The 57371-nt window shown below is 70.0% G+C and carries 52 protein-coding genes and 2 pseudogenes (2 of these 54 only partly in view); 20 read left to right on the forward strand and 34 right to left on the reverse strand.

The features are described from left to right. The 3 genes from QRX60_RS50955 to QRX60_RS50965 form a co-directional block, all read left to right on the forward strand. A protein-coding gene (locus QRX60_RS50955; RefSeq protein WP_285998643.1) for an MFS transporter crosses the window boundary here: on the forward strand, nt 1–267 show its end. It extends 948 nt beyond the left edge of the window; the window shows 267 of its 1215 coding nt (coding positions 949–1215); the start codon falls outside the window, past its left edge; the stop codon is at nt 265–267. Beyond that, nucleotides 264–1697, forward strand: a complete 1434-nt coding sequence (locus tag QRX60_RS50960; RefSeq protein ID WP_285998644.1) for a trehalose-6-phosphate synthase — start codon at nt 264–266, stop codon at nt 1695–1697. Before QRX60_RS50955 ends, QRX60_RS50960 begins: the two co-directional genes overlap by 4 nt. 129 nt (nt 1698–1826) lie before the next feature. Then, a complete protein-coding gene (locus QRX60_RS50965; protein ID WP_285998645.1) occupies nt 1827–3230 on the forward strand; it encodes an FAD-binding oxidoreductase in 1404 nt (467 codons plus the stop codon). A 620-nt stretch (nt 3231–3850) separates the two neighbouring features. Here the strand turns inward: QRX60_RS50965 and QRX60_RS50970 are convergent. The 9 genes and pseudogenes from QRX60_RS50970 to QRX60_RS51010 form a co-directional block, all read right to left on the reverse strand. Beyond that, nucleotides 3851–5043: pseudogene (locus tag QRX60_RS50970) on the reverse strand (RNA polymerase sigma factor). 4 nt (nt 5044–5047) lie between these two features. Further along, nucleotides 5048–5404, reverse strand: coding sequence for a YciI family protein (locus tag QRX60_RS50975; protein WP_285998646.1), 357 nt, complete (start codon nt 5402–5404; stop codon nt 5048–5050). A gap of 25 nt (nt 5405–5429) precedes the next feature. Continuing rightward, entirely contained in the window at nt 5430–5852 is a 423-nt protein-coding gene (locus tag QRX60_RS50980; protein ID WP_285998647.1) for a DUF6069 family protein, read from the reverse strand. Nucleotides 5853–6031: 179 nt separating this feature from the next. Beyond that, complete coding sequence (locus tag QRX60_RS50985) at nt 6032–6754, reverse strand: alpha/beta hydrolase (protein ID WP_285998648.1); 723 nt, start codon at nt 6752–6754, stop codon at nt 6032–6034. A gap of 125 nt (nt 6755–6879) precedes the next feature. Next, a complete protein-coding gene (locus QRX60_RS50990) occupies nt 6880–8481 on the reverse strand; it encodes an MFS transporter (protein WP_285998649.1) in 1602 nt (533 codons plus the stop codon). Between the two features lie 79 nt (nt 8482–8560). Then, a complete protein-coding gene (locus QRX60_RS50995) occupies nt 8561–9133 on the reverse strand; it encodes a YceI family protein (RefSeq protein ID WP_285998650.1) in 573 nt (190 codons plus the stop codon). A 128-nt stretch (nt 9134–9261) separates the two neighbouring features. Next, entirely contained in the window at nt 9262–10506 is a 1245-nt protein-coding gene (locus QRX60_RS51000; protein ID WP_285998651.1) for a cytochrome P450 family protein, read from the reverse strand. Between the two features lie 122 nt (nt 10507–10628). Beyond that, on the reverse strand, nt 10629–11441 hold the full coding sequence (locus QRX60_RS51005; protein ID WP_285998652.1) for an SAM-dependent methyltransferase: 813 nt from the start codon (nt 11439–11441) through the stop codon (nt 10629–10631). 37 nt (nt 11442–11478) lie between these two features. Then, nucleotides 11479–12903 carry a condensation domain-containing protein gene (locus tag QRX60_RS51010; protein ID WP_285998653.1) on the reverse strand — a complete coding sequence of 475 codons (1425 nt, stop codon included), beginning with the start codon at nt 12901–12903 and terminating at the stop codon, nt 11479–11481. A 264-nt stretch (nt 12904–13167) separates the two neighbouring features. Here QRX60_RS51010 and QRX60_RS51015 point away from each other — a divergent pair, with 264 nt between their 5' ends. The 3 genes from QRX60_RS51015 (at nt 13168) to QRX60_RS51025 (ending at nt 16390) form a co-directional block, all read left to right on the forward strand. Continuing rightward, the gene (locus QRX60_RS51015) at nt 13168–13785 is read left to right on the forward strand and encodes a dihydrofolate reductase family protein (protein WP_285998654.1); all 618 of its coding nucleotides are present in this window, start codon (nt 13168–13170) and stop codon (nt 13783–13785) included. A 121-nt stretch (nt 13786–13906) separates the two neighbouring features. After that, on the forward strand, nt 13907–14512 hold the full coding sequence (locus tag QRX60_RS51020) for a dihydrofolate reductase family protein (protein ID WP_285998655.1): 606 nt from the start codon (nt 13907–13909) through the stop codon (nt 14510–14512). Between the two features lie 333 nt (nt 14513–14845). After that, nucleotides 14846–16390 carry a 4-hydroxyphenylacetate 3-hydroxylase family protein gene (locus QRX60_RS51025; protein WP_285998656.1) on the forward strand — a complete coding sequence of 515 codons (1545 nt, stop codon included), beginning with the start codon at nt 14846–14848 and terminating at the stop codon, nt 16388–16390. A gap of 108 nt (nt 16391–16498) precedes the next feature. Here the strand turns inward: QRX60_RS51025 and QRX60_RS51030 are convergent, their stop codons facing one another. Then, nucleotides 16499–18079, reverse strand: coding sequence for an outer membrane protein assembly factor BamB family protein (locus tag QRX60_RS51030; protein WP_332845817.1), 1581 nt, complete (start codon nt 18077–18079; stop codon nt 16499–16501). A gap of 961 nt (nt 18080–19040) precedes the next feature. Next, a complete protein-coding gene (locus QRX60_RS51035) occupies nt 19041–20390 on the reverse strand; it encodes an extracellular solute-binding protein (protein ID WP_285998657.1) in 1350 nt (449 codons plus the stop codon). Between the two features lie 241 nt (nt 20391–20631). Between QRX60_RS51035 and QRX60_RS51040 the strand changes: the two genes are divergently transcribed. The 3 genes from QRX60_RS51040 (at nt 20632) to QRX60_RS51050 (ending at nt 23913) form a co-directional block, all read left to right on the forward strand. Beyond that, nucleotides 20632–21309, forward strand: a complete 678-nt coding sequence (locus QRX60_RS51040; protein WP_285998658.1) for an O-methyltransferase — start codon at nt 20632–20634, stop codon at nt 21307–21309. Nucleotides 21310–21351: 42 nt separating this feature from the next. Then, entirely contained in the window at nt 21352–22836 is a 1485-nt protein-coding gene (locus tag QRX60_RS51045) for an MFS transporter (protein ID WP_285998659.1), read from the forward strand. 633 nt (nt 22837–23469) lie between these two features. Then, entirely contained in the window at nt 23470–23913 is a 444-nt protein-coding gene (locus tag QRX60_RS51050; RefSeq protein WP_285998660.1) for a DUF2855 family protein, read from the forward strand. Between the two features lie 219 nt (nt 23914–24132). On the opposite strand, the gene QRX60_RS51055 is transcribed toward QRX60_RS51050, so the two are convergent. Then, nucleotides 24133–25323, reverse strand: coding sequence for an acyltransferase family protein (locus QRX60_RS51055; protein ID WP_285998661.1), 1191 nt, complete (start codon nt 25321–25323; stop codon nt 24133–24135). Between the two features lie 443 nt (nt 25324–25766). Here QRX60_RS51055 and QRX60_RS51060 point away from each other — a divergent pair, with 443 nt between their 5' ends. The 3 genes from QRX60_RS51060 to QRX60_RS51070 all read left to right on the forward strand — a co-directional run bounded on the left by QRX60_RS51060 (nt 25767) and on the right by QRX60_RS51070 (nt 31572). Beyond that, the gene (locus QRX60_RS51060; protein ID WP_285998662.1) at nt 25767–27257 is read left to right on the forward strand and encodes a multicopper oxidase family protein; all 1491 of its coding nucleotides are present in this window, start codon (nt 25767–25769) and stop codon (nt 27255–27257) included. Between the two features lie 175 nt (nt 27258–27432). Then, on the forward strand, nt 27433–29835 hold the full coding sequence (locus QRX60_RS51065; protein ID WP_285998663.1) for a beta-propeller fold lactonase family protein: 2403 nt from the start codon (nt 27433–27435) through the stop codon (nt 29833–29835). Between the two features lie 147 nt (nt 29836–29982). After that, nucleotides 29983–31572 (forward strand): 4-hydroxyphenylacetate 3-hydroxylase family protein, encoded by a 1590-nt coding sequence (locus QRX60_RS51070; protein ID WP_285998664.1) that lies wholly within the window; start codon nt 29983–29985, stop codon nt 31570–31572. Nucleotides 31573–31699: 127 nt separating this feature from the next. On the opposite strand, the gene QRX60_RS51075 is transcribed toward QRX60_RS51070, so the two are convergent. Genes QRX60_RS51075 through QRX60_RS51095 form a run of 5 tightly spaced genes read right to left on the reverse strand, consistent with a single transcriptional unit; the run spans nt 31700 to nt 36626 of the window. Continuing rightward, nucleotides 31700–31918, reverse strand: a complete 219-nt coding sequence (locus QRX60_RS51075) for an MbtH family protein (protein ID WP_285998665.1) — start codon at nt 31916–31918, stop codon at nt 31700–31702. 17 nt (nt 31919–31935) lie between these two features. Next, on the reverse strand, nt 31936–33693 hold the full coding sequence (locus QRX60_RS51080; RefSeq protein ID WP_285998666.1) for a non-ribosomal peptide synthetase: 1758 nt from the start codon (nt 33691–33693) through the stop codon (nt 31936–31938). A 22-nt stretch (nt 33694–33715) separates the two neighbouring features. Next, nucleotides 33716–34990, reverse strand: coding sequence for an NAD(P)/FAD-dependent oxidoreductase (locus QRX60_RS51085; RefSeq protein ID WP_285998667.1), 1275 nt, complete (start codon nt 34988–34990; stop codon nt 33716–33718). A gap of 20 nt (nt 34991–35010) precedes the next feature. Continuing rightward, a complete protein-coding gene (gene hppD, locus QRX60_RS51090) occupies nt 35011–36063 on the reverse strand; it encodes a 4-hydroxyphenylpyruvate dioxygenase (RefSeq protein ID WP_285998668.1) in 1053 nt (350 codons plus the stop codon). Nucleotides 36064–36092: 29 nt separating this feature from the next. Continuing rightward, a complete protein-coding gene (locus QRX60_RS51095; protein WP_285998669.1) occupies nt 36093–36626 on the reverse strand; it encodes an alpha/beta hydrolase family protein in 534 nt (177 codons plus the stop codon). Nucleotides 36627–37084: 458 nt separating this feature from the next. On the opposite strand from QRX60_RS51095, the gene QRX60_RS51100 reads away from it, so the two are divergent. From QRX60_RS51100 to QRX60_RS51110, 3 genes and pseudogenes are all read left to right on the forward strand, one after another. Next, nucleotides 37085–37279: an FAD-dependent oxidoreductase gene (locus QRX60_RS51100; protein WP_285998670.1), complete on the forward strand. Its 195-nt coding sequence runs from the start codon at nt 37085–37087 to the stop codon at nt 37277–37279. 1067 nt (nt 37280–38346) lie between these two features. After that, nucleotides 38347–38478, forward strand: a pseudogene (locus QRX60_RS51105) (molybdopterin dinucleotide binding domain-containing protein); the annotation flags it as partial. 135 nt (nt 38479–38613) lie between these two features. Further along, nucleotides 38614–40035, forward strand: a complete 1422-nt coding sequence (locus tag QRX60_RS51110; protein ID WP_285998671.1) for a cation:proton antiporter domain-containing protein — start codon at nt 38614–38616, stop codon at nt 40033–40035. Between the two features lie 94 nt (nt 40036–40129). Here QRX60_RS51110 and QRX60_RS51115 read toward each other — a convergent pair whose 3' ends face one another. The 3 genes from QRX60_RS51115 to QRX60_RS51125 all read right to left on the reverse strand — a co-directional run bounded on the left by QRX60_RS51115 (nt 40130) and on the right by QRX60_RS51125 (nt 43009). Then, entirely contained in the window at nt 40130–40312 is a 183-nt protein-coding gene (locus QRX60_RS51115) for a hypothetical protein (RefSeq protein ID WP_285998672.1), read from the reverse strand. 219 nt (nt 40313–40531) lie between these two features. Continuing rightward, a complete protein-coding gene (locus QRX60_RS51120; RefSeq protein ID WP_285998673.1) occupies nt 40532–41752 on the reverse strand; it encodes a cytochrome P450 family protein in 1221 nt (406 codons plus the stop codon). A gap of 177 nt (nt 41753–41929) precedes the next feature. Further along, entirely contained in the window at nt 41930–43009 is a 1080-nt protein-coding gene (locus QRX60_RS51125) for a DUF2855 family protein (protein WP_285998674.1), read from the reverse strand. 254 nt (nt 43010–43263) lie between these two features. Between QRX60_RS51125 and QRX60_RS51130 the strand changes: the two genes are divergently transcribed. Then, nucleotides 43264–44304 (forward strand): NAD(P)-dependent alcohol dehydrogenase, encoded by a 1041-nt coding sequence (locus QRX60_RS51130; protein WP_285998675.1) that lies wholly within the window; start codon nt 43264–43266, stop codon nt 44302–44304. Nucleotides 44305–44692: 388 nt separating this feature from the next. On the opposite strand, the gene QRX60_RS51135 is transcribed toward QRX60_RS51130, so the two are convergent. Continuing rightward, complete coding sequence (locus QRX60_RS51135; protein ID WP_285998676.1) at nt 44693–45982, reverse strand: aminotransferase-like domain-containing protein; 1290 nt, start codon at nt 45980–45982, stop codon at nt 44693–44695. Then, a complete protein-coding gene (locus QRX60_RS51140; RefSeq protein WP_285998677.1) occupies nt 45975–46649 on the reverse strand; it encodes an aspartate/glutamate racemase family protein in 675 nt (224 codons plus the stop codon). The genes QRX60_RS51135 and QRX60_RS51140 overlap by 8 nt, the downstream gene beginning before the upstream one ends. Nucleotides 46650–46729: 80 nt before the next feature. On the opposite strand from QRX60_RS51140, the gene QRX60_RS51145 reads away from it, so the two are divergent. From QRX60_RS51145 to QRX60_RS51155, 3 genes are all read left to right on the forward strand, one after another. Then, nucleotides 46730–46885: a hypothetical protein gene (locus QRX60_RS51145; RefSeq protein WP_285998678.1), complete on the forward strand. Its 156-nt coding sequence runs from the start codon at nt 46730–46732 to the stop codon at nt 46883–46885. Nucleotides 46886–47165: 280 nt separating this feature from the next. Next, on the forward strand, nt 47166–48335 hold the full coding sequence (locus tag QRX60_RS51150; RefSeq protein WP_285998679.1) for an acyl-CoA dehydrogenase family protein: 1170 nt from the start codon (nt 47166–47168) through the stop codon (nt 48333–48335). Between the two features lie 9 nt (nt 48336–48344). After that, complete coding sequence (locus tag QRX60_RS51155) at nt 48345–48779, forward strand: SgcJ/EcaC family oxidoreductase (RefSeq protein WP_285998680.1); 435 nt, start codon at nt 48345–48347, stop codon at nt 48777–48779. Nucleotides 48780–48852: 73 nt separating this feature from the next. Here QRX60_RS51155 and QRX60_RS51160 read toward each other — a convergent pair whose 3' ends face one another. The 6 genes from QRX60_RS51160 to QRX60_RS51185 form a co-directional block, all read right to left on the reverse strand. After that, a complete protein-coding gene (locus QRX60_RS51160) occupies nt 48853–49392 on the reverse strand; it encodes a carboxymuconolactone decarboxylase family protein (RefSeq protein ID WP_285998681.1) in 540 nt (179 codons plus the stop codon). Next, nucleotides 49364–49897, reverse strand: a complete 534-nt coding sequence (locus tag QRX60_RS51165) for a DUF6187 family protein (RefSeq protein ID WP_285998682.1) — start codon at nt 49895–49897, stop codon at nt 49364–49366. Before QRX60_RS51165 ends, QRX60_RS51160 begins: the two co-directional genes overlap by 29 nt. Continuing rightward, entirely contained in the window at nt 49890–51218 is a 1329-nt protein-coding gene (locus tag QRX60_RS51170) for an FAD-dependent oxidoreductase (protein ID WP_285998683.1), read from the reverse strand. Before QRX60_RS51170 ends, QRX60_RS51165 begins: the two co-directional genes overlap by 8 nt. A gap of 19 nt (nt 51219–51237) precedes the next feature. Beyond that, entirely contained in the window at nt 51238–51714 is a 477-nt protein-coding gene (locus tag QRX60_RS51175) for a DUF6423 family protein (protein ID WP_285998684.1), read from the reverse strand. Between the two features lie 264 nt (nt 51715–51978). Then, entirely contained in the window at nt 51979–52287 is a 309-nt protein-coding gene (locus QRX60_RS51180) for a DUF6235 family protein (protein ID WP_286003880.1), read from the reverse strand. Nucleotides 52288–52455: 168 nt separating this feature from the next. Continuing rightward, nucleotides 52456–52587: a hypothetical protein gene (locus QRX60_RS51185; RefSeq protein WP_285998685.1), complete on the reverse strand. Its 132-nt coding sequence runs from the start codon at nt 52585–52587 to the stop codon at nt 52456–52458. A gap of 154 nt (nt 52588–52741) precedes the next feature. Here QRX60_RS51185 and QRX60_RS51190 point away from each other — a divergent pair, with 154 nt between their 5' ends. Then, entirely contained in the window at nt 52742–52963 is a 222-nt protein-coding gene (locus QRX60_RS51190; RefSeq protein WP_285998686.1) for a hypothetical protein, read from the forward strand. 294 nt (nt 52964–53257) lie between these two features. Here the strand turns inward: QRX60_RS51190 and QRX60_RS51195 are convergent, their stop codons facing one another. The 6 genes in view from QRX60_RS51195 to QRX60_RS51220 are tightly spaced (at most 13 nt apart) and all read right to left on the reverse strand, a layout consistent with a single transcriptional unit that may run on beyond the window. After that, nucleotides 53258–53452 carry an acyl-CoA carboxylase subunit epsilon gene (locus tag QRX60_RS51195; protein ID WP_285998687.1) on the reverse strand — a complete coding sequence of 65 codons (195 nt, stop codon included), beginning with the start codon at nt 53450–53452 and terminating at the stop codon, nt 53258–53260. 10 nt (nt 53453–53462) lie between these two features. After that, entirely contained in the window at nt 53463–55172 is a 1710-nt protein-coding gene (locus QRX60_RS51200) for an acyl-CoA carboxylase subunit beta (protein ID WP_285998688.1), read from the reverse strand. Next, complete coding sequence (locus QRX60_RS51205) at nt 55169–55351, reverse strand: DUF6222 family protein (protein ID WP_285998689.1); 183 nt, start codon at nt 55349–55351, stop codon at nt 55169–55171. Before QRX60_RS51205 ends, QRX60_RS51200 begins: the two co-directional genes overlap by 4 nt. Continuing rightward, complete coding sequence (locus tag QRX60_RS51210; protein WP_285998690.1) at nt 55348–56415, reverse strand: SDR family NAD(P)-dependent oxidoreductase; 1068 nt, start codon at nt 56413–56415, stop codon at nt 55348–55350. Before QRX60_RS51210 ends, QRX60_RS51205 begins: the two co-directional genes overlap by 4 nt. Nucleotides 56416–56428: 13 nt before the next feature. After that, on the reverse strand, nt 56429–56992 hold the full coding sequence (locus tag QRX60_RS51215) for a flavin reductase family protein (RefSeq protein WP_285998691.1): 564 nt from the start codon (nt 56990–56992) through the stop codon (nt 56429–56431). Between the two features lie 3 nt (nt 56993–56995). Further along, a protein-coding gene (locus tag QRX60_RS51220) for an acyl-CoA thioesterase (protein ID WP_285998692.1) crosses the window boundary here: on the reverse strand, nt 56996–57371 show its 3' portion. Its footprint extends 77 nt past the window's final position; 376 of the gene's 453 nt are visible here — the last part of the coding sequence; its start codon lies off the right edge, out of view — the gene reads right to left on this strand; it ends in the stop codon at nt 56996–56998.

Genomic DNA, 57371 nt, shown 5'->3' on the forward strand with positions numbered 1-57371 from the left:
GGCGCCCTCGTGATGACGGTCCACCTCCTCGTCCTCGGCGTCGCCTGGAACTGCGGAGTCGTCGGCGGCAGCACGCTGCTCGGCACTGCCGTCCCCGCCGAAACGCGGCCTCATGTGGAGGGCATCGCGGAAGTGATGATGGGGCTCGCCGCGGCCACCGCGGGGCCGCTGTCCGGCCTCGTGGCCGAGTTCGGCGGCTACCCGGCCTTCTGCCTCATCGGCACACCGGCTGCCGTTTTCCTTTTCCTCAGGAGGATTCCCTCGTGAAACTGCTGACGCTCAGTAACAGCTGCCCCCGGTGGGACGACGGCGGGCTGCTGCCGCGCTCACCGGGCGGGCTCGTCCCGATGCTCATCGCACTGCTCTCCGAACACGGCGGGCACTGGGTCTTCACCGCGCCTCCCGGCAGCCCGCCGGCCGGCTCCGTGTCCCTGAACGGCGGAGTCCGGCTGCATCCGCTGGACCTGGCCGAGGACGTCCGGCAACAGCACTACGACACCGTGTCCATCGGATTACTGCTCGGATTGCTGCACTACCTGCACGACACGTCCAGGCAACCGGTCGTCGACAGCGACATGGTCGACGCCTGGACGGGATACGAGGCGGTCAACCGGACTTACGCGAACCGGCTGGGCGAGCTGGCAGGCAACTCCGCGGACGAACTGGTGCTGATCAACGACCCGCACCTGATGCTGGTGCCGGAGTTCTACGCCGCACAGGGCGAACGCGCGAACCGGCTGGCGTACTTCCTGGGCACGCCGTGGTGCGAGCCGGACTACTTCTCGATCCTGCCGGCCTGGATGCGCACGAAACTCCTGGAGAGCCTGTTGCAGTGCGACGTCGTGGGTTTCCACGCGGGCCGCTGGGTGGACGCCTTCCTCGCCTGCTGCCGGCGGTACCTGCCGGACGTCACGATCGACGGCTGGACGGTCGGTCACCGGGGGCGGACGACGCGGATGGTCGCCGTGCCGTTCCCGCTCGACGTGGACGCGGTGGAGCGGGTGCGCCGGGAGCCCGCGACCGCTCGCTGGCAGGGCCGGCTCGCCGAGCTCGCCGGGGGCCGGCGGATCCTGACCCGGGCCGACCGGCTGGACCTCTGGAAGAACATGACCCGGGGTTTCCTGGCCTACGAGGCCATGCTGGAACGGCGTCCCGAGCTGGCGGGCGAATGCTGGTTCGCGTCCATCGCGACCGTGCCCAGCCGGGCGGCCGCCCGGCACGACGCGTACCGCGTGGAGAACGAGGCGATCGTGCGGCGGATCAACGAACGCTTCGGCAGCCCGGACCGGGAGGCGGTCTCGCTGATCTACCCGGGGACCGGCGGCGACTCGCGCAACAGCGTCATCGCAGCGCTCGGCATGTGCGACGCTGCGCTGGTCAACTCCACCTATGACGGTCTCAACCTCTTCGCCAAGGAAGCGGCTCTGCTCCTTCCCGACTCCGCGTCGCTCCTGCTGTCGGAGAACGCCGGCGTGTACGAGCAGCTCGGTCGGTTCGCCGTCCCGATCGATCCGTTCGACATCGGCGGGACGAGCACGGCGATGGAAGCCGCGCTCGGCGGGCGGAGCACACGAGCGGACGGGGCCGCCGGACGCCGGACGCTGCTCCGTGCGGAGAGCGCGGGCCGATGGCTGGAGGCGGTGTTCGCCCCGGCGGGCTTCCCGGGGGCAACGGGCCAACTCGGTATCGCCGTCTGACCGCGGCCCGTGCGGCCGGTGGACGGCGTTTCTCCGTCGTAGCTCACCACCGAGGGGAACCTCCTGCCGAATGCGGTGTTCCGGTCGCGGGCTGGAACCGTGCCGCTGCCGTTCGTTAGCGTTGGCGGCATGGGATCCCTCCTCGATGACCTCCTGGCCGTGTTGCCCGCCGACCGGGTGCTGACCGATCCGGATCTGCTGTCCGGCCACGCGCGGGACGAGGCCGATCTGTGCCCGGCCGGCACGCCGCTCGCCGTGGTGCGCCCCCAGGACACCGCCGAAGTCGCCGCCACGGTCCGCGTAGCCGCCGCCCATGAGGTTCCGGTCGTTCCGCAGGGCGCGCGGACCGGACTCACCGGTGCGGCCAACGCGACCGACGGCGCCCTGGTCGTTTCGCTGACGGGGTTGAACCGCATCCTCGAAATCGACCCCGCGGAGCGGATCGCGGTCGTCCAGCCGGGGGTGGTCAACGCGGAACTGCGCCGGGCTGTGGCCAAGGAAGGGCTCGCCTACCCGCCGGACCCGGGCTCCTGGGAGTCCTCGACGATCGGCGGCAACGTCTCGACCGACGCGGGTGGGATGTGCTGCGTCAAGTACGGCGTCACCGGCGAGTACGTGCTCGGGCTGGAGGTCGTGCTGGCCGACGGCGAGATCCTGCGCTGCGGCCGCCGGACCGTGAAGGGTGTCGCCGGCTACGACCTGACGCGGCTGTTCGTGGGTGCGGAGGGCACGCTGGGGATCATCACCGAAATCACCGTCCGGCTGCGGCCCGCGCCCCGGGAGGCCCGGACGCTCGTGGCGGTCTACCCGACGATGGCGACCGCCGGTCAGGCCGTGTCTTCGGTGATCGCCGCCGGACACGTGCCGAGCATGCTGGAGCTGCTCGACCGCACGCACCTCCGGGCGATCGAGGCCTACCGGCCGATGGGCCTGGACACCGAGGCCGCGGCGATGCTACTCGTCGCGCTCGACACCGGCGACGAAGCCGGCGCCGAACTCGAACAGATCGCCGAGCACTGCCGGACGGCCGGGGCGAGCGAACTCTACGTCGCCGGCGACGCGGCCGAGGCCGAGGCACTGACCGCTGCCCGCCGGCTCGCCCACCCGGCAATGGAACACCTCGCGACGCAGACTTTCCCGGACGGCCGGGGCGGTCTGATCGTGGACGACGTCGCGGTGCCGCGGTCCCGGATCGTCGAGCTCGTGACCGGCGTCGAGGAGATCTCCGCCCGGCACGACGTCCTCGTGGGCGTCGTCGGCCACGCCGGCGACGGGAACCTCCATCCGGTCATCGTGGTCGACCTGGCCGACAGTTCCAGTTTGGACCGTGGACGGCTGGTGTTCGACGAGATCATGCGGCTGGGCCTGGCTCTGGGCGGTACCTGCACGGGCGAGCACGGTGTCGGGTTGCTCAAGCGGGACTGGCTCGCCGAGGAGCTCGGCCCCGTCGGCGTGCGGCTGCACCGGGCCCTCAAGACCGCGCTCGACCCGGCCGGAATCCTCAACCCCGGCAAGGTGATCGCGCCGGGCTGAGCGCAACCGAGGAGACGGCCCGGCTGACCGCGATCAAGAGCACGGTGACCGGGAACACCTCGCCGCTGTCGCAGGCCGCCATCGGCGGCGTGCTCGTCGAGTCCGGCCGCAGCCTGCGTGCCGCCAACCGCGACAAGATCGCGTTCCACCGGAACACCATGCGGACTCTGCGAGGAAGCGCAGCGTGCGGTGGAACGTGCCGAACGGCGGGTTCTTCGCGGTCGCGGACGTGCCGTTCCGAGCCGGCGAGAAGCTGTTCGAGCTCTCCGCGGAGCAGTCCCGCGTCCGGTGGACTCCGATGAAAATCTGCTACTCCGACGGCGGCCACCACGCACTGCGGCCGTCCTGCAGCTGGTGTCGCGCGTTGCAAGGTGTTCGACGTTCGGGGCGGCGGGAACCTGCGTCATGAGAGCCCGGCCCGTGCAGGCCCGGCCGCGATGCAGTGAATGACCCATTCACCTCGTCCGACGACATGAATGACTCATTCATGTCGCCGGACCAGCCGCCGCGACCCTCGGCAGATCCGGGTCCGATGCACCCGATGCCACCTTGGCGCGCAGGGCCGGGCCGCTGTCGACGAACCTCGGACGCGCGACACTGGCCTCAGGCGGCCGGCCCGGTCAGGCGCCGGCGCTCAGCCGCGCCCGGCGCTTCTCCAAGAAGGCCCGCTCCGTGGCGTTCGTGGCCAGGGTGATCGCCTGGTCGTAGGCGGAGACGGCTTCAGCGGTCCGGCCGAGCCGGGTGAGCAGGTCGGCACGAGTGGCGGGCAGCAGGTGGTAGCCCGGCAGCTCGAGCTCGGCGATGGTGGCGAGGGCGAGTGCGGGTCCGTGCACCTCCGCGACGGCGACGGCGCGGTTGAGCGCCACGACCGGCGTCGGATTGTGCTGGAGCAGCTGGTCGTAGAGCGCGAGCACCTGCGTCCAGTCGGTGGCCGGGCCGTCGGTGTGGACGGCGTTGATCGCGGCTTGCAGCTGGTACGGCCCCGGCTGCCCGCGGCGCAGGCAGCGCCGCACCAGCTCGTGACCTTCGGCGATCAGTTCGCCGTTCCACAGCGACCGATCCTGCTCGGCGAGCACCACGAGTTCCCCCGAGGGACTCACCCGCGCGGGACGACGGGCTTCGGTGAGCAGGAGCAGCGCCAGCAGCCCGAGCACTTCGGGCTCGTCGGGCATCAGCTGGGCGAGTGCTCTGGCCAGGCGGACGGCTTCGAGGCTCAGGTCCGTGCGCAGCAATCCACCCGAAGTGGAGGTGTAGCCCTCGTTGAAGATCAGGTAGAGCACGGTGAGGACCGGCGGCAACCGGTCGGGAAGCTCCGCTTCGCCGGGCACCCGGTAAGGGATGCCGGCGTCGCGGATCTTCTTCTTCGCGCGAACGATGCGCTGGGCGATGGTGGCTTCCGGGACGAGGTAGGCGCGGGCGATCTCCGCCACCTCGAGCCCGCCGAGCAACCGCAGGGTGAGTGCGGTTTGCGCGAGGGGGAGAGCGCCGGGTGACAGCAGGTGAAGATCAGGCGCAGCTGGTCGTCCCGCACGGGTCCCACCTCCTCCGGTTCGTCGGCTTGGTGCAGCAGCAGCGCTTGTGCATGGCGGGCTTCCCGCGTCGATTCCCGCCGCAGGCGGTCGATCGCGCGGTTGCGGGCGGTGGTCACGATCCACGCGCCGGGGTTGGGCGGCGGTGCCTCACCCCACTTTTCGATGGCCACGGCGAACGCGTCCTGCACGGCCTCCTCGGCGAGCCCGATGTCGCCGAGGAGGCGGGTCAGGGTGGCCACGCACTGGCCGTACTCCGCCCGGTAGACGCTGTCCAGATCCATGCGCTCAGGCCCGGTACGAATCCTCGAAGGGGCGCACCTCGATCGGGCACCCGCAAGCCAGCGCGCACTTCTCGGCCCAGACCAGCGCCTGGTCGAGGTCCTCGCACTGGATCACCCAGATACCGCCGAGCTGTTCCTTCGTCTCGGCGAACGGGCCGTCGGTCACCGTGGAGCTGCCGTTGCCGGGGTGGACGACCGTGGTGGCGTGGGACGGCAGCAGGCCACCGACGAACACCCACGAGCCTGCGGCCCGCATTTCGTCGGTGACCTGCCCCGTCCGGGCAAGGTGTGCCCGCAATTCCGTTTCGGACGGCGGCGGCGCGCTTTCGTCCATGTGAACGGCGAGCAGGTATTGCTTCACGAACGAACTCCTTCGAACCGGGGAATCAGACGTGCAGGCGCCGGGCGATCGCCGGGATGACGATCGCGGCGGCGACCAGGTGCGCGACGATCAGCAGCAGCCTCGTGGAAACCGCCGCGTCCACGACGAGGTCGGGGACCAGCGACAACGCGGTGAGCACGAGGGTGGTGCGGACGAACGCCGTGCGCGGGCTGCGGGCCTTCCGGGCGAGCACCAGGGCCAGGATCAAGCCCAGTCCCGAAAAGACCACGGTCAGCATAGCGAACCCGGAAAGCTGGATCGGCGCACCGTTGACGGCGAGGCTGTTCCCGGCGAGCTTGCCCAGCCCGGCGACGGCCGTGGTCGCGACGGCGGCGATGGCCGTGGCGGTCAGACCGCCGACCACGAGGGACTTCGTCGAGGTGGCGGCGGCGGTGTTGGTGGTCGCGGTGTTGGCGGTGACGGACAACGTGTGCCTCCGTGGTTTGGCGACCGGCTCTGTTCCGGTCTCTCATCATGACTACGAACGGACTCGACACCATTCGACACCTCCCGGAAAGAATTTCCTTCTCCATTTGGCGCCACTCGGTGTGAAGGGTGAACCGCGGGACGCGCCGACCCGCGGGGCAGCCTCGGGCGAGGTGGTGTTCACGGCGTACCGAGGCCGTCGGCCAGCCACCGCGCCGTGATCGCGACGACCTCGGCCCGCCGGTCCGGTGTGCCGAACCCGTGGTCCGCACCGCGGGCGGTGTGGAACCGGGTGTTGGGCCGGCCGGCCGCGGCCCGCCGCGCGATTTCGTACGACACCGAGGCGTCCTCGTCGCCGTGCACGACGAGCGCGGGCACCGAACTGGTGGTGAAGCACTTCAGCGGGTCGTAGTGCCGGAACTCGTCGAACAGCACCCGGCCGGCTTCGAAACCGCCGTGTAGGCGCAAAAAGCCCTGCGTCTCCAGCAGTTTCCGCTGGTCCGGACCGAAGTTTTCGTCGCCCCAAGGCAGTTCGGGATCGAGAAAGGTCCGCCGCAGGTCCAGCACGGGCGCCCAGAGCGCGAACCGGTCGAGGCGCTCACCCAGCCACGGCAGGGAAAGGGTGGTGGAAACCGCGCCGAAACTGGAGGCGACGATGGCGAGCGGCCCGCCGGCGCGGTCGAGCAGGTGTTCGACGGCGGCCTGCAGGTCGAGCAGCTCGCCCGCGATCGTCACCCCCCGGGGTGTCCCGCCGCTGCCGCCGTGCCCGCGGAAGGAGAACCGCAGCACGGTGAAGTCCGCGTCCGCCAGCCGCTCGGCGAGCGGGACGAACATCCCGCCGACGGTCATGTCGGCACCGAACCCGTGCACCAGGAGGACCGCACCCCGGTGTGCCCGTCCCACGACGGAATGGCGTACGGCTTCGAGCCGCACGCCATCCACGGACGTCAATTCCAGCTGACGCAATCCCGCTTCTCCCTGCCGCCCGGTGCCCGGAACGCCCGGGCACCGGGAGCGAATACCCGTTCCTACGCTGCTTGTTCGGTGGTCGGGGCAGTCTCGGCCACCGGATCGGTGGACGTCTGCTGCTGCGTCGTTTCGTCCACACCGCCGTGCGCGTTCGTCGCGTGCCGGAACGCTCGCAGGACGAGCACGCACAGTCCGGCGCAGAGCACGGCGCTGATCACGCCCACGACGTGCAGGCCGGACGTGAACGCGTCCCGGGCCGCGGCCAGCAGTCCGCTCCCCTGTATGCCGGGCAGGTGGTTGGCCGCGTCGACCGCGCGGTCGATGCTTTCCCTGGCCGCGTTCGCCGCGCCGGCCGGTACCGCGCCCAGCGAACCCTCCAGGTTGTTCCGGTACACGACGGTCCCGACCGTGGCGAGCGTGGCGATGCCGAGCCCGATCGCGAACTCGGTGGCCGTCTGCACGATCGACGCCCCGGAACCGGTCTTCTCCTGCGGCACCGCACCCATCGCGAGGTGGTTGGCGAGCGCCGCCAGCGGCGCGGTGCCGAGCATGACCACGCACATGGCGAAGAAGATCGTCCCGGGGCCGGAAGCCGAGCCGGTCAGCGTGAAGATCAGGTACCCGACGGCGGCGACGACCATGCCGCCCGCGATCAGGTAGGCCGGCCGGATGCGGTTGGCCAGCCGCGGGGTGGTCAGGCTGGCGACGATCATCAGCGCGTTGGGCCCGAGCAGCAGCAGGCCGGCGGCGAGCGGGGTGAGCCCGGTGACGTTCTGCAGGTACAGCGTGACGAGCAGGAGGCTGCCCGCGCCCACCAGTGCGGAGATGAAGAACATGATGACCGTCGAGCGGAAGATGCGGTTGCCGAACAGCCCCAGGTCGAGCAGCGGGTGTTCCAGGTGCCGCTGCCGCTGCACGAACAGCACGGCGACCGCGATGCCGAACACCAGCGCGCCCATCGGGAACCACGCCCAGCCGTCGCGGGCCAGCGCCTTCAGCCCGTAGACGAACGGCAGGATCGCGGCGAGGGAAAGCACCACGCTGACCGGGTCGAGCTTGCCGGCCGACGGGCTCTTCTGGTCCGGCAGCAGGCCGGGGCCGAACACCAGCAGCAGCACGATCCCCGGCACGGACACCAGGAACACCGAGCCCCACCAGAAGTATTCGAGCAGGACGCCGCCGACGAGCGGGCCGAGCGTCGAACCGGTCATGAAGCAGGCCGTCCAGATGGCCAGCGCCCGGCTGCGGTCCTTCTGCTCGGGGAACATGCCGGTGACCAGGGCCATCACCGCCGGCAGCACCGCGGCGCCCGCGACGCCGAGCACCGCGCGGGCCCCGATGAGCATGCCCGGGCTGCTGGAGAACGCCGCGACCACCGAGGCGACGCCGAACACGGTGGCCCCGGCGAGCAACTGCTTCTTCCGCCCGATCCGGTCGCCGAGGGTTCCCATGGTGACCAGGAAACCCGCGATCACGAAGCCGTAGATGTCCACGATCCACAGCTGCTGGATACCGCTCGGCGCGAGGTCGGCGGTCAGGTGCGGCACAGCCAGGTACAGCACCGAGAAATCCATCGAAACGAGAAACGTGGGCAGGCAGAGCAGCGCCAAGCCGAGCCATTCCCGCCGCCCGGGTGGGCGCCTCGTGTCTGCAGTAGTCACGACCTGATCCTGTCGTCGGCGCGCCCCCGAGGCGACGCGCTTTCATCCGGTTGTCAAGGCGACCCGGCCGGTCGCCTGCTCACTCGCTGAAGGTGGCCTCGACCTCGAGGACGATCTCGACCTGGTCACCGGCGAACACCTTCGCCCCTTCGGCCGCGACACCGAAGTCGATCCCGAAGTCACTGCGGCTGAGGGACGTCTTGCCCGCGAATCCGACGCGCGGCTCGCCCTGCATGCCCGTCGGGTCCACGCCGAGGAACTCGACCTCGATGTCCACCGCCTTGGTGATGTCGCGGATCGTCAGATCTCCGGTGAGCGTCCACTTGTCGCCGGCCGCGCGCAGGGCGGTGCTGGCGAACGTCATCTTCGGCGACTGCTCGATGTCGAAGAAGTCCTTGGTGCGCAGGTGGTTGTCGCGCATCTCGTTCGCGGTGTCCACGGAGGACAGTTCGATGGCCACGTGCACCGACGACACGTCCGCCGTCTCGCCGACCACGATCTCGCCGGAGAACTCGGTGAAGCGTCCCCGCACCCGGCTCATCAGATGACGCACGGAGAATCCGACCGACGAGTGTCCCGGGTCGATCACCCACGTGCCGGGGGTCACGCCGGGCAACGGGCTCCGGCCGGCGGTGTCCACACTTTCGCTCACAGTTCCTCCCAGATCAACGAATGCTGATTCCCCGCGACCGCCGGTGCGCGCACCGGCAGCCATCCACTTGGATTGTCACAGCCGGCGACCGGCTCCGTCACCTTCGTGATTGCCTCTCCGCGGCGGGCTCAGGCCGCCGAGGAAAGCGCGTTCTTCAGGCGTACGGGCAGGTGGCGGTGGCCGTTCATGATGAACGTGGGATACGGGACGAGGTCCTGGGGGTCGACAGCCAGCGTCAGGTCGGGGAAGCGCTCGAAGAGCGCCGAGAGGCTCGCTTTGCCCAGCATCCGGGCGATCCCCGCGCCGAGGCAGAAGTGCGCGCCGTGGCCGAACGACAGGTGCTCCTTGTCCGCGCGGGTGATGTCGAATTCGGCGGCGGAGGCCCCGTGCAGCGCCGGGTCACGCCCGACCGCGGCGTAGTTGATCAGGATCGGGTCGCCCTTCGGGATGGTGACACCGTCCAGCTCGATGTCCTCCACCGCGAACCGCAGCGGCAGGCTCGCCAGCGGCGCCTGCAGCCGCAGCACCTCCTCCATGACCTCCTCCCACGAAACCTGCCCCGACTTGACCAGCTCGAGCTGCTCGGGGTGGGTGAGCAGCGCGGTGACCGCGTTGTCGAGGAAGTTGATCGTGGTCTCCGAGCCCGCGCCGAGGATCGCGAAGACCGTGTCGGTCAGCTCCTGCTCGCTCATCCGCGAGCCGTCCTCGTCCCGGGCGGCGATCAGGTCGCTCGTGATGTCGGGGCCGGGCTCCGCGCGCTTCTGCGCGATGAGATCGGTGATCGCGTCACGCCAGCCGAGCAGCGTTTCCTGCGCCTGCTCGGGTGTGACGTTCGTGGCCACCATCAGGTCGATCATCTTCGCCGCCGCGATCCTGGCCTCGTCCGACATGCCGATCAGCTCGGCCACCAGCATGCCGGGGAGCGGGTAGGCGAACGCCGTCTTCAGGTCGACCACCTCGCCGGCGGCCAAGGCGCCGGCCAGGCGGTCGAGCAGCGTGTCGATCATCGCCTGCGCCTTCGGGCGGATCTCGTCCGGCCGGCGCGCGTTGAACGCCTTGCTGGTCAGCCGGCGCAGCCGGCGGTGGTCGCCGCCGAAGGTGGTCGAGATGTTGTCCATCGCGACCCAGCTGATCATCTCCCAGTCGGGCGGGACCTCGCCGTTGATGAAGGCCGGCCAGTGCAGGCGGGCGCTCTTGCTGACGTTCGGGTCGGCCAGCAGCTTCTTGCCGACCTCGTAGCTGCTGACCGTCCAGGCCAGCACGCCACCCGGCAGCTCCACCTGGGTGGCGGGGCCCAGCGGGCGCAGCCGCTCCGCTTCCGCGTGGATGTCTCGGCCCGTGGGGTCCAGGGTGAAGGGACGGTTCGAACTCATTGCGGTCTCCCGATTTCTTGCGATGCTCCGGCCGGAACAGGGAATGGCCGGGTGCCTGGAACGTCACCCCGGCCATTCGTGGTTTCGCATCTGCGGCCATCCGCAGTACTCGCCTGGTGGTACTACTGCTTCCTGGCGCAGAGGATCAGGTAGGTGACGTCCTCCGGCCCCAGGTGGAACGCCTCTCGCATCCCCTGCCGGATACCCTCGGTCATCTCCGCGCCGAATTCCTCGGTGAGCAGGCCGCTCACCTTCTCGAAGTGCTCGGTGTGGCGCTTGCCGGTGTTCACGTACACGCGGCGGCTCTGGATCCGCTCCTCGACCACGAAACCCGCGGACTCGAACGCCTTGATCCAGCTCTCCGCGGTCATGGGCTCGCGAGCCAGGGGGAACGGCTTCTTCAACGGCGAGGCATCCGTCGTCTTCGAGATTTCGGAAATGGCCACGCGACCACCGGGCCGGAGCACGCGGTGGAACTCGGCCAGTGCCTTCTCGAGGTCGAAGGCGTTGAAGAGCGACTCGAACGCGACGATCGCGTCGAAGTGGTTCTCGGGGAAGGACAGGCAATGGTAGTCGCCGGTCTCGAACCGGACCTGGCCGGAAACTTCGCTCGCGGCCGCCCGCGTCCGGGCCTTCGCGGCCTCGACCGGGCTGATCGTGATACCCGTGACCTCGACGCCGTACGCGCCGGCGATGTCGATCGACGCAGTTCCGGAACCGCACCCGGCGTCCAGCAGGCTCTCGCCGCGCCGCAGCCCGAGGGTGTCGACGATCTTGCGGGTGAGGCGCTCGGCGCCCACTTCCAGCGAAGCCTCGTCGTTGTCGTCGTACCAGTAACCCTGGCGCTGGTAGCCACCGAAGTACTTGTCGGCCAACGCGCTCGCGCCGTCGTAGAAGTCGGCGACCTCGGCCGGATTCCAGTTCAGTTCGCTCACGGAGTTCCCCTCTGGCGTCGAGTTTGACTACAGGATTTCAGCGTTCCCCCGGTGCGGCGTCTTCCCTGTTGCTGCACGTCGGAAACGCCGAATCCGGGGAAGCCAGCGACGCGCGCAGCAGTTCCCGGTACTCGGCGACCATCGCGACGATCGTGGATTCGTCGAACTCGAAGCTGTCGTACTTCACCACGCCCACCATGTCCCCGGCGGGATCCAGGTCGAAGTCCCACAGACTGCCGTTCGGTATTTCCGAGGTGTCCGTGGCCGACAACAGGCGACGGCGGAGGCCGGTGTAGCGGAGATCGCCGATCAGCTCTTCCTCGAGCGTCTGCGGGTAGTGGTTGACCTCGAAGGTGTTGACGACCCCGTGGGGGTCCATGAACGGTTCCATCAGGCCCGGGTCGGCCTGCAGCAGGACCTCGCGGAACGGCAGTTCGTAGCTGATGGCCTCCAGCAGCGTGGCGCGGGTCCGGTGCACCAGGTCGCGGAAGGACGCGCAGCCGGCGACGTCGGTCCGCATCGGCACGAGGTTGAAGAACAGCCCGACGGTTTCGTGGAACGCCGGCTCCCCGCGGCCGGCCATGAAGGTCGGAGCCACGATGTCCGTCGCCCCCGTCCTCCGGTGCAGGAACAGGTTGTAGCACGCGTAGAGGACCATGAAGGACGAGCTCCGCATCGACCTCGCCAGCGCGTTGGTGGCGCTGAAGAGCTGCGGGTCGAACGAGAACCTGTACACCGAGTAGGACGGCCGGCGGGCCGGCTGTCGCACCCGGTCGGTGGGGATGGTGACGAACTTCGCGCCCGCCAGCTTGGTCCGCCAGTATTCGCGCGCGACGACCGCGCGCTCCCCGGCCAGCGTCTCCTGCTGCCAGCTCGCGTGCTCGCCGTACTGCCGCATATCCGGCAGCCTGGGTTCGGCGAACCCCCGGCGGTTCGCGTAGCAGGTCGCGAGGTCGCGAAGGATCAGATGCATGGACCAGGCGTCGCTGACCGAGTGGTGGGTGACGAGCACGAGCACGGCGTCGTCGTCGTCGAACCGTCCCAAGCTGGCTCGCAGCAGTGGCATCTCGCCGATGCGGCACCGGTCGGCGCACTCGACCTCGTTGAGGAACTCGTGCGCGCGCCGCTCCCGGTCGGCTTCGGTCACCGCCGCGGAAAGGTCGCTGACCGCGAGACGCACGGGACTCGGCGGGTGGACGCGGCCGTAGGGCTCTCCTTCGTCCCGGACGATGAGCGTGCGCAGCCCTTCGTGGCGCGCCGCGACGTCGTCCAGGGCCGACTGCAGGGTGGCCAGATCCAGCCGGCCGCGCAGCCGCCAGCCCGCGGAGACGATGTTCCGCGGTCCGAATGCGCCGAATTCGTCGTTACCCTGGTCGAAAGCGCACATGAACGCCTGGCTGGCCGAAAGGTGCCGCCGGTCGGTGACGTCATCGGCGGCCGGGGACTCTTGTTCGAGGGTCATCGGACTGCGATTCCTCTCATATCCCGGTCGCCTCCCTGGAGGCGGTTTCTGCGGCGCGTGAGCTGTCCGGCTGCGGTTCATCGTGCCTGCCCGCCATGACGCGGTCATCTCGGTCCGTGCTGGCCGTCCCCGGCCCCGTGTCCGGGGATTTCTTCGAAATTGCTCAGGATCCGCTTCGGCGCAAGAATACGGGCAGGCTGCGATACTCTGGCGCGCGTATTCGGGAGAACACCCGCACAAGCCGGAAGAGAGAGCTCGAAGACCGTGAAACTGATTACCACGACGTGTGTCACCGTCGACGGCGTGATGCAGGGACTCGGCGCAGCGGACGAGGACCGTCGCGGCGGGTTCGAGCGCGGTGGGTGGCAGGGTCCGCTGTGGGACGGCGAGGCCGGAGCGTTCCTGAACGAAGTCTACGCGCGCGCCGACGCGTTCCTGTTCGGGCGCCGGACCTACGAGATCTTCGCCGGCTCCTGGGGTGCGATGGCCGCGGATCCGGGCGACAACGTCATCGCGGTGGCCTTGAACTCGAAGCCCAAGTACGTCGCGTCGAACACGCTGACCGATCCGGGGTGGGCGGACACGACCGTGCTCTCCGGCGACCTCGCCGCCGCCGTCGGCGAGCTGAAGGCCAAACCGGGCGGCGAGCTGCAGGTGCACGGCAGCGGCGCCCTGATCCGGTGGCTGCTCGACCACGAGCTCGTCGACGAGATCACCCTGCTCATCGCCCCCGTGATCCTCGGCCAGGGCCGGCGGCTGTTCGCCGACACCGGCCTCGACACCGTGCTCGAACAGGTGGAATCGCGATCCACGCCCAGCGGGATCACACTCCAGACCTACCGGCCCCACGGCCGCCCCCGGTACGCCAGGGCCGACGCCTGAGTGCGAAGTCTCCGGAAAAGAGATCCCCCGCGGTGTCGAATCGGTGCGGCGGCGTTCGTAGTAAGGAGTGAGGGCCGGTCCACGAGGGTCGTCCCCGAGCAGTGAGAAAGGAACCGCGATCATGAAACTGACAACCACCACGCAGATCTCCGTCGACGGCGTGATGCAGGGGAACGGCGGACGCCACCCCGAGCTCGACGGCGGGTTCGTGCGCGGCGGCTGGGCGAGGATGCGGTTCGACGAAGAATCCGGATCGTACGTCAACGACATCTACCAGCGCGCGGACGCGTTCCTGTTCGGCCGGCGAACCTACGAGTTCTTCGCCGGCTACTGGGGAGTGATCGAACCGGGCAGCAACACCATCGCCGACGCCCTCAACACGCGGCCCAAGTACGTCGCGTCGAACACGCTGACCGAACCCGGCTGGGCCGAGACGACCCTGCTCTCCGGTGACCTCGCGGCGGCCATCGGCGAGCTGAAGGCCAAACCGGGCGGTGAGCTGCAGGTGCACGGCAGCGGCGCCCTGATCCGGTGGCTGCTCGAGCACGACCTGGTCGACGAGATGACACTGCTCGTCGTCCCGGTGGTCGTCGGCGAGGGCACGCGGCTGTTCCCCGAGGCCGGCCTGGACACCTCGCTCGAGCTGGTCGAATCGCGTGCCTTCCCGAAGGGCATCGTGGCTCAGGTCTACCGGACCGACGGCCGCCCGCAGTACCCCTCCGAGTGACGAGGACGGCGAAGGCTCGGCGGAGACGTGGCAGTCTCCGCGAGCCCTCGTCCGGGCCCCGGCGCGACGCTGCCCCCGCAAGCGACGAGATGCGCCGCGGCCGGCACCTCCAGCATGCTGGCGAAGATGCCCCTTCCCGCGCGCCCGGCCGTTCACCGGGTTCGGCGCCGTGGCAGGCCTTCGCCCAGCGGCCGGACGACCCGGCGGCCCGACAGAGGAGACGGGACAGATGGCCAACCCGCTCGCAGTACCGGACGCTGACCACCGGCACCTCTCGCGAGAGCGCGGCACTCGCCCGGCGGCGCACGCCGAGTCCGGGGCGGGGGTGGCGCGGTGACCGAGCCGACGCGGCCGCTGACCGGGGCCGAGTACCTCGAGAGCCTGCGCGACGACCGCGAAATCTACCTCTACGGCGAACGCGTCAAAGACGTCACCGCGCACCCCGCTTTCTGCAACCCGGCAAGGATGACCGCCCGGCTCTACGACGCCCTCCATGCCCCGAAGCACCGCGACATCCTCACCACGGCCACGGATGCCGGCGGACCGGGCGGCTACACCCACCGTTTCTTCACCACCCCGCACAGCGCCGACGACCTCGTCGCCGACCAGAAGGCCATCGCCGAGTGGTCTCGCCTCAGCTACGGCTGGATGGGCCGATCCCCTGATTACAAAGCCGCCTTCCTCGGCACCCTCGGCGCCAACGCCGACTTCTACAACCCCTTCGCCGACAACGCCCGACGCTGGTACCGCGAATCCCAGGAAAAAGTTCTCTACTGGAACCACGCTTTCGTGCACCCGCCCGTCGACCGCGACCGGCCACCCCACGAAGTCGCCGACGTCTTCGTCCACGTCGAACGCGAAACCGACAACGGCCTCATCGTCTCCGGCGCCAAAGTCGTCGCCACCGGGTCGGCGCTGACCCACTACAACTTCATCGCCCACGACCGGCTGCCGGTCAAGGACCGCAAGTTCAACATCGTGGCCACCGTGCCGATGGACGCACCCGGCATGAAGCTGATCTGCCGCCAGTCCTACACCGCCGCCTCCGCCCTCACCGGCAGCCCCTTCGACTACCCCCTCTCCTCCCGCATGGACGAAAACGACGCCGTCCTCGTGATGGACAAGGTGCTCATTCCCTGGGAGAACGTGTTCATCTACGGCGACGTGGCCAAAGTGGGGATGTTCGCCGGGCAGTCGGGGTTCAACGAGCGAGCCCAGTTCCACGGCGCCACGCGGCTCGCGGTGAAGTTCGAATTCCTGGCCGGCCTGCTCGCCAAAGCCTTGGAGATCACCGGCGTCAGCGACTTCCGCGGGGTGCAGTCCCGGCTGGGCGAAGTCCTCGCTTGGCGCAACCTGCTCTGGGGCCTGTCCGACGCCGCCGCCCGCAATCCGGTGCCGTGGCGCAACGGGTCGGTGCTCCCCAACCCGGACTACGGGATGGCCTACCGCTGGTTCTCCCAGCTCGGCTACGCCCGCATCCGCGAAATCGTCCTCCAAGACGTCGCCAGCGGCCTCATCTACCTCAACTCCAGCGCCAAGGACTTCGAAAATCCCGACGTCCGGCCGTATCTGGACAAGTACCTCCGTGGCTCCCACGGCATCGACGCCGTCGAACGCGTGAAGGTCATGAAGCTGCTGTGGGACGCCGTCGGCACCGAATTCGGCGGCCGCCACGAACTCTACGAACGCAACTACACCGGCAGCCACGAAAACACCCGGGTGGCGTTGCTGCTCGGCCAGCTGGCCGACGGAAAGCTCGACAGCTACAAGCAATTCGTCGACAACTGCCTCGCCGAATACGACCTCGACGGATGGACCGTCCCCGACCTCACCACCTTCGACCAGCTCGGCAAGGCGGGCCGCGACCTCCTCGGCTGAGGTCCCGGACGGGCCACTCCCGAGAGCAGGAGACGGACCGGGCCCGGAGCTTTCCATCCGCTCCGGGCCCCTCTTCGCACCGATCGCCCCGGCGTCTTCCCCTGACGATCAGAGGCCGAAGGCCAGCAGCACGTGTCCCTTGTCCGTCGAATACTCAGGCCAGTAGCCCGACTGCACGTACACCATCCCGTTCGAGATGACCGCACCTCCGCCCGTGCCGGTGATCGCGCTCCCCATGCCCTCGATCCCGTTCACCCCGGTGAAGTTCCGGATCGTGTCGAAGGTCCAGAGCACCTGGCCGTTCTTGGCGTCATATGCCCGGAACTTGCCGTCGTTCGAGCCCTCCCACACCAGGCCGGGACTGCTGGACGCGGCCGGCCCGTGTGCGCGGACGCAGATGGCGGGATACTGCGCGGCGCCGCCCGTGGTGCAGCCGTCGGCGGGGTTCGGCGTCTGCCACCGGACGTCCCCGTTGGCCGGGTTCACCGCGAACAGCTTGCCCGGGTTGGCGTAGTACGTGGCAATGTAGAGCGACTTGCCGTCGTAGCTCGCGCCCCACTGGATGCCGCCCTGGCCACCGTTCGCCTGCGGCTCGCCGAGCAGACGGCGCCACACCACCTCACCGGTCCGCGCGTCGAACACGTGGTACACACCCGTCTTCTGGCCGACGCCCACCAGCGTGCGGTCGCCGGCGACGAAGACGTTCGGGGTGCCCCCGATGTCGTAGTCGTTCGCCGTGCCCTCCGCGAGGCCCGGGCAGTAACCGGTCGGATCCGGGTCCCAGCACAGCATCCGCCACGTGTCGGAGTCGGTGACCTGGTTCTTCCAGCGCACGCCGCCGGTCCGGGCGTCCAGCGCCAGCATCGTGTCGACGTCACCGCCGCTGCCGCTGTAGTTCTGGCCGGTGCCGACGTACAGCGTGCCGGTACGCGGGTCGATCACCGGCGAGCTCCACACGCCGACGCCGGACGGGCCGAACATCGGCGCGCCGCTCGGCCACGTGCCGATCCGCTTCGGCTCAGGCACCGTGTAGTACCGCCACTTCAGCTCGCCGGTGCGGGCGTCGAGCGAGTCCAGGTGACCGCGGAACGTGCAGCACGCATAGTCCCGTCCCGCACCGTTCTCCAGGCTGGACACGCCGATGTAGACCCGTCCTTTGTAGAAGATCGGTGAACTGGTGACGGTGGCGTACGGGTGCGTGTCGATCCGGGCGGACCAGCTCAACGCTCCTGTGCGAGCGTCGAGTGCGTAGAAGTAGCCCCGTGCGTCGCCGAAGTACACCTTGCCTTCCGCGACCGTGGGCGCGTCCCACACCATGATGCAGGTCGTGGCCGAGTTGGGCGGCCGGTCCGCGCAGTGGTTTTCCGGATCGACCGACTTCAGGTCGAACTCCCACTTCGCGGCACCGTTGCCGGCGTTCCGCGCGTAGAACTTGCCGTCCGACCCGCCGAAGTAGACCGTGTTGCCGACGACGGCCGGCTCGCTGCGCACGAACGTGCTCTCGGTCTTCGGGTAGGCGAACGCCCACTTCAGTTTCAGGTTCTTGACATTCCGTGCGTCGATGCGGTGCTCCGCCGCGGCGTAGCGGGACCCGAAGAGGTCCTTTTGCCACGTCGCCCAGTCACCCTCGCTTGTGGACTGTCCGGCAGCCGACACGCTGCCGGCCGTCGACGCGACAGTCAGGAGCACGACGGCGCCGAACGTGAAGAGTTTTCTTGCGCGTGAGAAGGACAAAGCTCACCACCTCAAGAGACGTCATCTGACCGCCGGCGACGGTCAGCGATTCGTTCTCTCGAATCCTTGACGGCGACCTGGGGTTCGCCATCCTCGAAAGTGCGCTCGTTCCCATCCTCCACTCAGGACCGTACGCCGGCCCGGCCGCCGCTCGACCGCAGTTCACGGGAAGTACCGGCCCGGCTACCGGTCGTCGGGAGCGGGACGACGGCCGCGGCGACGCGACGCGGCTCGGCATGTCCGGAGATGCCGGTATACCCCTGGCGGGTGATAGTCGAGACCCTGCGGCGATCCACACCTTCCGGCAGGCGAGAAGTCCTTGGGGACCACGAGCAACACCTCGACGCGCCCGCGCGGCACCTGCACCACGCGAGCCTGCCGGGTACTGCCCGAACTGCGCGCGCACCGGCCGGGACGCCTTCTACGGCGGCATCGACGTCGCCGGCACCGGCATCGAGCCCGAGTTCCCGCTCGAGCCCGACCTCGTGATCGACAACCACCCGCCGCGGACCGCGGCGGAGGCCGCCGGGCGGATCCCCGCGGCGCTCGAGAACGGATCGGCGCGGACGGTCCCTCGATGAAGATCGTCCTGCACATGCGCAGCAGCGGTTCGGACGGCACCACGCCGGTCGCCGGGCTGCCGATGCCGGCGAGGCACGCGAGACCGGACCTGGCTCGCGCTCACCGGAATGCCCGCGACCCGGCGGGCGTCGAACTCGCTCGCCTGCCCGGCGGCATCGAAGCCCCCCTCGCCCGGCTGCTTCGCGGAGCCCGCGCCGTTCGGCCGGGCTCCGCTCGGACCGGTCCCATCGCGTCGGCTGACGGCGGCGCGCTGCCGGGCGCCGGGCGGTTCGGCGCTCCCCGTCGATCACGGGTGTTCGGGCCGGACGAAAGCCGGGCGCGGGAGAACGAACGGTCAGGCCGTCACGGTGAGCGCGTCCGGGGTCACGGGCGGATACGCGAGGGCCGCCGCGTTGTGCCGGTCGAGCAGTGCCTGCGCTTCCTCCGTCGCCAGGCGGAACCGGCTCGCCGGCTCCGCTCCCGAGACCAGCACGTCGTGCATCGCCGCGATCATGACGCCGTTGACGCCGTTGAGGTTACCGAGCAGCGGACCGGCTCCGGCCGGCGTCCGGTTCGGTGAAGCGAGCTGTTCCGTCGCCACGCGGAAGCCGGGGAACGGCTCGGCCCAGTGCTCCGCCATGGCCTGCTCGTACGCAGGCAGGGTCAGCGGAAGGGATCGGTCCCGCATCCGCGTGATCGCGTGCTCCGGGTCGAGCTGGTGCTGAAGGAAAGCCAGTGCGCCGTCCTCCTTCTCCTTCGGCAGACCGGCGGTCAGGAAGAAGGACTGGCCGCCGAACGGCCCGCCGCTGTAGGGCTGGTCACCGGAACGCGGCAGGTGACCGGCGGTGAGCTCGAAACCGCCTTCGGCCGCCATGCCCGCCATGACGTCGCCGACCGCCGAGGAAGTGACCGCGAAGGCGACCTCCTGCCGGCCGAACGCCTCCATGCCACCGAAATAGTCGTTCAACTCTCCGGTGTAGTGGTAATGGCCGCTCTCGTGCATCCCCTGCCACCACTTCACGTAGCGGAGCAACTCCGGAGAATCGAGGAAAACCCGCGTGGACCGGCCGGTCCGGCCGTTGTCGCCGTTGCTGAACAACCCGCCCTGCCCGACGACCTCGCGGTGGAACAGCCAACCGTAGTTGGGCCAGGTGACCCCGTGCGGTGGCCCGTCCGCCAGCTCGGCGACCGCGCAACACGCGGCTTCCAGCTCCTGCCACGTCACCGGCATCCGGTCGATGCCGGCCCGCTCGAGCACGGTCTTGTTGGCGAAGAGGATGTTGCTCGTGACGGACGTCGGCATGGAAACCAGTTCGCCGCCCCGACTCCAGTAGTCACGCGCCGAGGGCATGAGATCGCCGATGACGACCGGTTCGCCGAGGATCTTGGCGCGGTCCCCGATCGCGCGCTGGACCGGCACGAACAACGGCTCGCCGTTGCGATCCCGCGTGTCGAGCGCCACCTGGGTCGCCGTGTAGACGTACTCGGCGAGGTCCGGCGGGTTTCCCCGCGCCACCGCTTCGGCCACCGCCTTCGGCAGCTCGCGGTAGTCGATCTTGCGGATCCGCACCTGGTACTCCGGGTGTGCCCGGTTGAACGACTCGGCCGCGTCCACTATCGGATTACCGAAACCCGGAAGCATGTCCTCTTCGGAATCTTCGATCTTCGCGCTGTCCCCGAGCCATGCCTCGATGACGATGGGCACGTCGGTTCCGGTCGAATCCGACACAGCATCCTCCGCAGTTCTCACGTTGCCGAGCCAGGGCTGCCTCTGGAACCGAGACTAACAGCCGGCACCGGAACGTCCCCTCTCTTGCCGTGCGGGCCGTCGCACTTTTCGAGAGGTACCCGGCATTTCCGCGTGGGACCATTCCGATTGCGTGCGCCCAACCGATCTTCGACGTGGCGAGCCGATCCGCATTCATTATCACCAGGAGGAAATGCTGATGGCGACCGGAGAACTGGACGAGATCGAGCAGTACGTGGTGGACGTGTCGCTCCGCGAGGACGATATCGCGCGCGAACTGCGAATGGCCACCATGCAGCTGCTCGCGCACGGCATGCTGGCCCCGCCGGCGGAGGGGCAGCTGCTCGGCTTCCTCGTCGGGCTGATCTCCGCCACCACCGTGGTGGAAGTCGGGACGTTCACCGGGTACAGCACACTGGCGATGGCCCGGGCCCTTCCCGCACACGGCCGGCTCATCACGTGCGATGTCAGCGCCGAGTGGGCCGACATCGGCCGGCCGTTCTGGGTCCGCGCCGGTGTCTCCGACCGCATCCAGCTCGAACTGCGACCGGCGGTCGAGACCCTGGACGCGCTCCTGGCCGACGGCGCGGCCGGCACCGTGGACCTCGCGTTCATCGACGCCAACAAGGACAGCTACTCCGTCTACTACGAACGGTGCCTCGAGCTGCTCCGGCCGGGCGGGTTGCTCGTGCTGGACAACGTGCTCTGGTCGGGCCGGGTCGCCCGGCCGGGCTTCAGCGACCCGGACACGGACGCGCTGCGGACGTTGAACGCCGCGCTGCGCGACGACAAGCGGGTCGAACTGAGCATGCTCCCGGTCTTCGACGGTGTGACGCTGGCGTACAAGCGCGCCACCGTCGTCACCGAACCCCGATGAACCCCGAACGGCATGTCATCCGGAGAGGGTGAGCAGAAACTGATGGACGGAAACGGAAACCGGGCGACGGTGTCGCCGATCCCGGGACGCGCGCGGCTCGACCCGCGCCGGCGGCTGGCCTTGGCCGTGCTGTGCGCGGCGACCTTCATCATCATTCTCGACGGTTCGATCGTGTTCGTCGCGGTGCCGTCGATGGCGAAGGACCTCGCGCTGACGCCGAGTGCCGTGCAATGGGTGCTCAGCTCGTACCTGCTCAGCTTCGGCGGGCTGCTGCTGCTCGGCGGACGCATTGCGGACCTGCTCGGCCGGCGCCGGATGTTCGTCGTCGGCGCCGCCCTGCTGGCCGTTTCGTCCCTGCTGTGCGGGCTGGCGTGGTCGGCGGAGGTGCTGATCGCGGCCCGGGTGGCCGAGGGCTTCGCCGCGGCGATCATGACGCCGACGGCGCTGTCGATCCTGATGACCACGTTCGCCGAAGGCCACGAGCGCAACAAGGCGCTGGGTGTCTGGAGTTCGGCCGCGGGCATCGGCGGCACCATCGGTTCGCTGCTCGGCGGACCGCTGACCACCGGGCCGGGCTGGGGCTGGATCTTCTTCGTCAACATCCCGGTGGCCGTGCTCGTGGTCGTGCTGAGCCCACTGGTGCTGCGGGAGAGCTACGACCGCGAGCGCGCCCGGACCTTCGACCTGGCCGGCGCGCTGACCAGCACGGCGGCCCTCGTCGGACTCGTCTACCTCATCGTCGACGCACCACAGGCCGGCTGGCGGAGCGGCCGGACGATCGGCCTGGGTGCCGTCGTCCTCGTGCTGCTGGCCGGGTTCGTCCTGGTCGAACGCCGCTCCGCCGCCCCGCTGCTGCCGCTGCGGTACCTCCGCAGCAAGGGGTTCGTCGGCGGCAACCTGGTGATGCTCGCCGTCGGCATGGCGGTGCACGGCGGGATGGGCGTGGTGATGACCCAGTACGCCCAGGTGGTGCTCGGTTACTCGGCCGTCCAGTACGGCCTCATGTTCGCCGTCATGACGGTGCTGACCGTGCTCGGTTCGACGCTCGCCGGCGGCCCGCTGGTGAACCGGTTCGGCACCCGTCCGGTCACGGTGGCCGGGCTGGTGCTGATCGGCTTCAGCTGCCTGAGCTTGACCGGGATCTCCGCGCGGGGCAGCTTCGTCGACGACATGCTGTTCGGCATGCTGCTGTTCGGCCCGGGGCTCGGCGCCGCGTTCGTCGCCGGCTCCATCGCCGGGCTGGCCGGGGTGCCCGCCGACGACGCCGGGATGGCGTCCGGGGTGAACACCGCCGCGTTCCACATCGGTGGTGCCCTCGGCATCGCGATCCTCACCACGGTCGCGGCCTCGGCGGCGACCGGACCGGATCCGGCCGCGGCGATGACCGCCGGCTTCCGGACCGCCTTCGCCGTCGCCATCGCCTTCGCCGTCGCCGGTGTCCTCGCCGCACTGTTCCTTCTCGGCAAACCGCGGAAATCCGCGACGGTGACCGCGATCACCGGCAAGGCGGGCCGCAAAGCCGCCTAGTGTCGCGCGTTGCAAGTTGTTTGCCGTTCGAGGTGTCGAGAGCCTGCGCCACGAGACCCCGGCCCGTGCAGCCCCTCCCGCGACGACATGAATGAGTCATTCACCTCGTCCGGCGACATGAATGACTCATTCATGTCGCCGGCCCCGCCGCCGCGACCCTCGGCAGATCCAGGTCCGATGCCACCTTGGCGCGCAGGGCCGGGCCGCTGTCAACGAACCTCAGACGCACGGCACTAGGAGCCGGGTCGCACAGCGTGAAATGCCGTCCGGTCGATCGGCGGACGACACTGGGCCGCGAAACCGGCCAGGCAGCGGCTTCGCCCGCGCAGCCGCCGCCTGGCCGGTCTGTCCGGTCCGGACGCTGCTGCCGGTGCGGCCCGACCATCCGGCAAGGAGAGACCGACGACCGAAGCGGCACACCTCGGTGACCGCGAGATCGTCGCGTTTGACCAGCAGTTCCCATCGTGCGTGCGGCCGAGACCGCGGAGCTCGGCGCGGACGAGTTCGAACCGGCCGTCGAGCGGCCGGCCCTGACCACGAACAACGTGACCTGCGCGCGTGGGGCGGCATCGCGCCGATGAACTTCCGGGACGCGTTCCCCACGCCGGACCCGGCCCTCGGCCGGCTCCCGGGGTGGGCTTCGTCCGGGTGACGCGTTCGAACCATCCCGGCTACGCGGCGGGCGACCGGTTCTTCGCCTACGCGCCGTCGTCGAGCCACCACGTGGTCCGGCCGCGACCGCCCGGGCGCGGGTTCCTGGACACCGCGCCAGGCCGGCACTTCGCGCACCCGTGGTACCGGACGTTCCGGCCAGCCGGTCCGGCGGACCACCGCGGCGACCGGCGCACCCTGCTCCGGCGCGTCCACCCCGCGTCGTTCCCCGTCGGCGACTTCGTCACGGGCAGGGCGGGCGACGGCGAGCTCACCGTCGTCACCTCGGCCTCGAGCAAGGTGGGCATCGGGATCGCGCACCGCCTGCGCAGCAACGCGAACGTGCACACCGTCGGCCTCACGTCGGACGGCGACTCCGGGTTCCACCGGCTTCGGCGTCTACGACGAGGTGGCCACCGACGATGACCTGCCCGGTGGCATGGTCCTCTGCGTCGACCTCGCCGGCCACTCCGAGGCCTGACCGCTGCACCGTCCTCACCCCCTGATCGGGAGTCCCCCGTCACGACGCTGCCGAGGTCCGCTTCGCGGACCTCGGCAGCGTCGTGACGGGGGATCGATCGGCACCGGAACAAAAGAGCGGGCGCCTGAATCACTCGCGGCGCCCGCTGGTCGTGCCGGCGGGACTTACGCGGCGCGGTCGGTGCGGTCGCCGGCCGGGACGATCGTCGCCACGGCCGGGGCGGGCTTGCGACGCGACGTGGCGAACCGCCGCATGATCGGCCGCTCGATGAACGTGAAGGTCGCCCAGGACAGCAGCAGGGCCACCGCGAACAGCAGGACCATCACCGCGATCGCGGTCGGCGTGCTCCAGTTCTCCCCCGCGCCCAGCCACTGGTGACCGGTGGCGATCACCAGGTAGTGCCACATGTAGAAGGCGAACGAGACCTCGCCGAGCCAGACCATCACCTTGCTGCCGAGGAACGTCCGCTGCCCCTCGACGTCGGCGGTCGCCGCCGCGACGATGAGCAGGCCGAGCGGCACGATCATGACCGCGGTGAACTGGTAGACCACGCCGAACAACGGGGTGACGAAGTAGGCGCCGACCGCCAGCGCGACCGCTCCGCCGAGCTTCAGCGGCACCCGCCTCCCGCTGAGCACGATCTTCGCCAGGAAGATGCCGAAGACGAACGTCAGCAGCTGCACCGGCGGGAGGTAGTAGGCGAACCACAGCTCCCAGCTGGTGAAGCCCTGGGGGAACAGCTGACCGCTCGGCAGCAGCAGGGCGAAGCTCGGGATGGAGATGACCGCGAGGGCCGAAAGGACCGTCCAGAACCAGAGCCGCTCCGGCCGGATCCGGTCGATCAGCCTGTTGATGAACGGGAAGGCGAAGTAGAACAACGCCTCGCAGGACAGCGACCAGGCCACCGGGTTGAAGGCGGCGCGGACGAAGAGGTCGGGATGCCAGCTCTGCAGCAGAAGCAGGTTCAGCAGGCCCTGCCAGCCCTGGCTGGCCGCCTTGCCGAAGCCGACCAGCAGGATGAGTGCGGCGATGAAGGTGAGCAGGTGGTTGGGGTAGATCTTGAAGAACCGCCTGCGCCAGAACTTCGGCGCCGTGTCCCCGGGCCGCACGGCCCAGGCGAGGACGAAACCGCTGAGCACGAAGAAGAAGGTCACGCCGGTGTACCCGCCCTGGGAGAACAGCACCTGCGTGGTCTTCTGCGCACCCGGTGAGGCGAACGGGTAGACGAAGGTCGAGTGGAAGAGGAAAACCATACCGGCCGCGATGAAACGCGCCCCGGTCAGCGACGGCAATCGCGACGGCACGTCACGTACCGTCGGTGACCCCAATCGAGGTACGGCTGGCTCGTGCGCCATTGATGCACTCCCTTGGTCGTGCTGGCTTGGGCGACGGCCTTCGGGACTTCCGTCGGCATTCACCCCAGTTACGGGTCGACCCGATTGTTCGGGTCGACCAACCTTTTCACGGCAAAACCCGGCCCTCACCTTCCATGATGCCCCGCACTGCGGGTGGCCGGCCGAGCACCGTCCGCGGTCGACAGTGGACGGACGGCGGGTCTCGCCGCAGCTCGCACTCACCGGGCAGTGCCACACTGCGCAACCGGTCCACTGCTCAACGTGCTATTTTCCAGGCATGTCCGGCGATTCCGGGCGTCGGAAAAAGACAATCACGCCGACCGTGTATTTCCGTCGATAATCACCATCCCACACCGCACGCAGAAAGAACGCTTCCGACTAGGGCGAATGCGACCATCCCTGAAGCCGGCCTCCTCTACGCCGGCACTGGGGAGCGAAATGAAATGCTGAACAGACGACGCGTTCTCACACTCGGCGGGCTGACCGTGGGCGGAGCGGCAGCCGGATTCCTTTTGCCCAAGGGCACGCCCGCGCACGTGCAGCCACTGTCCGACGCGCACATGGGCGGGCAGATGGCCGGGATGGACATGGCCGGCATGCTGCACCACACCGGGCCCCTCACACCCGAAACCACGCCGCCTCCCGTCACCCCGTTCACCACGGCCATGCCCGTGTCGCCCGTCCTGCGCCCGGCCGCGCGCAGCTCGACCACGGACTTCTACCGGCTGGCGATCCAGCCGGCGAACGTGGAGATCTTCCCCGGCACGACGACGCCGGCGCTCACGTACGGCGGCCTCTTCCCGGGGCCGACCATCCGCGCCCGCACCGGTCGCGCCGTGCAGATCACCTACACCAACGGCCTGAGCGAGGTCTCCAACGTCCACCTCCACGGCGGCCACACGCCTCAGGACAGCGACGGCTACTCGATGGACACCTTCGCGCCCGGAGCCTCGCGCACGTACCGGTACCCGAACCTGCAGCAGGGCGCGACACTCTGGTACCACGACCACGCGATGGGTTTCGAAGCCGATCACCTCTACCGCGGCCTGCAAGGCTTCTACGTCCTCGAGGACGACGTCGAGACGCCGCTGCGGCTGCCCTCGGGTGAGTTCGACGTGCCGATCATGGTGCGCGACGCGCACTTCGACGAGAACGCCGGCTGGGTCAGCGCCTTCCCGCGCGACACGGTGCTGACGAACGGGAAGATCCAGCCGTACTTCCGGGTTGCCGCGCGCAAGTACCGGTTCCGCCTGCTGAACGCCGCGAACGACCGGCTCCTGAAGCTGAACCTGAACGGCACCGAGATGATCCGGATCGGCTCGGACGGCGGACTGCTGCCCACGCCGGTGCCGGAAACCGAGCTCTCCCTCGCCTCGGGCGAGCGCACGGACTTCGTCGTCGACTTCGGCAGGTTCCCGGTCGGCAAGCAACTGGTGTTGTCCGATGCGAACGCCGGTCCCGTCCTGCGCTTCGACGTCGTGCGGTCCGCGCCGGACACCAGCCGCGTCCCCGATGTGCTGCGCCCGCTTCCCGCCATGCCCCCAGCGACGGTCACGCGTGACATCACCATGAGCTTCGACTTCACCGGCGCCACCCCGGTCGGCCTGATGAACGGGAAGGCGTTCGACCCGAACCGGGTGGACTACCAGATCAAGCGCGGCACCACGGAGCTCTGGCGGATCCACAACGGCGACGCCGCGCCCCTCGACCACACCTTCCACGTACACCTGGTGCAGTTCCGCGTCGTCGACCGCGGCGGCGCACCACTGCTTCCGGTCGACGCGGGGCGCAAGGACACAGTGTTCGTCACCGCCGGGAATTCGGTCGCGGTCCAGGCGACCTTCGGCGACTACCTCGGCAAGTACGTCTTCCACTGCCACTTCATCGAGCATTCGGTGATGGGCATGATGGGCCAGATCGAAATCGTGCCCTGATCCCGGCCGGCCCGGGAACGGCTTTCCGCCGTTCCCGGGCTTCGCCGCGTCTTGTCCACAGAGGATGGACGGTCGGCAACACAGGAGATGCACGCCGCGCGGAACGGCTGTCAGGCTTCTGCCGCGTTCCCGGGCCGGCCCGACTTCGGCCCCGTGATCGGTTTGGGGAGTGCCCATGAAGTTTCGCTTTCGTCCGGACGGCCGGGCCAAGCTCGCGGTGATCGCCGCCGCGGCCGCCCTGGTGATGGCCAGTGGAAGTGGTGCGGCTGCGACGACGAGCCCCGGCAAGCACGCCGGCCCGGCCGGCGACGGCACGGCCGTCACCCCGGTCGGCTTCCGGGTGACCCCCGCCGGCCGGCAGACCGGCCTGGGTGACCTGCCGCTCAGTGCGGTGTTCTTCCCGGACCAGCAGCACCTGGTCGTCGCGAACGCGGGCAACGGCCCGCAGTCCCTGCAGGTTGTCGACACGGCGACCGGCACGGTGACGCAGACGATCACCTACGACCAGCCGGAAGCCGTGTTCACGGGACTGGCGTTCAGCCCGGACGGCACACACCTGTACGTCAGCGGCGGTGGCAGCGACAAGATCCGCGTGCTCGGCGTCTCCGGTGCGCACCTCACCGAACAGGCGTCGATCCCGCTGACCGTCACCGACTCCGCCGGCCGGCAGGTCGACGCCTACCCAGCCGGTCTCGCCGTCACGCCGGACGGCGCCCGGCTCGTCGTCGCCGACCAGCTCGCCGACGCCGCGACGGTGGTCGACCTCGCCACCGGCCACGCGAGCACGATCAGCGTCGGTCACGCCCCGTACGGGGTCACCCTGGCGAAGGACGGGCGCACCGCCTACGTCACCAACCGCGGCGGCAACACCGTCAGCGTGCTCGACGTGAGCACCGCGACCCCGGCCGTGCGCACCACGGTCACCGTCGGCACCCACCCCAACCAGTCGGTCCTCGACGCCGCCGGGCGCCGGCTCTACGTGGCCGACGGCGACTCCGACCAGGTCAGCGTGCTGGACACGGCGACCAACCGGGTGGTGCGGACCCTCGACCTGGCGCCGTACCCGAACGCGCCGGTCGGCTCGAACCCGCTCGGCCTGACCCTGTCACCGGACGGACGCACCCTGTACGTCGCGAACTCCGGCAACAACGACGTCGCCGTGATCGACGTGGACCGCGGGCAGGTCACCGGGCTGATCCCCACCGGCTGGTACCCGGCGTCGGTGCTCGCCTCGGCCGGCAAGCTGTTCGTCCTCAACGCCAAGGGCCTCGGCGCCGGTCCCAACCCCGACGGTCCCAGCCCCTTCCTGGACACCCCCGAATCGACCATGGACCCCGCGTGGCGCGCCCAGTTCATCGGCACGATGATGGTCGGGACGCTGTCCACCATCACGCTGACCACGGACCCCGGCCGGCTGGCCGGCTGGACCCGGCAGGTCGTCGACAACAACGGGTTCGCGCTCGCCGACCGTGTCCGCGGCGGAGGCAACTCTGTCGTGCCCGGACGCGTCGGCGGCCCGACGCCGATCAAGCACGTGATCTACGTGGTCAAGGAAGCCCGCACCTACGACCAGATGCTCGGCGATCTGGGCAAGGGCAACGGCGCCCCGGAGCTCACCCTGTTCGGCGAAGCCAGCACGCCGAACCTGCGCGCGCTCGCGAACCGCTTCGTGACGCTGGACAACACCTACGCCAACGCGGAGGTGGGCACGCAGGGCTGGAGCTGGGCCACGGCGGCCAACTCCAACTCCTACACCGAGCAGACATGGGGAGCCACACCCCGCCGGCACACCGGCGGCACGATGCCCCCGGCCGCGACCGGTGATCCGGCCGTCGCGCCGAACCGGGATCCGGCCGGCGCGTACCTCTGGGACCGGCTGGCGGACAAGGGGATCTCCTTCCGCAACTACGGATTCGCCGTGGCGCCGGACCCGGCCGGGAAGCTGCGCGCCCCCGACCCGAAGCTGGATGCGCACACCGACCCGGACTACGTCGGCTTCCAGCCCGACTGCGCCGACTCGGCCGGGAGCTTCGCGCCGCAGGGCGGCAACAGCTGCATGCTGCCGCGCATCGAGGAGTGGAAGCGGGAGTTCGCCGGTTACGTGGCCGGCGGGAACCTGCCCACCGTCCAGTTCGTCTCGCTGCCCAACGACTTCACGTTCGGCAACTGGCCCGGCAAGCCGACTCCGCCGGCCTACATCGGTGACAACGACTGGGCGCTCGGCCAGCTGGTGGAGGCGGTCTCGCACTCGAAGTACTGGGCCGACACGGCCATCTTCGTGACCGAGAGCAACGCCCAGGCCGGCGCGGACCACGTGGACGCGCACCGCACCACGTCCCTGGTGGTCAGCCCGTACACGCAGACCGGCAAGGTGGACTCCACCTTCTACAGCACGGTGTCCGTGCTGCGCACCATCGAACTGATCGTCGGCATCAAGCCGCTGACCCAGTTCGACGCCTACGCCACGCCGATGACCAACGCCTTCACCGACTGCCCGAGCTTCACGCCCTACACGGCGACCAAGCCGAGCACGTCGTTCACGGAGGTGAACCCGCCACCGGCCGGTGGCGGCAACTGAGACACCTCCGGGGTGCGGCTCGCCCGAGCCGCACCCCGGTCGCGCAGGTGATCCCGCGGCTCGCGCACCGCATCGTCGAGGACGTCGGCGCGGGCCGCGGGTGTGATGCTTGACGTGGTTCACGCTCGTCGAAGGGACGACCAGGACATGGCAGCCGCCAGCAATGCGCCAGCGAACGACCCCGCGTCCCGGACGGGGGAAACCACGCGTCCGCTGACCGGGGCCGAGTACCTCGAGAGCCTGCGCGACGACCGCGAAATCTACCTCTACGGCGAACGCGTCAAAGACGTCACCGCGCACCCCGCCTTCCACAACCCGGCGAGGATGACCGCCCGCCTCTACGACGCCCTGCACGACCCTCGACATCGGGACGTGCTCACCACGGCCACGGATGCCGGCGGGCCCGATGGCTACACCCACCGCTTCTTCACCACCCCGCACAGCGCCGACGACCTCGTCGCCGACCAACAAGCCATCGCCGCATGGTCCCGCCTCAGCTACGGCTGGATGGGCCGATCCCCCGACTACAAAGCCGCCTTCCTCGGCACCCTCGGCGCCAACGCCGACTTCTACAACCCCTTCGCCGACAACGCCCGACGCTGGTACCGCGAATCCCAGGAAAAAGTCCTCTACTGGAACCACGCGATCGTGCACCCACCCGTCGACCGCGACCGGCCACCCCACGAAGTCGCCGACGTGTTCATCCACGTCGAACGCGAAACCGACAACGGCCTCATCGTCTCCGGCGCCAAAGTCGTCGCCACCGGCTCCGCCCTCACGCACTACAACTTCATCGCCCACACCGGGCTGCCGATCAAGGACCGCAAATTCGCCCTGGTCGCGACCGTGCCGATGGACGCACCCGGCATGAAGCTGATCTGCCGCCAGTCCTACACCGCCGCCTCCGCCCTCACCGGCAGCCCGTTCGACTACCCCCTCTCCTCCCGCATGGACGAAAACGACGCCATTCTCGTCCTGGACAAGGTGCTCATTCCCTGGGAGAACGTGTTCATCTACGGCGACGTCGTCAAGGTCGGTATGTTTTCGGGATATTCCGGTTTCATCGAGCGGTTCACCTTTCACGGTTGCACCCGGCTCGCGGTGAAGTTCGAATTCCTCGCCGGCCTCCTCGCCAAAGCCTTGGAAATCACCGGCGTCAGCGACTTCCGCGGCGTCCAAGCCCGCCTCGGCGAAGTCCTCGCCTGGCGCAACCTCTTCTGGGGACTCTCCGACGCCGCCGCCCGCAACCCCGTCCCCTGGCGCAACGGCGCCGTACTCCCCAACCCGAACTACGGCATGGCATTCCGCTGGTTCTCCCAGCTCGGCTACGCCCGCATCCGCGAAATCGTCCTCCAAGACGTCGCCAGCGGCCTCATCTACCTCAACTCCAGCGCACAAGACTTCCACAACGAAAACATGCGCCCCTACCTCGACAAATACCTCCGCGGCTCCCACGGCATCGACGCCGTCCACCGCGTCAAAGTCATGAAACTCCTCTGGGACGCCGTCGGCACCGAATTCGGCGGCCGCCACGAACTCTACGAACGCAACTACACCGGAAACCACGAAAACACCCGCGTAGAGCTACTCCAGAGCCAACTCGCCGACGGACAACTCGACAGCTACAAACAATTCGTCGACAACTGCCTCGCCGAATACGACCTCGACGGATGGACCGTCCCCGACCTCACCACCTTCGACCACCTCGGCAAGGCCGGCCGCGACCTCCTCAGCTGAACACCGCAACGCCGTCGTCCCGGGCCGAAACGCCCGGGACGACGGCGTTCAGGTGTCCGGCACAAAGAAAGTCCGTCCGGCGATTCCCTTTCGCCGGACGGACTTCGTCTTCGCGGGCCGGGTCGGCTCACCCGGTCTGCGCCGCGATGAACTCGGTGACTCCGCGCGGGCGCAGATCCAGCCAGTGCTCGCGGACGTAGGCCAGGCACTCGTCCCGGCGTCCCGGGCCGTGCACCACGACCCAGCCGTCCGGCGTGGCCGCGAAGGCCGGCCACAGCGAGTGCTGGTCCTCGTCGTTGCGCAGCACGGTGTAGTGGGCGTTCTGGTCCTCGAATGGGTTGGCCATCCGATCCTCCCTCCGGCTCAGGCCGCCGCCGCGGCGGCGTCGTCGAGGTGGTCGGCCAGCCCGGCCACCGTCGGTACGTCGAACAACACGTTGATCAGCAAGTCGACGTCGAGCTCGGTCCGGATCCGGCTGAGCAGCCGCATCGCCTGCAGCGACTGGCCACCGAGGTCGAAGAAGCTGTCGTCGATGCCGACCTTCGGCACCTCGAGGACCGAGCTGAAGATCGCGCACAGCTTCTCCTGCAGCGGCGTCTCCGGGGCCCGGAACGCCGACGCGGCTTCGAAGTCGGGCTCCGGCATCGCCTTGCGGTCCAGCTTGCCGTTCGACGTCAGCGGGAGCGACTCCAACTGGATGAGCGCGGCCGGAACCATGTAGTCGGGCAGCTTCTCCTTGGCGTGGGCGCGCAGCGCCCCCAGGTCGATGTCACCGGACTCCGGCACAACGTAGCCAACCAGCCGTTTCTCGCCCGACTCGAGTTCGCGCACCACGACGACGACCTGCGCGAGACCGGGGTAGCCGCTCAGCGCCGCCTCCACCTCGGCCAGCTCGACCCGGAAGCCCAGGATCTTCACTTGGCTGCTCGCCCGGCCGACGAACTCGATCAACCCGTCGTCGTTGCGCCGGGCCAGGTCGCCGGTGCGGTACATGCGGCTGCCCGGCTCGCCGAACGGGTCCGCCACGAAGGACTCGGCGGTCAGGTCCGTGCGGCCGAAGTAGCCCCGCGCCACTCCGCGGCCGCCGATGTAGATCTCTCCTTCGATGCCGTTCGGCACCGGGGACAGGCGGTCGTCGAGGATGTGGATGTCGACGTCGTTGAACGCGTCCCCGACCGGCACCAGCGTGCCGGGCCGGTAGGACGCGGTCAACGGGTGGTGGGCGGAGAACAACGAGCACTCCGTGACGCCGTACATCGCCCGGATCACGATGTCCGGGCACGTGTCCAGCACCCGGCGCACCGCGTTGGGCGCGATCACGTCGCCGCCGGTGAGGATCTCCGACAGGCCGGTGAACGTCTCCAGCGATTCCTCCGCGAGCACCCGGAACAGACCGGCCGTCAGGTGGATGCCGGTGATCCGCTCCCCCGCGATCAGCTCACGCAGCTTGGCCGGCTCCAGGCGCCCGGCCGGCGCGATGACGATCCGGCCACCGTGCAGCAGCGGCATCCAGATCTCGTAGGTGGAGACGTTGAAGGCGTACGGCGCCACCATCAGCACCCGCGCGTGCCGCGCAGGCGTCCACTGCGTGTTGAAGATCAGCCGCACCACGTCCCGCTGGGTCACGGCGACGCCCTTGGGGTGGCCGGTGGAGCCGGAGGTGTGGATGACGTAGGCCAGCTGGTCCGGGTGGATCGGCACCGACGGGTCGGTGGCCGGCTGCTCGGCGGTCGCCGGATCGTCGTCGACGACCACGACCGGCACGCCGCCCGGCAGACCGGCCCCCCGCGTGGCGGTGTCGGCCAGCAGCACCGTCACCTCCGCGTGGTCCACGACCCACTGCCGGCGGTCCGGCGGGTAGTCCTCGTGCACCGGGACGTAGACGCCGCCGGCCTTGACCGTGGCGAGGGTCGCCACCACCAGGTCGATGGACCGCTCCAGCAGCACAGCCACGCGGTCGTCCTGGCGGACACCGAGGCCGATCAGCCGGTGGGCGAGCCGGTTGGCCCGCTCGTCCAGCTCGCGATAGGTCAGCTTGACCGCACCGGCGGACACCGCCATCGCGTCCGGCGTCCGGGCGACCTGCTCGGCGAACCGCTCGGGGATGACAAATGATTCCATTTCCGTGTTCCCCATCCCTTTCCTAGCCCGCCAACGTGTCCGGGGTCTGCGGCGCGTCGGAGTCCCGGAACGCCCGCAGCGCCAGCGGACCGTCGAAGATGTCCCGCATACCGGAGACCCCGGAAAGCATCCGGGCGAAGTCGATCTTGCGCGGCCGCAGGCGCTTCGGGTCGATGCTCTGCTGCGCCGCTTCGAAGTAGTCCTCCTTGGACTTCGTGCGGTCGTAAAAGAACCGGACGAACTCCAAGAGCGAGTTGAGGAACTCGCGGTAGTTGCGTTCGTAGCGCTCGTAGAGCGCCGCCTCCTGGTCGGGGTTGCGCAGCGCGAGGTTGGCCGTCTCGAACAGGCCGAGCGAACCGCGCAGCGTCAGGCCGACTCCGGTGGAGAGCAGAGGATCGATGAACGCGGCCGCGTCGCCGACCAGCGCCCAGCCGGGACCGTAGAACTTCTTGCAGGTGTACGACCAGTCCTTGATCGTGCGGTATCCGCTCACCCGGGTGGCCGGCGCGGTCAGGGAGGTGATCTCGTCGGCCGCGGCCAGTTCGCTCGCGTGCAGCTCCTCCAGCGTCTTGCCCGACTTCTTGAACTCCTCGATGGGCGTCACGTACCCGACGCTCACCGTCCCGTCCGAGAGCGGGATGAACCAGAACCAGCCGTGCGGGCGGTTCTCGGTGAGCGTGTCGCCCCACCGCGTCCCGCTGTAGCGGTTGCAGCCCTGGAAGTACGCCCAGACCGCGAGGTTGCGAAGGTCGTTGTGGTACTCGATGAGGTCGAGCTTGCGCGGGAGCAGGTGCTGCTGGCCGGATGCGTCGACCACCAGCTTCGAGCCGACGGTCGTCGGCTCCGCGTCGCCCTTGCGTTGGAAGCGCACGCCGACCGCGCGGTCCCCGTCGAAGAGGACGTCCTGGACCGTGGCCTCCTCGATGACGAGCGCGCCCAGTTCGCGGGCCCGGCCGAGCAGCACCGAGTCGAAGTCCGCGCGGCGGACCTGGAAGGTGTACTCGTACTCCGAGGCTTCGGTGAACCGGAAGTCCCAGGCCCCCTGGTTGCGTCCCCACAGCAGCGTGCCGCCGTACTTGCGGACGTAACCCATCCGGTCCAGCTTCTCGCGCAGCCCGAGCGCCTCGATCGTCGGCATCGAGCCGGTGATGAGCGATTCACCGATGTGGTAGCGGGGGAACTTCTCCTTCTCCAGCACGAGTACCTTGTGCCCCTGCTGTGCCAGCAGCCCCGCGGTCGCCGACCCGCCGGGACCACCGCCGATGACGACGACGTCGAAGTCTTCTGTGTCAGCCATGGTCGTGCTTCCTCCGTCAGTCACTTCGATTCCGAGTCCCCGGCGCGGTGCCGCTGGGTCTCGACCGCTTCGTACAGGGACTTGATGTTCGAACTGCCGAACGTGCTCGCGCCCGCCCGCTCGATGATCTCCAGGAAGATCGTGTTCCTCGGATGCACCGACTTCGCAAAGATCTGGTAGAGCTGGCCGTCGTGGTCCTCGTCGAGCAGGATGTTCAGCGCGCGGAGCTCCTCGACGCTGTGGCGGTCCGGTTGCACGCGCTCGGCGAGCAGGGTGTAGTACGCGTCCGGGGTGGACAGCAGCTCGATGCCGTTGTCGCCGATCTGCCGCACCGACGCGAGGACGTTCCCGGTGGAAAGCGCCATGTGCTGCACGCCGGCCCCGCCGTGGTCCTTCAGGAAGTCGTCGACGTGCCCGGACTCCGCCGCCGGGTCGGACTCGATCAGGGTCAGGGTGACCGCCCGCGACTTGCTCTGCACCACCTTGATGTACATGGCCTGGTCACCGGTCACGATCCGCTCGGCGAGCGTGAGGTCGAAGTCGAGGGCTTGCCGGTAGAAGTCGACGGTGGCGTCGATCTGTCCCGGCTCGACGACGACCGCGAAGTGGTCGACGGCGATCAGACCGGTACCGGCGCCGCCGTTGCCGGGCCTCGTGATCAGCCCGTGCGCGTCGTACGCGGCCGAGCCGGCCGGGCGTTGCACGAAGGTGTGCGTGACGTCGCCGAACCCGATGATCGACGCGGTCACCACGCCGTTGCGCTCGGACGGCGGTGCGACCGGGCGCGCACCACCGCGGACCGCCGCGTCGAACGCCTCCGCCGCGTCCGGCACCCGCAACCCGATGTTGGCGACCCCGTCACCGTGCCGCACGACGTACGCGGCGGCCGGGTGGTCCTGCTCGACCGGTTCGGTCAGCACCAGATCGATATCGCCCTGTCCGACCGCGACCGACCGGACCTGTCCCGGCACGTCTCCGGAAGTCGCACGCACCCCGCAGCCGTAACCGTCCACGAGCCACTCGATGTTCTTTTCGATGTCCTCGACGTAAAACTCGACGTAATCAACGGTCATGTTTTCGGACGCCCGCGCCCGCGATACCGTCACTTGTCCTCCAGAACCCGCCAGAGACGCTGATGTGAAACACTCCCATTGACGTTGACATCCGGTACGCGCGAACGCATCTTTCCGATTGCCGACGGCCGAGCGGAAACGGAAACAGCCCGGCGCGCCGGGTGCCCGCGGTGTCCCGGAGCACCCCGCGAACGCGTTCCGGACTTGCGCACCTCGGCCAGTGCTTCGTCGATGGCGGGCACTCCCTCATGGAGCAAATCGAAAATGGTGAAGTGCCCCAGCGGACTGTCGATCACCCGCAGGCGCGCGTCGCGGATCGCGGCCACGCCGGGCTCGTGGTTAGGGTCCATCGGCTGGAAACAGCCACGCATGAAACCGAGCGTGAACTTCTCGACCGAGGTGAAGACGAGCCGGCACAACATTTCTTCGCGGAAGAACCGACGGCCCGTGCCCGACATCGCGAAGGCCATCGCGTGCCGGGCCAAGCCGTGGCGGACGTCGTCGGAACCGGCGTAGGAACCGCCCGCGAACGCGGGGTCCGATCGCGGGAGCTCGGTGGGCACCTCGTCGGCGAATGACGGAGTACCGGGACGGGTCCACCGGCCGCCCCTCGCCGAGCAGGCCTTCCATCGACGCCGAGGTGCCCGGGTACCTGTGGGGCACGAGTACCGCGTTGTCCTTGGCCGCGTTCAGGCGGCCGTGCGTCCGGTACGCCGGTCTCGCACCGGGCAGCGTGTCCCCGCCGGCCAGGGCGAAGGAACCGAGTTCGAAGCGCTCGTGCGGTCCCCGCGCCGCGGCGGTGTGGTAGTCGCGGCCCATCCTGCCCTCCTCGGGGATCGTGGTGCCCCAGGGTTTCCCGCCGGCGCCCCCCGCGTCTTCTCCGCCTTTGCGCGGCGGAACGACTGCAGCACTCGAAAAGACTCCGGCCGACCGGCCGCGGCTACGTTGGTGGCACGGCACGAAGTCCGTTCCCGGTGGCCGGTACGTACGTGCGCCACCCGCGGTGGGGAGGATGAGCCACATGGCCAGTGCGGCCGAAGAACTCGATGCTGTCGTCGTGGGTGCCGGCTTCGCCGGGCTCTCCATGCTTCACCACCTCCGCGGGCAGGAGCTGTCCGTCGAGGTCTTCGATGCGGGTGCCGACGTCGGGGGGACGCGGTACCGGAACCGGTACCCGGCGCCCGGTGCCGGCCGCGTCACGAAAAGTGCGCGGTGACCGCGCGGCGGCCGAGCTGTTGTGCGGCGTGCCCGGGGCCGACATCGCGCAGCTCGCCCGCGAGCCGGCCGCGGCCGTGTGCTCGCGCAGGGGTGGGTCGGTGGTGGAGTTCGGAACGATCACGCAGTGGCTGGTCGACGTGATCGACATCCTGACCGGCGACCTCGACCGCCCCGGCGGCCCGATGCCGACGCGGACCGCCGCGCTCGAGGGGTCCTGCACCGGGCGGCCGTTCGAGTACGGTCGGTGGCACGGCCGCGTGAAGGGCTTCCCGGAGGTGCTCGGCGAGCTGACGACGGCCATGCTGCCGGACGAGATCGAGACACCGGACGAGGGGCAGGTCCGTGCCCTGATCGACCTCGTCGCCGACCACGCGGTGGCGGCGCCCGGCGGACCGCGGTTCGGGCGGGCGTTCGACCCGCTGGACTTCACGGTGTGCGTCGACCCGGACCTCACCGAGACCACCCGGCGGCCCCACGTGATCCTTCCGCCGCGCATCCTGCAGAGGCCGCACTACGACTTCCCGATGCAGATCGTCACGGCGCGGAACTACACCCGCTGCTCCCCGGCGGTGCTGCCGCTCGAGGCGGACCAGCGGTCGGAGGCGGAGATCCTGGCCCGGCTGACGCTGATCGCGGGCAGCGCGCCCATGCAGGTGCCCGGCTCGCCGGTCGGGGGCGTGGACGTCGCCACGCTGCGCGCCACGATCGAGGGCGACGACGGTCCGGAGCGGATACCGGACACCATGCTGGAGTTCGGTCCCTCCGGGCTTTCCCTGGCGAAGCTCGAGGAAGAGCCGAACGGCATCGACCTCGGCCCGCTCGAGCGGCGCCCGAAGGTACTGGTGTGCACGCCGTCCGGCAAGATCGAGCTCGCCCCGGAGCCGATCGTCACCGGCTTCGCGCGGCTGCGGGCCCGCCTGGCCGCGCCGGTCCCGGAGATGCTGCTGATCGGCCGGCGCCGGCTGCGGTCCGACACCAGCCGGCTGCCCGACGTCCCGTCGCCGGTCGACGGCAGCAACCCGCTGCACCCTGCACCCGAACCCGGCCGACGTCACCCGGCTCGGGCTGGGCGACCGGGCGGTCGTGCGCTCGTCGGCGGGCGAGCTGGTGGCCGAAGTCGAGCCGGCCGACACGATCATGCCCGGGGTCGTGAACCTGCCCCACGGCTGGGGCACACGGGCGGCTCGCAGCGCGTCGCCGCCCCGGCACCCCGGGGTCGACGCGAACGCGCTGACCGACGAGCTGGTCGTGGACATGCCGTCCGGCAATGCGGTCTTCACCGGCGTACCGGTCACGGTCAGCCCGTACGCACTCCGAGATAGGAGATCACCAATGGCGGAAAGCAAGCGGAAGTACGGCCTGCGGGCACTGGGGGTCTACGGCCTGCTCGTCGTGATACCGGTGCTGACCAGCATCGTCCTGCTCACCCGGGAGGACAAGGGGGCGGGGGTGGCGGCCAAGTCGGCGGCGGCCACCGGGCACCCGGTGGCCCAGCTGCTGCTGGCGATCGCGGTCGTCATCGCCGCGTGCAAGGCGGCCGGCTGGGTGATGCGGCGGATCGGCCAGCCGGCGGTGGTCGGCGAGATCGCCGCGGGGATCGTGCTCGGCCCGTCGGTGCTCGGGGCGGTCTGGCCGGCGGGCGCGTCGGCGTTGCTGCCGGCGGCGATCATGCCGCAGCTGAACGTGCTGGCCCAGGTGGGCATCGTGCTGTTCGTGTTCCTCACCGGGCTCGAGCTGAACACGCGCCTGATCCGCGGGCGCGGGCACCTGGCCCTGGTCGTCAGCCACGTCAGCATCGCGGTGCCGTTCGTGCTGGGCGTCCTGCTCGCCGTATTCGCCTACGCCAAGTTCGCGCCGCAGGGCGTCGGATCGCTGGCCTTCGCACTGTTCATCGGCGTTTCGATGAGCATCACGGCGCTGCCGGTGCTGGTCCGGATCCTCAAGGACACCGGCTTGTTCCACAGCCGCATCGGGGTCGTCGCGCTGACCTGCGCGGTGGTCGACGACGTCACCGCCTGGTCGCTGCTCGCGCTGGTGGTCGCGCTGGTCACCGCCTCGTCGTTGCTCGGCGTGCTGCTGACCCTCGGCCTGGCCGCGGCCTTCGCCGGCCTGCTGTACTACGTCGTTCGCCCGCTGATGGCGAAGTTCTTCACCCGGACGTCCGAGCCGGTTCTGCGCCGCCTCGCCCCGCTGGCCCTCGTCGGCGTGCTGCTGTGCGCGATGGCCACCGAGTGGATCGGCGTGCACGCGATGTTCGGGGCCTTCATGTTCGGCCTGGTCTTCCCGCGCGGCAACGTGGTCGAAAAGTGGTTGCACCAGAACGCCAGCGGGCTCACCACGGCGTTGATGCTGCCGCTGTTCTTCGCCTACAGCGGCCTCCGCACGAACATCGGGCTCCTCGGCGACCCCGCGCTGTGGCTGTGGTGCGTCGCGATCCTCGTGGTCGCGGTGGTGGGGAAGCTCGCCAGCGCGACGGTGGCGGCCCGCAGCGTCGGGGAGACCTTCTGCCGGGCGCTGCAGATCGGCGTCCTGATGAACTGCCGGGGCCTGACCGAGCTCATCGTGCTGAACGTGGGCCTGGACCTCGGGGTGCTGTCGCCGGAGATGTTCACCATGCTGGTGCTGATGGCGCTGATCTCCACGGCGATGACGACCCCGATGGCCGTGTACCTGGACAAGCGAGCGGGCCGCCGGGAAGCGGCCCGCGGGACACGCGTGCAGCAGTTCGACGAAGAGCTGCCGAAGGCCGCCTGACGGGCGACCGGGCTCGAAGACCGGACGGGCGCCGGCCGCGGTGTGGCCGGCGCCCCGTGTTCGCCGGGTGGCCCGGCTCCGCTGGGCACCGACGTCAGCCGGGACTCCAGGGTTTCGGCGTGGCGAAGCAGTCCCGCACGAGGCTGATCTGATTGTCCATCATGGCCCGGAGAGCCTCCGCGATGCCCGGCTCGGCGTCGTCGGTGACCACGAACTCCCGCGAGTATTCGAGGAACCTCAACCCGGCCGGTGACGTGGTGGGCCTCGTCAAGTTCACGGCCTCGATTCCGGCCAGTCGACCATCGTCGCAATGGTCGACGAGTACCGGGAGCTGCTGCGCGCGTCGCTCGAATCCCCGAATTCCGCGTTGCCGGGCAATGAATCGGGAATGACAGAAACCCCACCCCTTTCCGGGGTGGGGTTTCTCGTTCCCCTCTCGCCGCGATCACCCGGGTCACCAAGCCCGGCGCGCGACTTTCCTTGCCCTCGGGGCGCTTCAGCCCTTCAGCAACAGCGGGACTTCCGCGAACCCGTTGAAGATGAACGTCGGCGCGGGCTTCAGCTCGGTGGCCGGGACGGCCAGCTTGAGGTCGGGGAACCGCTCGAACAGCGCCGGCAGCGCGATCAGCGCCTCCATGGTGGCCAGGGCCGGGCCGAGGCAGCGGTGCCGGCCGTAGCCGAAGCCGAGGCTGCTCTTGTCCTCGCGGGTGATGTCGAACTCGTCGGCGGTGTCACCGTACTTCGCGGGGTCGCGGCCGGCCGCCAGGTAGTTGATGAGCACCAGGTCGCCCTTGGCGATGGTCACCCCGCCGATCTCGATGTCCTCGAGCGCGCAGCGGAACGGCATCGAGCCGACGGCGCCGTCCTTGCGAACCTCCTCGTCCCACGCCGCTTCCCAGCTCGCTTCGCCGGCGAGGATCGCGGCGAGCTGGTCGGGGTGGGTGAGCAGGTCGACGACCGTGTGGCACAGGACGTTGGCCGTGGTTTCCGTGCCACCGCCGATGAGCAGGTGCACCGAGCCGACGACCTCTTCGTCGGTCAGGGGCGCCTCGTCGTCTTCGGTCGCCTTGATGATGATCGTGGTGAGGTCGTCGCCCGGCTCGCGGCGCTTGGTCTCGACCAGCCGGCCGAGTGCCTCGTGCCACTGGTGGAGGTTGGCCTCGGACTCCTCGGCGGTGTTGTCGGTCTTCGCGTTCACCTGGGCGCCCTGCAGCATGGCCGCCTGGTCCTCTTCCTTGATGCCCAGCAGGTCGCAGACGAGGATGGTCGAAAGCGGGTAGAAGAACCGGCCCTTGATGTCCACCACCTCGTCGGCGGGCACCGTCGCCAGGTCGTCGAGGAGCCGGTGCACGATGCGCTCGATGATCGGCCGGGACTTCGCCACCTGGCGGTTGGTGAACGCCTTCGCGACGAGCTTGCGCAGCCGGTCGTGCTCCGCCCCGTCCCGGGTCTGCATGTTGTCCATGGCGACCCAGGTGAAGAGCTCCCAGTTCTGCGGCACGCGACCCGCCTGGTACTCCGGCCAGTTGTCCTTGGTGTTCTTCGCGATCCGGGGGTCGACGAGCAGCTGCTTCGCCTCTTCGAAACCCGTCACGGACCAGGCGGTGTACCCGCCGTGCAGTTCCACGCGGGTGACCGGGCCGCGGGCGCGCAGGTTCCTGTTCTCCCCGTGGAGATCGCTGCCGCTCCGGTCCAGTACGTACGGGCACTTGTCCATTTCTCACTCCACACTGCCGGCGACACCGGAAAAAGCCCTTTCATCATCCGCGCCGTCCGCACCGCGGGCGTCTCGGATGCTGCTCCGAATCGGCGCACCGGCGAAGTAGCCGGAACCCGCTGCAGCGCAAAGAGAAACCGGCGACGCCCCACGGGGCGCCGCCGGTTTCCGGTCGGATCACGGCTTCAGGACGCGGCCCACGTCCGGGGCCTGGGTTCCGTCCGCCAGGCTGCGGAACGCGTCGACCACGTCGGCGGGTCCCTGCCCGTGCCGGATGGTGAGCCAGGACGCCATGCGCCGCAGGTACCGGGTTTCCGCCTCGTGGTAGCGGGCGTAGTACGCGTCCGCGCCCTCCTCGCCGATGGTGTGGTCTTCGACCATCGGCGTGAAGAAGAGCTCCGGCTGCGGGTCGGGCAGCCCGGTCGGCGCCTGCTCGCCCGGGTCGGGGTGGTTGAACCCGATCAGGACACCCTGGGTCAGTGACGGCGCGAACTGCTGGTACACCGCGTGGAGCACCTTGGCCGAGCCGGTGAAGTCCACGAGGACGGCCGGTGCCGTCACGGTGGCCGACTCGAAGGCGTCGTAGGTGGCGACTTCGCCGTAGACGTCCAGGTTTTCGACGAACGACTTCTTGCCCTCCGACGTGATGCCCACGGTCGCGATCCCGGCCTGCCGCGCCCGCAGCTCCTCGACGAGGCCGATCGCCGTCTTGCAGGAGGCGCTGGTGACGATCAGCGACTTCGCGCCCTGGGCGGCCTGTCGTTCGACGAGGTCGGCGAGGGTGAAGGAAGCCGGGAACACCGGGCGCATCAGGGCGCGGAAGTCGTCCAGGTCGTCCGGCTCGCCGACGCTCTGGAAGGTCAGGTACCACGGGTGCAGGAAGGCCCGCTGCGGTGAGGTGTCGAGGAGACCCCGCGGCGTGACTTCCGCCTGCACGGTGTGGTGGCTCGCCATCGGCACGTAGCCGAAGTAGCGGCTGCCGACCGCGACGCCGGCGTTGCGGGATTCCGCGACGCGCACGAAACCCCAGACCGGAACCCGGCCGAACTCCGCCGGCGCGGGGAACGCGTTCCAGAAGGCGATGAGGTTCCCGGCACCGAACTTCGCGTAACTGACGTTGTTGGCGGTGAGGCCGAACTTCTCGACTTCGAGCCGGACCTCACCGGGCTGCAGCTCGGCCAAGACCGGAACACGGATCTCGCTCGCGGTGAAATCGTCCCGCCGGACCAGCACTTCCCAGTTTTCTCGCGTGGGCACTGCGCCCCCTTCGCGTTAGTAGTTCTACCTTCGCCGGCTCCGAATCCGCACGAAGGGGGTAGACCCTGAGCGGCCACGCTGAAAGCTTCGCGGCGGCCGGTCACCGCGGCAACTTCCTCGTTGCGGCCGTCCGCCCGGCCGGCGCGGGCTCCGGGCGCCGGTTCGGCAATGTGGAATACGTGGGTGCGGGGACAGCGCTGGTTGACTCGAAGGTGCCGCAGGTTGTACGAGCCCCGTGAGGAGAGTGCTGAGCCTTGTTCACCACTGACGCTTTTGCCGCACCGGCCGAGGGTGCCCCGCTCGGGGCGGCGACGATCACCCGGCGCGAGGTCGGTCCGCAGGACGTGCTGATCGACGTGGCGTACTGCGGGATCTGCCACACCGACATCCATCACGTACGCGGGGAGTGGGGGCCGCAGCCGTACCCGCTGGTGCCCGGCCACGAGATCGTCGGGACCGTCACCGCCGTCGGTGCCGAAGTGTCACGGTTCTCGCCCGGCGACCGGGTCGGGGTCGGCTGCCTGGTCCGGTCCTGCGGGGAGTGCGCGAGCTGCCGGGCCGGGCAGGAGCAGGACTGCGCGGGCATGGTCGGCACCTACGCCGGCACCGACGCCGACGGCACGATCACCCAGGGCGGCTACTCCGGGAAGATCGTGGTGGGCCAGGACTTCGTGCTCCGCGTCCCCGAGAGCCTCGACCCGGCCGGGGCCGCGCCGCTGCTGTGCGCCGGCATCACCATGTACTCCCCGCTGCGCCGCTACGGCGCCGGCCCCGGCAAGAAGGTCGCCGTGCTCGGGCTGGGCGGCCTCGGCCACGTCGGCGTCAAGCTCGCCGTCGCGATGGGTGCCGAGGTCACCGTGCTGTCCCAGACCTTGAAGAAGCTCGAGGACGGCCTGCGGCTCGGCGCGACGCACTACCACGCGACCAGCGACGCCGACGCCCTGGCCGGGCTCGCCGGCCGGTTCGACCTCCTGATCAGCACCGTCACCGCGCCGCCCGACGTCGCCACCCTGCTGTCCCTGCTGGCTCCCGGCGGCACCCTGGTCAACGTCGGCCTCCCCGCCGAACCGCTTGTGCTGCCCGCGTTCTCGCTCGTCATGGGCCGCAAGACCCTCGCCGGCTCGCTGTTCGGCGGCATCGCCGAGACGCAGGAGATGCTCGACTTCTGCGCCGCCCACGACATCACCGCGGACATCGAGCTCATCGCGCCCGAGGGGATCAACGCCGCCTACGAGCGCGTCCTGGCCTCCGACGTCCGGTACCGCTTCGTCATCGACACCGCCACGCTTTCCTGACCGGCAGCGACGGCGATCCCGGCCCGCGAGGGGACGGGATTGCCGTCGCGGGGCACCGGTCAGCCCGGCTGCACGTCGCCATCCGGCTCGTGAGGGGCGAAGACGACGCCGTTCGAGGTGGTCTGCGAGTGGACCATCCGCAGGGCCGCCGGCCGGGTGCCGTCGCGGAAGAGCTTCTTGCCCGAACCAGGTGCACCGGGAAGAAGACCAGCCGGTGCTCGTCGACGAGATCGTGCTCGATCAGGGTCTGGACCAGTTCGCCGCCGGGCCGATGACGAGCACCCGGCACACCGCTTTCGTCCGAAAGAATGCCAAGATCCCCGGCCCGCGAAGGACCGGGGATCTTGGTTCAGCTTGTCCGCGCCGGCCGGGCCGGCGCGGAACCACCTCATGCGTTCGCCGCGACCAGCCGGGACAGCCGGTGCACACCCTCCGCGATCTGCTCCGGCTTCAGGTAGCTGCAGGACAGCCGGACCGCGTGGTCGCCGCCGTCGGAGTAGAAGAACCTCATGGGCGTCCACAGAACGCCGAACTGCTCCGCGGAGAGCTGGAGCAGTTTTTCGTCGGCCGGGAACGGCAGGTCGACGACCGCGAAGAACCCACCGCGCGGCACGTTCCACCGCACCGGGCGTTCGCCGCGGCCGGAACGCGGCAAGTGCCTCTCCAGCGCCGCGAGCATGGTGCGCAGGTTGCTCCGGTAGAACGCGACCTTGTCCCGGTTGGCGGCGCGCAGACTGCAGCCCGATTCGACCAGGACGCCGCCGATGACGGCCTGGGAGATCGGCGAGGTGTTCACGGTCAGCATGCTCTTGACCGCCGACATCTCATCGGCGAGCAGGGTGTGCCTGCCTTCCGCGTCGACCACGGTCTGGTCGGCGACGAGGAAGCCGACGCGGGCACCGGGGAAGCAGGACTTCGCGAACGACCCCAGATAGATCACCCGTCCCCCGGTGTCCAGGGACTTCAGGGTCGGACGCGGCTCGTCGTCCAGTCCGAACAGGCCGTACGGGTCGTCTTCGAGCAGCAGCAGGTCCTGCTCGCCCGCGATGTCGAGCAGCGTGCGGCGGGTCGCCACCGGCAGCGAGATGCCCGACGGGTTGGAGAAGTTCGGCACGAGGTAGAGCGCGCGAGGGCGCTTGCCCGCGGCGCGGACCTCGCGCGCCACCCCGGCGACGGTCTCCGGGTCGAGCCCGGCGGGAGACTCCGGCACGGGCACCACGTCCACGCCGAGGATTCGAGCCGCGCCGGTCAGCCCGACGTAGCAGGGCTCCACCGCGAGGACGACGTCGTCCGGGCTCGCGCACAGCGCCCGCAACGCGATGATCATGGCCTCCTGGCAGCCCGCCGTGACCATCACCGACTCCGGTGGCACGACGATGCCCTCGTCGACCTCGAGCATCCTGGCGATCAGCGTGCCGATCTGGCCGTTGGTCCGCCCGTACTGGAGCAGCAGGCCGCGCACCTGCTCCTCGGAGAGCCCGCCGGCGCGGAGATGGTCCACATAGGATCCGAAGTACCGTTGCACGTCCTCCGTCGAGTAGAACCCGTCGTAGGGGCGGCCGGCGGCCAGGGAGATCGCTTCCGGGTACCGGCCCGCGATCTCGTTGAGGAAGTTCATCGAGGTCGCGACCGGGTCGGACACCGAGACGTGCAGATCGGCGCGGGACAGCTCAACCATGGATCTCCGATCCGGTGGCGGCCAGCGCCGCCAGCTCCACGAGCCGGGAGCCGACGTCGATGACAGGCAGGTCGCAGCTTGCGGTGATCAGCGGCAGGACGCTGGTGAAGTGCGTGCAGGCCAGGACGACGGCGTCGAGGTCGAGGCGCCGCGCCAGGCGCAGGGTCGTCGGCAGGTGCGAGGTGCTGAAGGCCGCTTCCGGGTCACCGGCCTCGATCCCGCGAACCAGGCCGGGGTCCGACACCCCGAGCATCCGGTGGCCGGGGCTGACCTCCCAGGCGGTCCGCTCGACACCGACGACGGCTTGCGCGTTCCCGGTGATCACCAACGACGAGCGCAGCTCCGGGAACACTTCTCGGTACACGGTGACGGGAGAGACCACCGGCAGCGCCGAGGCGTCGTGGTACACCACGGCGGACAGCGAATTGCAGAACAACATCGCCAGCTCGGTCCCCCGGGCGCGCAGCTCATGGAGCTGAGCGTGGAACGCCGCCGTCAACGCGCCGGGATCCCGGTACTGCAACGAGTCCTGCTCGTCAGGCGAGCCCGCCATGGCATACGGAGCCGTCGCCAGCCCCTTGGCTCTCAGCAACTCGGCCCCGAGGCCGGAGTCGTAGGGCGTGCCGGCGATGACCGCCACCGCGGGCCTTCCCCCGTCCACCATCATCGCGTCTCCGTCCCGCAGGCGTCCTCTTCGCCCATGGTTCCAGCCGGGACGGCGGCTGCCTTCCTCCGGAGTGCCCGTCGGTGGAGCGCGATCACCTTGCCCGGATTGAAGATCCCGTCAGGGGCGAGTGCCACTTCACCGCCCGGTGGATCTTCACGCCGTTCGAGGGCGGCATCGAGACCCGCGAACGGTTCCCGAACAGTTCGCTGATCTCCGTGCGGCATCGACCACGCTGATGGGAGGCAACGCGTGTGTCGACGGCAAGATCGCGGCGTGCCTGTCGGACGGCACGCCGGCCGAACGCGTGTTCCGCCGGCGAGCCGGCACGCCGCTGCTGAACCTCAGCCTCGACGACCTGATGGCGACGTGGTTCGCACGCCACGACCGCCGGACCATCATCGGGCTCCCGCCGCGCACCTCCGAGCGTGCCGCGGCGTGTCCCACCGGCAAGCAGGAAGACGCGTTCCCCCTTGCCCCACTGCGAAGCTGGGCCGGTCGACAATCTAGGAGGTCAAGGTGTCGAGCACCGATGTTCCGACGCGGGAGGAACTGGTTCGCCGCGTGGCCGAACTGGCTCCCGTACTGAAGAAGCACGCGAACTGGTCCGAGCAGAACCGGCGGGTGCACGACGAGTCCATCGAGGCGCTCGCCGAGGCCGGCGTGTTCAAGCTGCGCCGCCCGAAGCGGTACGGCGGGTTCGAAGCCGACACCCGGACGCTCGTCGACGTCGCCACCGAGATCGGCCGCGCCGACGGCTCGACCTCCTGGGTCGCTTCGGTGTACTGGATCCCCACCTGGATGGCCTGTCATTTCCCGGAGGCGGTGCAGGACGAGGTGTTCTCGACCCCGGACGTCCGCGTGTGCGGCACGCTCAGCCCGTCCGCGATGGCCGCACCGGTCGACGGCGGCGTCGTGGTGAACGGCAAGTGGGGCTTCATCAGCGGGGCGCTGCACGCACAGTGGCAGGAGATCATCGCGATCCTCGTCCCGCCCGAGGGCGAGCCGTACCCGATCATGGCGCTGGTTCCGTTGTCGGACCTGCTGATCGTGGACGACTGGGACACGGCGGGCCTGCGCGGGACCGGCAGTGTGTCGACGGTGGCGCAGGACGTCTTCATCCCGGCCGAGCGCGTGCTCCCACTACCCGCGGTGCTGGAGGGGCAGGGTGGTCCAGCCGCCTCGATCTACCGGTCGCCGCTGCTGCCGGTCGCCTCGGCGTCGTCGGTCGGCACGCTGGTGGGCATGGCGAAGTCGGCTCAGGACAGCTTCCTCAAGCGGCTGCCGGACCGCAAGATCACCTACACCGCTTACGAATCGCAGCGCGAAGCCCCGATCACGCACCACCAGGTGGCCGAGGCGGCGCTGAAGATGGACGAGGCGCAGTTCCACGCGCACCGGCTGGCCGGTCTGGTCGACACGAAGACCGCCGACGGCAGCCCGTGGAAGCTGGAGGAGCGCGCGATCGCGCGGGCCGACCTCGGCGCGGTGGTCCGGCTGGCCAAGGAGTCCATCGACATCCTGGCCGGGGCCTCCGGCGGCTCCTCGATCTACCACGGCATCCCGATCCAGCGCATCGCCCGCGACATCGCCGCGGTCAACCTCCACGCGCTGATGCACCCGAACACCAACACCGAGCTGTACGGCCGCGTGCTCTGCGGTCTCGAGCCCAACACGCTTTACATCTAGGGAGACTCCATGACCACGACCGAAAGCGGCACCGCCGCCGACCAGGCCGCGATCGCGGCCCTGACCCAGAAGGTCATCGCCGCGTGGGCCTACGGCGACGCCGACGGGTTCGCCGGTGTCTTCACCGAAGACGGCACCATGATCCTGCCCGGTATCTTCAAGAAGGGCCGCGAAGAGATCCGCGCGTTCCTGAAGGAGTCGTTCGAGGGCAACTACAAGGGCACCCAGGTCACCGGACGGCCGATCGAGATCCGCTTCTTCACCCCGGACTCCGGCGTCCTCATCACCCAGGGCGGCGTTCTCGGCCCCGGCGAGACCGAGGTCGCGGACTCCCAGTCGATCCGGGCCTCCTGGACCGTCGTGAAGCGGAACGGCGCCTGGCACCTGGCGTCCTACCAGAACACCCCGGCCAAGCAGCAGCTGCCGAAGCCGGGCACCGTCTGACCCCGTCCCACCCCGGAACCCGGGCCGCCCCTGGCGGCCCGGGTTCCTTCTTTCCCGCGAAGAAGACGCAGCCTCACAGCAATGCGGCCAGTCCCGCGTACCCGCCTTCCTTCAACCGCAGCCCGGAAGTCGTCGCATACGCCTCGTCCGCGCGGATTCCCAGCCCTTCCACCATCCGGTTCATGAAGTTGAACAGCGCGCACACCAGCACCGCGTCGTGCAACGCCCGCTCGTCCCAGCCGGCGGCGAACACGGCTTCCGCGTCGTCCTCGGTCATCCGGGAGGGCGTGCGGGTCAATTTGCCGACATAGGCCAGCACGGGACGGAGCTTGTCGTCGACCGGTGCCGAGTCGAGGTCCGCGACCGCGGCCGTCAGCAGCCCCTCCGGCACGCCGAACGCCTCCGCGGTGATCGTGTGGATCCCGTGGCAGTAGGTGCAGCTGTTCACCCCGGACACGTACGCCGCGATCAGCTCGCGCTCCCCCGGCGTGAACGGCGACTCGCCGCGCATCAGCACCTCGTGGAGGTCCAGCAGGTGCCGCGCCGGATCCGGGTTGGCCTGGAACACCTGCAACAGCGTGGTTTCAGCCGGCAGGGACCTCAGGTACGACATCGAAGGGATCCTTTCCGTCCGCCAGCCCGGCGGCGAGCTGGTCGACCTCGGTGCCGCGCAGCGCGCAGGCGGTCAGGTAGGCGATCGTCCCCGTGCCGGCGCCGGGCACCGCCGCCGCGACCAGCTCGAGCCGGCGTTCCCACTCCCGTCGCAGCGAGCCGGGTGACGACGTCGACGGCGGGTCGCCGAGCCGGTCGCGCAGGGCCAGCCAGTGCTCCCGGCCGGACTCCAGGAGCCCGCTGAAACCGAACTCGGCCGAGCCGTGCCGTGCCTGGTCGACGACCTGGGTCACCAGGGCCGGGTCGTCGGCGAGCCGGGCGAGCGCGAGGCCGGCGAGCAGCCGGTCGGCGTCCAGCCCCAGCAGGATGATCCCGGCCTCGGTGGCGGCGGGCGCGTCGACCTCCGGCAGGGCGAACCGCGAGTCCGTTCCGCCGCTTTTCCGGGGGTCCGGGTGGCGAAGCTCCCGGCCCGGGGCGAAGCCCCGGATGTCGTCGCGTTCAGACACCGACGACCGCCTCGGCCGGCGCGGCAGCCCCGCTGCGCAGCTGGCCGGCGATCGCCGCCGCGACCCGGGTGGTGGCGACGCGGTGGCCGTCGATGTTGCGGGCGGCCGGGCCGAGCACCATCCCGGCCCCGGCCCCGACCACCGACACGCGCGGCTCGCGGCGGTAGGACAGCGTGCGTTCGTCCAGGGACGGCCAGCCGTCGCGGGCGTCGACGACCTCGTCGGGCAGCAGGCCGGCGCCGATCGACGGCGTCGTGCCCAGCGCCAGCACGACGTGGTCGCCCGTGACCCGGCGGCCGCTCTCCAGCCGCAGCACCACGCTCCCGCCGACCGCGGGCGCGATCGCCTTGACGGCTTCGCCGCGGTGCACGACCAGGCGGCCCTCGGCTTCCGCGCGTTCGAGCAGCGGCCGGAACTCGAACATGATCGACGCGCGCCGGAACCGGCCCATCAGCTCGAGCCGCTCGGCCCAGCCGACGCCGTCGAAGCGCTTGCGGCCCTCCGGCCGGAAGAAGGTCGAGTTGACGTCCGCACACTGGTAGCGCTCGCCGGTTTCGCGGACCACCCAGCGCACTTCGCGCCCGGCCTCGAGCGCGCCGGTGATCAGGTGGGCCGCGGTGAGCCCGGCACCGACGACCACCTGGCAGCGCGCGCCCGACGGCACCGATTCGTCCCAAAAGGACACTCCGCGCGGCGGATGGCCGCCGCCCCACCAGGTTTCCGGCGCGGGACGGCGTTCCTCGCCGGGGCACAGCACGACGTGGCGGGCGGCGACGGAGAAGCGGTCGGTGTGCACGGCGACGGCGTCCGAACCGGGCACGACCTCGCGCACGGTCGCCTGCCAGGTCTTCTCCCCCACGTGGTGGGTGGTGACCAGGTGCGCGCAGTAGGCGTCGAAGACGTCGACCGGGACGACCGACCGGTGCCCGGCCTGCGACATCCGGATCTCGCGGCGCTCGACCGGCGTCAGCCGGCCCCAGTGCAGCCGTGCGAAGTCGAGCAGCTCGCAGTCGCGGAATCCCTCGACCCCGGGGTGGTGTTCGTAGGGCGAGCGCAGCACGCGCTGGCCCAGCAGGTCGATCCGGTCGAAGAACCGCCCGCACGGCCGCCCGGTGCGGTCCACCACGACGACGTCGGTCACGCCGTGGTGCCACAGGGCGGAGGCGACCGCGAGCCCGGCCGGACCGGCCCCGACGATCACGACGTCCGCGGCCGGCGCGGGCGACGCCCCCCGCGCCGGGAACAGTGGCGCGGGCGGACGCGGCCACGCGCGGCCACGCGGCGAGTCGAGCAGGTGCGGCTCCGGTACGAACGTGATCACTGCTCGCCCCGCCGCCGGCTCAGACCACCGTGACGGGGACGATCAGCTCCACCACCGGCCGCTGGCTCATCCCGTTGGTGACCAGCTCGTCCAGCGTCTGCTGGGACTGCTCGGCGCTGTCGGTGGCGATCGGGCTGTAGCGCGAGTAGAAGTAGGTCGGCTTGCGGCCGCTGGTCTCCATCGAGTACGTCTTCAGCACGGTCTCGCCCGGGCGGACCTCGCCGTCGTAGAAGGTGAGGCGACGCTGATCGGGGGTCATGAAGCTCTTGGAGAACTGCGGCGACATCAGCATTTCGTCGTCGAGGAACGTCGAGTCCTCGTCCATCACGGCCTGCATCGCGACCCACGTCTGGTCGGTCAGGTTGGTCTCGGCCTTGATGACCTGCCAGCGGCCGGGCTCGGGGAGGTTGACGCTCACCGAGACGTCGTGGTCGGTGGTGTCGATGGCGCCGGTGATCATGAGCACCCGGCGGCCGACGTCGGCGGTCCCGGTCATCTGCACGTCCCTCGCGCGCACGCGGCCTGAGACGTCAAGTCCTGGCAACTCGGGTGAAGACATGGTGCAGCCTCCTACGTTTACCCACCCCAGAAATAGCGGCCTGACCAGCGAACATACAAAGACTTTCACACGCCGAGATACGCTGTCAAGGTGAGGAATGCACGTCCGGCGAGCCGGTAACCGGCGAGCCGATCAGGGGAATGACCACCACTGAGCGCCGGTACGAGCTGGTCCGTTCGGCCCAGTGTTTCGCTGGTCCGATCACTCCGGACTCGACGTCTCCTGGGGTTCGGCCGCATCGACCCCGTCTTCGACCGCTCCGACATAGCGGATTTCGAACGCGGAATCGGCACGCTGCACCATTAGTTTCACGACCAGTCCCGGTTTCACCATGATGAGGAAATTGCCGGGATCACTGGGGTCGCCGAAAATGTCGTAAACGAGAAATGCGGAACCGTCACCGACGGCGAACAGGGCCTCGTAGACGACATTCCGCTCCGCCTGCGACGCCGACTCGGCCCAGCTTTCGAGAACCTCGAGGCCCGCCGTGAGCTGGAGGCGCATTGCCATCCGCCGGCCTCCCAACCGAACGTCGCAGATCGCCGTCACGCATGGTCCACCGTGCTGCGGTGACACTTCGGCCCGGACACCGTCGATTCTCCTGGGCCGGCGGTGGGGTGCTCATCTCCGAGCGTGCGCTCCGGCACCGTCCGTGTCCGGCGCCGGAGGCCCGCCGCTTCAGTTGTAACCGAGCACGATGTGCTCGCCGAGCTCCTCTTCGGCCGGCTCGGGCGGCTCCACCAGCCGGAGCCCGCGGGGCTCCTCGGCGGGTGGGGTCCAGTCGTCGGCCGGGACCGCTGCTGCTGTCATGGCGTTCCTCCGCTGTCGTCGGTGTGTGGGATCACCATGCGCCACCGGGGTCGAGAATCGGATGGGATCCGCTGACGTGCGCAGCTTTTGAGTGGTCGCGGCAGGGGTGGGAGGGGTGCACTGGAGGTTCCCCACTCGACGGCGAGGTGCGCGCATGGCGGAGGACCGGAAGACGATCGGCGGCGCGGCGGACCGCCAGCGCACGTGCGCGATGTGCGGAGCGGAGTTCAGGCTGGGCGATCGCACGGAGGTGGAGGCGTTATCGGACGGCGAGGTGCGGTACGTGGCGGTGCACCCGGGCCACACGACGTACTCCCCGAGCCGCGAGCGCGCGGCGGCGCGCCGGTTGCGGCGAACGCCGGGTCAGGCGGCCTGACCGGGCGATGCCTCCCGCCCGGCCCCGCGCCCGGCTCTCGCGCCCGGCACGGGTCGGCTCGGCCGCTGCGGGCACCGGGGAGCGCCCCAAGGCGGCCTTGGTCGCGTCTGACGCACCGAAGGCCACCTTGGGGCGCTCTGCGCCCGGCGACCGCGGCGGCCCGAGGCCCCGGCGGCCCGGCCGCGCCCGGGGAGGCGAGGCGCGGGCTGTCCGCGGCCGTGGGGTGGCCGCGGCAAGTTTCGTGAAGGTGGCCTTCACGGCGTTCGGCGCGAGCGCCAGTGGGATCAGCCGGGGTCAGTGCGGCAGGCCCGACATCCGCCAGGCACCCGCCCCGGGCCGCGGCTCCCGGGCCCGCCACGCCGGGTCCCCCCACACCGACGGCCCCGGGATCTCCGGTGACCGAACAGCCGAAACAGCGTGCAGGACCGCCGTCAACGCCGCCAGCTCGCAGTCGTCCGGTGCACCGTGCAGGACGCGGATCGCGGACATCGGGACTCCCTCAGATCGGCAGGTTGCCGTGCTTGCGGCCGGGCGCCGGCTTGCGCTTGTCGCGCAGCATCGCGAGCCCGCGGGCCACCGCGGCACGGGTCTCCGCCGGGTCGATGATGTCGTCGACCAAGCCGCGCTCGGCCGCGTACTGGGGATTCAGGTACTCCTGTGTGTACTCCGCGACCAGCTTCGCGCGCAACGCCGCCGGGTCGGCGGAGGCCGCCAGGTCGCGGCGGTACAGCACGTTCACCGCGCCCTCCGCGCCCATCACCGCGATCTGGTTGGTCGGCCACGCCAGCGACAGGTCGCAGCCGATCGACCGCGAGTCCATCACGATGTATGCGCCGCCGAAGGCCTTGCGCAGGATCACCTGGATCCGCGGGACCGTCGCTTCGCAGTACGCGTGCAGCAGCTGCGCGCCCTGGCGAATGATGCCGCCGCGCTCCTGCTCCACCCCGGGCAGGAATCCCGGCACGTCCACGAGACTCACCAGCGGGATGCCGAACGCGTCGCAGAACCGCACGAACCGCGCTGCCTTCTGCGACGCCGGCCCGTCGAGCACGCCGGCGAACACCATCGGCTGGTTGCCGACCAGGCCGACCACGCGGCCGTCGATGCGCGCCAGCGCGCACAGCACGTTGCGCGCCCAGCCCTCGTGCAGCTCGAAGAACTCGCCGTCGTCGGCGACCTCGGCGAAGACGTCCCGCATGTCGTACGGCTGGTTCGGCTCCACCGGCACCAGCTCCGCCAGGCGGGGCCGGTAGTCGTCCTTCGCGTTCGTCGGCGCGGTCGGAGGCGGCGGGTCGAGGTAGTTCGACGGCAGCAGCGACACCAGGTACCGGACGTCGGCGAGGCAGCTCTCCTCGTCGTCGTGCACCACCGTCGCGACGCCCGAGGCGCTGCCGTGGACGTCGGCGCCGCCCAGCTCCTCGTGCGTGACGCGCTGCCCGCTGACGGCCTCGACGACGTCGGGCCCGGTCAGGTACATCCGCGCGGTGTCGCGCACCATGAACGTGAAGTCCGCGAGCGCCGGCGAGTACGCCGCGCCGCCCGCGCAGGGGCCGAGGACGACGCTGATCTGCGGGATGACGCCGGACGCCTCGACCTGGCGGCGGAAGATGCCGCCGTAGCCGTTCAGCGCCAGCACGCCCTCCTGGATCCGGGCGCCGCCGCTGTCGTTGAGCCCGATCACCGGGGCGCCGTTGGCCACCGCGAGGTCGAGCACCTTGTGGATCTTCGCCGCGTGCGCCTCGCCGAGCGAACCGCCGAAGAGCGTGAAGTCCTGAGCGTAGACGAACACCCGGCGCCCGTCGATGGTGCCGGAGCCGGCGACCACGCCGTCGGTGTGCGGGTGGTTGCCCGCCAGGCCCGGGCCGGTCGCCTGGTGGCGCCGGTAGGGCTCGAGCTCGGTGAAAGAGTCTTCGTCGAGCAGCAGGGCCAGCCGTTCGCGCGCGGTCAGCTTGCCCAGCGAGTGCTGCCGCCGGACGGCGTCGAGCTTGCCCTCGTGGATGTGCGAGCGCAGCTCCTCGCGGCGCCGGCGCAGCAGCGACATGGCGGGCGGCGACGGCGGCGCCAGGTCGGCAGCGCGGGCCAACTCTATGACCTGCGCGTCCCCGGACGACGCCGAGCGGCCCAGCCGGCGGCGCCGGCCCCCATCGGGGACCGGCACCACCTCGGCGGCGCCGGCCCGCGCCGCACCGGACTCCTGGCTTCCGCTCACGCGGCATCCCTCGTCCGGACCAGGTGGTCCCGCTCGATCTCGGCGACGATGTCGGACCACACGATGCCGCGGCCCAGCCGGGGCATCGGACGGACCACGGCGTCCACGGCCGACGGGGTGTGGACCGCTTCCGGCTGCCGGTCACCGGTGTCCGTGCGCCCGGTGTCGCTGGTGGTCATGACAGGACCTCCTCGGTCTGGCCGGTCCCGGGGCCGGGACCGGTGGGAACTGCCGGACGCCGGCTGACGTCCGATGTGGACCGAACTGCCGCGCCCGCCTGCCGGACCGTGATCCGCCCGGTCGCGTGCAGCCAGGCCACCGTGTCGCGCACGGTCTCGCCCACCGGCCGCGCCGGCACGCCCCCGGTGGGCGCGTCCGCGGCGACGGGCACCGCCGTCGCGCAGACGTGGATCGCGCCGTACTGCACCGGCAGCGCCCACGGCCACCCGCGCTGCAGCAGGTCGGCGAACCGCCCCACCGGGTACAGCGCCCGCGGGGGCAGGAACACCGCCGGCAGCGCGCGCCCGGTCGCCGCCCGGACCGTGGCCAGGTACTCCCGAGTGCTGAGGAAGTGCCCCGGTCCGAAGAACGCGGCACCGGACACCTCCCCGTCGAGGAGCCGGGCGTGCAGCTCCGCGGAGTCGCGGACGTCCCCGACCGGAAGCCCGCGGCCCGGCCAGATCGGCGTCAGCCCTCGCAGCACGGCGCGCAGCCGGGCGTTCTGGTCGCCCAGGTGCGGGTCGTCCGGGCCGAGCAGGGCCGGCGGGTACGTGACGGCGATCGGCGCACCCGCCGACCGGTGCTGCCGCGCGATCCGCTCGGCCGCCGCCTTCGACGCGAGGTAGGGCTCCCGCGACGCGCCGAGCGGGCTCGAAACCCCGATCGACGGGGCGGTCGTGGGGTACAGCGCCCCGACCGTCGACACGTGCACGATCCGGCCGGTGCCCGCCCGGCGCGCGGCGGCGAGGACCACTTCGGTGCCGCGCACGTTCACCCGCCACAGCTCGTCGCGACGCCGGCTGTCGAACGTGTAGATGCCCGCCGCGTGCAGCAGCGCGTCCGCCCCCGCCACCAGCCGGCGGGCCGCGGCCGGATCCGTGACGTCACCCGCCACGACGTCCACTGTGGACGGAACGGTGGCGGGGTCGCGGGCGAGCAGCCGGACCCGGTGCCCCCGCCGCAGCAGCGCGGCGGCCGTGTGGGTACCCAGGAAGCCGGTGCCACCCGTGACCGCGATCAGCATGACCGTCCCTCCCTCAGGCCGCGCGGGCCTTCCCGTCGACCTGGTGGTAAGCGCCGCCGTAGAAGACCAGCGCGTGCTCGCCGGTCCCGCGGCTGGTGGCGAGCACCCGGCCCAGGAAGATCGAGTGGTCACCGCCCTCCACCACCTGCGCCAGCTCGCACTCCAGCCAGGCCAGCGCCCCGGTCAGCAGCGGGGCCCCGGTCCGGTCGCCCGGCGTGTAACCGACGGCTTCGAACTGGGCCATCCCGTCGGGCCGCCGCCAGTCGGCGAAGTACTTCGACGTCTCCTGCTGGTCCGCGGACAGGATGTTCACCCCGAACGAACCGGCGCTCACGATCGCCGTGTGCATCCGGGCCGCCTTGGCCACGCAGCACAGCACCATCGGCGGTTCCAGCGACACCGACGAGAACGCGTTGGCGGTCATGCCGTGCGCGTCCTCCCCGCCCGCCGTCAGCACCGTCACGCCGGTGGCGAACTGCGCCATCACCTGCCGCAGTCCTGGCTGGGGCGAGAGGCCGCGGTGTGCCGGCGACCTCCGCAGCCGCTTCAGCACGGGAGGATCCGATTCGTAGCCCACTTGTCAGACTCCCTTGCCGTTGACCGCGGCCGTCGCGTAAGGCGCCAGCGCCTCGCGCAGCTGCTCGGGGACCCGCGACGGCACGGTGGCCGTGTTGGGCCCGCGCATGCAGGCGATCCGCTGCCGTCCCCTGGCGACCAGCCGCTCGTCGCCCTCGGGGGTGAGGTGGACGTAGTCGAACGCGAACTGGATCTGCGTCGAGGTGAGTTCCTCCAGCCGCAGCCGGATGGACAGCTCGTCGAAGGCGGTGATCTCGGCGAAGAACTCGCACTCCACCTTGAGGGTGAACAGCTTGAGGTCGTGGCGGACCTCTTCGAGCACCGCCGGGGCCTTCTCCTTGAGGAACATCTCGCGGCACCGGCCCTGCCAGCGCACGTAG

It is taken from the genome of Amycolatopsis mongoliensis, assembly GCF_030285665.1.
Classification (GTDB): Bacteria; Actinomycetota; Actinomycetes; order Mycobacteriales; family Pseudonocardiaceae; genus Amycolatopsis; species Amycolatopsis mongoliensis.

What these genes read in the sequence shown, in the direction of transcription:
- QRX60_RS50965 (WP_285998645.1), top strand. Translation starts at nt 1,827, where the DNA reads ATGGGATCCCTCCTCGATGACCTCCTGGCCGTGTTGCCCGCCGACCGG.
- QRX60_RS51000 (WP_285998651.1), bottom strand. Translation starts at nt 10,506, where the DNA reads ATGAGTTCGAACCGTCCCTTCACCCTGGACCCCACGGGCCGAGACATC.
- QRX60_RS51010 (WP_285998653.1), bottom strand. Translation starts at nt 12,903, where the DNA reads ATGACCCTCGAACAAGAGTCCCCGGCCGCCGATGACGTCACCGACCGG.
- QRX60_RS51020 (WP_285998655.1), top strand. Translation starts at nt 13,907, where the DNA reads ATGAAACTGACAACCACCACGCAGATCTCCGTCGACGGCGTGATGCAG.
- QRX60_RS51040 (WP_285998658.1), top strand. Translation starts at nt 20,632, where the DNA reads ATGGCGACCGGAGAACTGGACGAGATCGAGCAGTACGTGGTGGACGTG.
- QRX60_RS51045 (WP_285998659.1), top strand. Translation starts at nt 21,352, where the DNA reads ATGGACGGAAACGGAAACCGGGCGACGGTGTCGCCGATCCCGGGACGC.
- QRX60_RS51055 (WP_285998661.1), bottom strand. Translation starts at nt 25,323, where the DNA reads ATGGCGCACGAGCCAGCCGTACCTCGATTGGGGTCACCGACGGTACGT.
- QRX60_RS51060 (WP_285998662.1), top strand. Translation starts at nt 25,767, where the DNA reads ATGCTGAACAGACGACGCGTTCTCACACTCGGCGGGCTGACCGTGGGC.
- QRX60_RS51065 (WP_285998663.1), top strand. Translation starts at nt 27,433, where the DNA reads ATGAAGTTTCGCTTTCGTCCGGACGGCCGGGCCAAGCTCGCGGTGATC.
- QRX60_RS51070 (WP_285998664.1), top strand. Translation starts at nt 29,983, where the DNA reads ATGGCAGCCGCCAGCAATGCGCCAGCGAACGACCCCGCGTCCCGGACG.
- QRX60_RS51075 (WP_285998665.1), bottom strand. Translation starts at nt 31,918, where the DNA reads ATGGCCAACCCATTCGAGGACCAGAACGCCCACTACACCGTGCTGCGC.
- QRX60_RS51080 (WP_285998666.1), bottom strand. Translation starts at nt 33,693, where the DNA reads ATGGAATCATTTGTCATCCCCGAGCGGTTCGCCGAGCAGGTCGCCCGG.
- QRX60_RS51085 (WP_285998667.1), bottom strand. Translation starts at nt 34,990, where the DNA reads ATGGCTGACACAGAAGACTTCGACGTCGTCGTCATCGGCGGTGGTCCC.
- hppD (WP_285998668.1), bottom strand. Translation starts at nt 36,063, where the DNA reads ATGACCGTTGATTACGTCGAGTTTTACGTCGAGGACATCGAAAAGAAC.
- QRX60_RS51100 (WP_285998670.1), top strand. Translation starts at nt 37,085, where the DNA reads ATGGCCAGTGCGGCCGAAGAACTCGATGCTGTCGTCGTGGGTGCCGGC.
- QRX60_RS51110 (WP_285998671.1), top strand. Translation starts at nt 38,614, where the DNA reads ATGGCGGAAAGCAAGCGGAAGTACGGCCTGCGGGCACTGGGGGTCTAC.
- QRX60_RS51120 (WP_285998673.1), bottom strand. Translation starts at nt 41,752, where the DNA reads ATGGACAAGTGCCCGTACGTACTGGACCGGAGCGGCAGCGATCTCCAC.
- QRX60_RS51135 (WP_285998676.1), bottom strand. Translation starts at nt 45,982, where the DNA reads ATGGTTGAGCTGTCCCGCGCCGATCTGCACGTCTCGGTGTCCGACCCG.
- QRX60_RS51140 (WP_285998677.1), bottom strand. Translation starts at nt 46,649, where the DNA reads ATGATGGTGGACGGGGGAAGGCCCGCGGTGGCGGTCATCGCCGGCACG.
- QRX60_RS51155 (WP_285998680.1), top strand. Translation starts at nt 48,345, where the DNA reads ATGACCACGACCGAAAGCGGCACCGCCGCCGACCAGGCCGCGATCGCG.
- QRX60_RS51160 (WP_285998681.1), bottom strand. Translation starts at nt 49,392, where the DNA reads ATGTCGTACCTGAGGTCCCTGCCGGCTGAAACCACGCTGTTGCAGGTG.
- QRX60_RS51175 (WP_285998684.1), bottom strand. Translation starts at nt 51,714, where the DNA reads ATGACCGGGACCGCCGACGTCGGCCGCCGGGTGCTCATGATCACCGGC.
- QRX60_RS51180 (WP_286003880.1), bottom strand. Translation starts at nt 52,287, where the DNA reads ATGGCAATGCGCCTCCAGCTCACGGCGGGCCTCGAGGTTCTCGAAAGC.
- QRX60_RS51185 (WP_285998685.1), bottom strand. Translation starts at nt 52,587, where the DNA reads ATGACAGCAGCAGCGGTCCCGGCCGACGACTGGACCCCACCCGCCGAG.
- QRX60_RS51190 (WP_285998686.1), top strand. Translation starts at nt 52,742, where the DNA reads ATGGCGGAGGACCGGAAGACGATCGGCGGCGCGGCGGACCGCCAGCGC.
- QRX60_RS51195 (WP_285998687.1), bottom strand. Translation starts at nt 53,452, where the DNA reads ATGTCCGCGATCCGCGTCCTGCACGGTGCACCGGACGACTGCGAGCTG.
- QRX60_RS51205 (WP_285998689.1), bottom strand. Translation starts at nt 55,351, where the DNA reads ATGACCACCAGCGACACCGGGCGCACGGACACCGGTGACCGGCAGCCG.
- QRX60_RS51210 (WP_285998690.1), bottom strand. Translation starts at nt 56,415, where the DNA reads ATGCTGATCGCGGTCACGGGTGGCACCGGCTTCCTGGGTACCCACACG.